We start from the raw sequence: 57,671 nt of genomic DNA on the forward strand, positions 1-57,671 counted from the left end.
TGAGAAAATAAAATGAAATAGCATTAAAAAATATGAGTAGACGATAAAAACAGCAAAAATTGTTTAAAGCTTATTCTTATCTTTAAAAAGAATAAGTAACTCACTTTTTCTTATTTTTAATCATATAGCCTCGCGCATACCATAAGCAGATATTGTTGAAAGATCATCTAATTATGGGCATCAAGAACACCAAGCCGTTAATCGTTACAGCGATCGTCCTTGTGGCGATTGTTGCTTTTATTGTCTATCAAAATCAAAAAGATGCCGCACCTGCTCAGTCTAGAAATAACAAAGCAGTAGTGATCGCCTATCAGACTGGTATTGATCCAACCAAAGTCGCACAAGCCAACGGTGACTATGAGCGAGAGAGTGGACAGGCGATTCAATGGCGTAAGTTTGATGCGGGTTCAGATGTGGTCAATGCATTGGCATCGGGCGATGTCGTGATAGGCAATATTGGCTCAAGTCCATTGGCGGCTGCAGCCAGCCGTGATTTACCGATTGAAGTGTTTTTGGTGACAGCAAAATTAGGTGGTTCTGAGGCATTGGTGGTCAGCAACAAATCAGGCATTAAAACGCCGCAGGATTTGATTGGAAAAACCATCGCTGTGCCATTCGTTTCAACCACACATTACAGCTTATTGTCCGCTTTAAAGCATTGGAATATTACAGACAATCAGGTCAAGATCATCAATTTGCGTCCACCTGAAATTACAGCAGCATGGGAACGTGGTGATATCGATGCGACTTATGTATGGGAACCTGCTTTAAGCAAAGTCAAAGCCAGCGGCCATGTTTTAACTGACTCAAAACAGGTCGGTGAATGGGGCGCGCCAACTTATGATCTTTGGGTCGTGCGTAAAGACTTCGCCGAGAAAAATCCTGAGTTCTTGAAAGCATTCGTGAAGACCAGTTTGCAACAGATCGAAGCCTATAACCAAGATCCAAAAGCATTTGAGCAGAATGCCGATCATATCCAGAAAATTGCTCAATTGACGGGTTCTGATGCCAAAGACATTCCATTGTTACTTTCTGGAAATATTTATCTGGATGGTCAACAGCAACAAGCGACCTTAGCAGGTGAATTCGCCAAGAATATTTTTGATACAGCGACTTTCTTAAAAAGTCAGGGCAAGGTCGATCAGGTGAAGCCTGATTATCAGGGCAATGTCACGACTCAATTCTTACAGCCATAGGAGATCGAAATGAGCGTATTAGCTGCTGAGCATCTTCATTTAACTTTTCCAAAGCAGGCGGTACCTGTGCTTCAAGATATTAATCTGAAGATTGAAGAAGGCACTTTGACTGTGATTTTGGGCGAGTCTGGCTGTGGTAAAACCACTTTGTTAAATATTTTGGCAGGTTTCCAAGCACCGAGTTCAGGCCAGATTAAACTGGATCATGAAGTCGTGACTGCGCCTGATGCGCGCCGTGCGGTAGTCTTTCAGGATCATGCATTATTGCCATGGTTAAATGTCTCGGAAAATATTGGTTTTGCTTTACAGCTTAAGGGCTTAAAAGCGCAAGAGATTCAACAACAAGTCGATGCAATCTTGAAAATTGTGGGTTTAAGCCATGTTGCTCAAGCCAATATCTGGGAATTGTCAGGTGGCATGAAACAACGTGTCGGTATTGCACGTGCTTTGATTAGCCATGCAGCTTTTATTCTATTGGATGAGCCTTTTGCAGCTTTAGATGCTTTTACTCGTGAAACCATGCAACAGCTGGTTCTAGATCTGTGGATTGAGCAAAATAAATCGTTCTTCCTGATCACGCATGACATTGAAGAAGCTTTGTTGTTGAGTAATCAACTGGTGTTGATGACAGCTCGACCGGGCAAGATTGTGGAAACGTTAAAGCTGGATTTTGCAGATCGTTATAAGCAGGGCGAATCGATTCGAGCAATTAAATCCGATCCGCAATTTATTCAATTACGTGAACAACTGTTTGAACGTTTACGTGTGCAGAAACAGGCAGGGCATGAGGTGGCTGTATGACGGGTCAAGCTAAAAATACAGCCTATGAAGTGACCAAGCCAGTTGCACTTCAAGCATCGGATAAACAATCGGCTTCAGTTTTGAATGCATTAGGTGGATTTATTGCTCGCCATCGTAGCTTGGTATTGAGTTTATCGAGCGTATTGAGTGTCTTGGTGATTTGGTACCTGATCACTGCATTAAAAATTGTTCCAAGTTTATTTCTGCCGAGTCCACAATCGGTATGGCAAAAGTTCCTTGAAGTCAGCCAGCAAGGTTTTATGAAAGCGACCTTATGGCAGCACTTGGCAGCGAGTATTTCGCGCGTCTTGCTGGCACTTGTTGCAGCGATTGCGATTGGCGTGCCTTTAGGTTTGTGGATGGGGCTGAATAAATGGGTTCGTGCAGTGCTTGATCCTTTGGTTGAGTTGTTGCGTCCGATTCCACCGTTAGCGTATTTGCCATTATTGGTGATCTGGTTCGGGATTGGTGAAACCACTAAAGTGCTTTTGATTTTCTTCTCCATTCTTGCACCAGTAATTATCAGTAGTACGCATGGGGTGCTGAGTCATCAGCTCAATCGTGAGCGTGCAGCCTTATCATTAGGGGCGAGCCAGTCACAAGTATTTTGGCATGTGATTTTACCGACTGCGTTACCGCATATTTTAACGGGGATTCGTATTGGTTTAGGTGTTGGTTGGTCAACATTGGTGGCTTCAGAATTAGTCGCGGCAGATCGTGGTATTGGTTTTATGGTGCAGTCGGCGGCGCAGTTCCTGATTACGGATACCGTCGTGCTGGGCATTATTGTGATTGCGATTGTCGCAGTCAGTTTTGAATTATTCTTGCGTTGGTTACAGAAGCAATTATCTCCTTGGTATGGTCAACAGCTGTAAGTGCAAATGGTAAAGATGAGAGAGTTAGAGATGACGTTAAATATTGAAATGATTAAACCAACAATCGGTGCAATTATTCACGATGTTGATTTAAACACGGCTGATGAACATACCACCCAACAAATTCAACAAGCATTGCTTGATCATCATGTCATTTTCTTTCGCAATCAGCAGCTAGCGCCACACGCGCAAGCTGAACTGGCACGTAGCTTTGGTTCTTTGCATATTCATCCGATCTATCCATCTGTAGAAAATGTACCTGAAATCATTGTACTGGACAGCTGGAAACAGGATTTACGTGACAATGAGCTTTGGCATACCGATGTGACCTTTAGCCAGAAGCCGCCATTGGGCTGTGTATTGCAAGCGATTAAAATCCCACCTGTAGGTGGCGATACGTTATGGTCGAGTGGGGCGGCTGCATTTGTTGCGCTAGATCAAGATTTACAGAAGAAGTTAAAAGGCTTAACCGCAACGCATGATATCCGCCAGTCTTTCCCGATTGAGCGTTTTGCGCATAATGATGTTGAGCGTCAAAAGCTGGAAGAAACCTTTAAGCGCAATCCGCCTGTTGTTCATCCTGTGGTGAGAACGCATCCAGTTACAGGTCAGCCCATTTTGTTCGTGAGCGAAGGATTTACCACGCGCATTAATGAGCTGGATGAGACGGAAAGCGCTGAGTTGTTGCAGTATCTATTTGCACATGCTACCAATGAGCAGTTCCATTTGCGTTGGCAATGGCAAGCGGGTGATGTGGCGATTTGGGATAATCGTTGTACGCAGCATAAGGCTTTATTTGATTATGGGGATGCGCATCGAATTATGCATCGTGCCACGATTAATGGTGATGTGCCGTTTTATCAAGCAGCAAGTTAATATTTAGTTTTGATAATTTGATAAAAAGCTTGGGTAAAATCCTGAGCTTTTTTTATTTTTGGGGTTGAGGTTATTTCCAGTATTTGATACTCGGTAATCTCATCCACAACCTGCGTGGTTTTTATAAGGTTTAGTTTCTGCGAAAGATTTAAAAAGATTACAAGAAGTGGACAGGTTTTGTGGATGAGGATGCTTTTGGTTACTTTGGGCGAAACCAAAGTAACTCCAGCTGAAGGCTTATCCTTAAATTAGATGAGAGCACGGCACGACTCCGTTAAAGTCTATCCTTCAATAAATTAACTCAATATTTTTAAACGGACTTTAGTGGCTGATTTCACAGGTCTGCTTATAAACCGAAGGGGCTTGTCCTGTCCAACGTTTAAAGGCACGTCGGAATTCACGTAACTCACTAAAACCCAATTGCATGCTGATCTCACTCATTGACAGGTTCTGTTCAATAAGTTGCTTTGCTTTACGTTCCAGTACATTTTGCCGAATTTGTTGAAAACTCAGACCTTCCAATAATAATTGCCGTCTTAGATGGCGTTCACTAATGCGTAAATGTTCAGCGGCTTGCTGCATCTCGAAACGTTCAGGTAATTGCTGTTCAATCAAATGATCGAGTAAATGCACATAACCCACCTGATTGAGCTGATCAATTTCTTTTAGGGCCTGCTCACAGATTTGGATGGCAGTTGCATAGTTGGCTGGGCTGTAATTCTTTAAGCCACGTTGCAACATGCTGGTATTAAAGCGGATGATATTTTTAGGACTGTTAAATTGAATCGGGCAGCCAAAGATATTTTTATATTGTTCTTGGTATTGGTTGGGGAAATAGCTGAGTTCAAGACTAATCACATCATCATGATCGCCCAGCATCGCGTTTAAACAGGTGATGATGCTGCTAAATAATTCATCATGGAAAAAAGCTTTCAGATCATCACAAGGATGAGACTCAATCACTTCCAGCTCACAGACATCCGCTTGGAGGCTAAAGTTGAGATTGAGCACGCTGCCAGAAATACGATGGTAACGCAGCGCAATGTCTAAAGCATCAGCCACGGTCTTGCACGATTGCATGGCAAAACCCAAAATCCCCATTGAAATCAAACCCTCACTACTGCCAAGTTTTAAGCCGAGGTCGGGTTGTTGATAGGCTGCAATGGCTTGACGCACAACCTCACAAAGTTGTGGGAAACGAACAACACCTTGGGTTTGCTGAATTTGAGTGATATCCAGACCAGAGCATTGAAACCAGGTTGCATATTCCCACTGCTGTTGTTCTGCATAGTGGATCAGGCTGGCTAAAATCGTGGGTGGAATAAACTGTTGCTGGTCATTTTTATAGATGCTGTGTTTAGGCATAAGTCCGTTTTGCCCCCCAAGAAAAGTTCCTTTAACCCTGTTGGGTATCGCATAATTTTGATTAACTTTCAACAGGCTTAAGACAGCTAGAAAAAGAATTTTAAAAGGAAAGCACCAATGTATCAGGTGGGTTGTGATAAAAAGGAAATTAAAATAACGCCGAAAGGTTATGCCATGTTTGGTTATGGGCAATGGTCTCATCGTGCTTATGAGCAACGTACAGCTTTATATGCCCGAAGTGTGAGTATTGTTGATCAATACCATAATCGATTGCTGATCTGTTGTCTGGATTTGGGCTGTATTACCCATGCCATGCGTAGCCAAACAGTCGCGCAATTAACTGAACGATTAGGCTCAACATTTGATGAGAATCAATTGGTGTTAACGGCAACGCATACCCATTCAGGGCCATGCGGTTGTGCGCATGAAGCTTTGTATAATATGCCGACACCGGGTTTTGTACCTGAACATTTAAATGCCATTGTTAAAGCGATTGTACTGAGCATTGAACATGCGATTGCGGTAGAACAAGATACTGAAATTTTTACCAGCACAGAGCATTTTCCCGAACAGATACCTGTCGCATGGAATCGTTCAATCAAAGCGTATAATCGAAATCCCGAGGTGAGACTACATTCCGAAGCTGAAACGCATTTGGCTTTAAATCGAGAAATGCAACTGATTGGTTTTTATCGTGAACAGAAATTACAGTCCTTTATTTCTTTCTTTGGCGTACATGCCACCTGTTTGGGAAACACCTTAAAAGCGTATGATGGTGATAATAAAGGTTATGCAGCTGCATTTTCAGAGCAGGCTTTAGTTGAGCAAGGTATTCAAAATCCTGTGGCAATTTTTGCCCAAGCCACAGCAGGAGATGTATCGCCGCATTTTCATGGTAAAGACCAGCTTAAGATTCGTCATCAGATTAAAGGTGAGCAGGAGTGCCAATACGCACAACAAAATGGACGTTATCAAAGTGAATTGGCTTTGACAGCTTTACAGCAGGATATTTCTAAAAATCTGGAAAAAGTTGTAGGCAAGATTGATGCCGTTTTGTCCTATGTCGATCTGAGTAATATTGAAATCCCTGTAGATCTAGCAAATGGGCAGCATAATGCAAAAACCAGTCAGCCTTGTCATGGCTCGGCATTTTTTGCAGGCACACCTGTCGATGGTTTAGGGGCGCCAAAACCGTTGATTAAAGGCATGCAATTTTTGGCAAATCAACTGCGTAAACACAGACTTAAAAATCCTGATTCAGCAGATTTTATTGCTGATCAGCAGTTGTATGCTTCACAAGGACCAAAGCAGATTGTATTAGAAGCAGGGGCTAAAAAGATTTTAGGCCAGCCGATTGGTTTTCCACCCAGTATTCTTGATCCATTGATTGCCGAGATGAATCGACAAGTCAAAGCGGGTGCGATTCAAGACAGTCCTTTAGTGCCGAGCGTTGTTCCCTTACAAATTGTGCGATTAGGGTCTTTGGCACTGATATGTTGTCCGGGAGAATTTACTACGATTGCAGGGCAACGTGTTATCGCTACAGTGAAACAGACGGTTGCTGCACAGACTTCAATTGAAAAAGTTTGGTTCGCTTCATACTGCAATGATTATATGGGTTATGTCACCACCTATGAAGAATATCAAGAACAGGCCTATGAGGGTGGACATACCTTATTCGGGCAATGGACCTTGGCCGCTTGTCAAAGCAAATTCAAAGATTTAGCAGAACAATTATTATTAGAAAAACATAAACGTCATTACGATGAAATGACACGGCCACAACCCATTCCAAAACAAGAACTCGCAAAACGCAGTAATCATGGCAATTTAAAAACTGCCGTCAGCCAAGGAGAGGCCGTATGAGCGATCTAAAACAAGAGATTTGGTCAAATTGGTCTGGCTTTCAAAAAGCCAAGCCGCAACAGATTCTTCGACCTGCCCATATTCAAGAACTACAGACTATCGTGCGAGAACATCAAAAAATACGGGTAGTGGGTGCAGGACATTCTTTTACGCCGTTGGTCTGTACCGATGCCACCTTATTGTCTCTGGATCATATTGCAGGAATTGCATCGACTGATATTGATCGATGTCAAAGCAGTATTTATGCAGGCACACGATTGTATGATTTAGATCAACATTTAAAACAGCAGCAAATTGACCAAGCTCTCATGAATCAGGGGGATATTGATCAGCAAAGTCTGGCAGGTGCTGTTTCCACAGGTACACATGGCACAGGGGCAGATTTGCATTGTATTTCAGCCTATGTTGAAGCTTTCGAGCTACTTACAGCTTCAGGTGAAATCCTAAAATGTAGTCGTACTGAACATCCTGAAATTTTTGCAGCTGGACGGGTTTCTTTGGGGAGTTTGGGCATTTTGACTCAGATCACCATGCAAAATCGTCCGCGTTATAAATTAAAAGAACATATTGAACTTTGTCCTGTAGAGGACATGATGCAGCATATTCAGCAATGGAAGCATCAGCATCGGCATATTGAGTGTTTTGTATTTTCCTATGAAAAGCAGTTGATGCTGAAAACTCTGGATGAGACGGATGAAGAGATTTTGCCACGCAAGGAGAATTTCCCTTCTGATGATACCTTGCTGACTTTATGTTCTGAGCTAACCAAAAACTTTCCTTCATTAAATCCGTATTTACAGAAGCTGTTAGGAATCTTTGTTAAACCGACGACCTATGTGGATTGGTCGAGCACAATCTTCCCAACGCCTCGTAATACCAAGTTCAATGAAATGGAATATCAGATTCCTGTTGATCGTGGAATTGAATGTTTGGATGAAGTGTTGCATGCCTTAAGGGCCAATAAGGTTGCGACCTTTTTTCCGCTCGAATTTCGCTTTGTGAAGGGAGATGATATTTGGCTCAGTCCTTTTTATCAGCAGGATTCCATTTCGATTTCGGTGCATCAATACCATAAACAAGATCCGCGTTTGATTTTTGATGTGGTCGAACCGATCTTGCAAAAATATCAGGGACGTCCGCATTGGGGTAAAATGCATACCATGACCAAGACACAGCTTCGTGTTCTATATCCAAAGTGGAATGATTTTATGGCTTTGCGTCAGCAGCTTGACCCAGAAGCTAAGTTTTTAAATCCCTATCTGGAAAAGTTGTTTTTAGGTTAAAAAGAATTTTTTATGCGTTGAAAGTGTTTAACGGAGTCATATCGAGTTCTCATCCAATTAAGGGTTAAGCTTGCAACTGGACTGACTTTGGTTCCGCCCTGAGAAGCGTATCAAATTGTATGTAAATTTTCTTGGATTGAAAAAAGGTATCGCCATGTTGGATCATTATTTTAAGCAACTCAATCTCGACTTAAAAAAACAGGGGATTGCTACACCGCAACTGATCATCGATGAGGCGGCTTTAAAACAAAATATCCAGCATGTTCAAATTCGTCTGGCTCATGCCAAACACCTAAAAGCACGCTTGGTGGTAAAGTCTTTAGCCAGTCTAGATTTACTCGAGGTGTTATCTGAACAGATCAATACACAACGCTTTATGGTGTTCCATCAACCGCATATTATTTCAATTTTAGAAAATTTTGCTGAGGCCGATATTCTGTTAGGCAAACCGATGCCTGCCCAAGCGGTTCGTCAATTTTTTGAACAGCATGCAGAATGGTCAAATGCCAACATTCAGTGGCTGGTTGATACCAAACAACGTTTGCAGCAATATCTTGAGATTGCTCAGCTCTATTCTCTATGTTTGCATGTGAATATTGAGATTGATGTTGGTTTGCATCGTGGTGGGGTGCAATCGACAGCGCAATTGATTGAAATATTAAAGTTGATTCAACAATATCCGCAGTATTTAAAGCTCTCTGGGTTGATGGGTTATGATGCGCATGTCAGTAAAATTCCTGCCATCATTAAAAAACCTGAACTGGCTTATCAAAGTTCGCAACAGACCTATGCCACTTACCAAAAATTGATTCAAAATCATTTTCCGATGCTCTGGAATGATGAGCTTTGTTTTAATGGCGGCGGCAGTCCGACCTTTAGCTTTCATACGACTGAAAGTGTCTGCAATGATTTGTCTTTTGGTTCAATGTTGCTCAAACCGAGTGATTTTGATAGTGATTTTTTACAGGCCTTACAACCTGCATTATGGATTGCAGCACCTGTGTTGAAAGTCCTGCCATTTACCAAGCTTCCTTCGATGTCTTTACTGGATAAATTGCCACATAAATGCAAAGCGCTGTTTATTTATGGTGGTTATTGGTTGGCTGATTATGTCTATCCTGCCCAAGCGCATACGCATGCGTTGTATGGGCGAAGCAGTAATCAGGAATTAGTCAATGTGCCGAAGAATTGTGATATTCAGGTCGATGATTTTGTATTTTTAAGACCGACGCAGAGCGAAGCAATTATTTCCCAGTTTTCCGAGTTAAAACTGTATAGCAAACATGCTTTTGAGACATGGCAAACTTTTAGTGAGTAATCTAGCTTTGTGCGGCGATATTCGACCAAAAGTTTGCTAGAGCGTGAGCGTCTTAAAATAAATCTGTTAAATGACAGCTTTTGGCTTCAGTCAGATTTTCAATAGAATCCACCAGTAAAACATTGGTGCCGTTCTCACTTTTATAAGCGGCAATGACTTCTGCATAAATCGGTTGTTTAAGTTTTTTGGCTTTTGACAGGAAATTGGAGATGACTTTTTCATTTTTCCAATCAGCATCTTTTAGAATGTATTCATTTGCTGCAATATCACATCGCGTCAAAATAGCTTTTTTATCTTTTATGCTTAGGGTGCCAATAAAAATATCCATACTTTCTTTGGGATCAGTCGAATTGGCAAAAGCCGCTACAGGCAGGAATAGGCTCAATATAAACATAAAGCTAAGTGATGTCTTTTTCATTGGTTTTTCCTAGAGATCAAATAGGTTATAAGAATAATGCTGCTGAGATTCTAATCTAATCCGTGTATTTGATACTAGGAGATAGCCAAGTAGGAACAAGACTTAAAGCACTGTTCCTACTCGGAGGAATCTACTGTCTAAAAGCGATAACCAATTTTCAAACCATAACCGATCGCACTGTTATCTTTAAAGTCGGCTTGTTCAGCAATCGGTTTAATCCCTGGTACGGGAATGTAATAGGTACCATCTTCGGCAACGACATCACCGAGCCAGAAGTACTTAATTCCACCTGCAATAAAGTAGTTGGGTGCTGGATTAAACTGAACGCCTACACCCAAGCCCCATGAACCTTGCGTTGGATTCAAAGTGGATGCTGGATCACCTGTCCCAGAGTCCCAACTCACTTCCGTAGATGCACTCCATTTTTCGCTAAACTGATGTCCAATACCGACATTAGCCATCCACTGATCTTTTTGATAACTGTCCAAATCAAAACCACCTGTGTATGTACCTTCACTGATTAAGCCTGTCAGATATTCTGTCACTGCGCCAAACTGGGTAGGACGAATATGGAAATCCTTCCAGTTGACCCAGCGGACATTGGCATAGGCGAGCGTGTCTTTATACACACCTGTTTGAAAATCAAGACTCACCGATTGTGGCGTACTGATTTTGGTTTTACTTGGTGTTGTCACTTCTAAAGGCTGACCAAACATGGTTTCGGTAACTTGCATGTCGTGGTCGATCTTGGAGCGATAGGTGACTGCGGCTTTTAAGGCAATATCGGGGATTTGATAACTCAGACCCGCCAGCCAGCCGACAGCATGATCCTGTTTAAACTTGGCATCATAACCATTAAAGGCTTCGCTATAAGAATTACCCCGCAGTGCCACATCGCCTTTGACAGATTGATAAACAGCACCACCATACAGTTGAAAATTGCTAAATGGGCTAACCCCAAAAATCATGCTGATGCTTTCGGTGTCGACATTGACTGAGGTGCCTTGCTGGGTAAATTCATTATCCGAAAAGGTATTATTGGACTGCATCGGATAAGTAATGTCTGCGCCAAAAGGCTGGTCGTAGAGCAGGCCAAAGCTGATTCGGTCGGTGAGTTGTAGCTTGAGCGCGGCGGCATAATATTGAAAGCTATTGCCCATATTGCCTGAGTTCAGATTTTGTGGATCATTGACCAGTTCTGGGCGATTACGGATTTTCCCTGAAATATCTGGATCTACCGCGGTCGCACTCACTTCAACATAATTGCCATTTTCCAGAAAAGCTAAAATGGATTGGCCTGACTGATCCAGAGCAGCAGCATGATTCACTGTACTGGCAAAGAGGGCACACAGGCCGATTAAAATTGGATTGTGTTTCATATTGATCATCCTTGGAAAACCGTGTCTTATTTTTAGCGCTGATTTTTTTATTAACGGTCATTTTTTCTATTCGCAGTAAATTGATTTCACTCAATATTTAAAATAGAAAATCAATGTCCATGCCGGTAGTGAAGCATCTTTTCAAAGCATCGAATAGGGTTGTAAATGTTCGGGATGGGGGGATTAACGGTCAAAAGGTTTTGATCCAGACAAGAAAAAACCTTGTGACAGGGCACAAGGTTTTTTTGGGAATTTTACAGCTTATTGTTTGATGATCAGCACTGGAATATGCGATTCAGTCAAAACGGCACGGGCTACGCTCCCTAGCAATAGGCGTTTCACGCCAGTACGTCCATGTGAACCCATCACAATCAGGTCTGCACCGACTTCATCGGCAACGAAAAGAATGCCTTCACTGGCTGAGCCATGATGAATTTTGGTATTAACCTCAATGCCATCACGGACAAAAGATTGGGAAATATCCTGTAGTTGAGTTTTGGCATGCGCTTCGGCTTGCATAAAATAATCGGTAACCGCAGGTGCAAATTGATAAAAATCAACACCAACAAAAGGATCAACCACAACCACGCTGAGGATGGTCACCTTTGCTCCTGATAATTTTGCTAAAGAAAGTGCATGCTCAACCGCTGCATAGGAAATTGGAGAATCGTCAACAGGTACTAATATATTTTGATATGACATCTTATATTACTCCTTTATGGTTATAAAAAATGAAAGCATAAGATGTTGATAACATATTGAGTCTAGGTGAGCAAATCAGCATCGTTTGAAAAGTGATGATAAAACTGAAAATAATCTAGAAAAACAGGGGATTCCCCCGCAAAATAGAGCGATAACAAAATCACTGTATTTTTGTAATTCAGCTTAAGATGAACTTGAGATTCAACGAGAAAATTTGAGCGTTATTTAAATGAATAAGGAAGTGTTGTGTTACTCAATCTAGATGCCTTTAAGCAACAAAAATTTGACCAGATGGCAGCCAAAATCATGGCTGATCCAGACATGTATCTGGATTTTGATTCGGTTTCAGATTTTTATAAAGCGGCATGGTTAGATGAGTTTCCGCAAGGCACGATATGGTCAGCCACTGGACTGGATGATGGTGCTGAACAATTTTATGCGGTGATTGAATATGGAGATCACTATCTGTATATCAGCCGAACAGAACGCGTTACGGTCAAATTAGGCATGCGTCATCATTACAATAAAAATAACTAATCCGAGCAGTCATCCATTTTTGCCTGATCAGATTTTGAGATGTAAATGAGAATGCTATACTTTTGCACAATGATGAAATCCTAATAAAACGAAATGGAAATTTAAAAATGGCACATCAATTTACGGTGAATGAAACAATTCATGGTGTTTCAATTGAGGACTTTTCACGACTGGTGGCGGATACTTCATTACATGAAGCAGTGTGCAAACGTATTCCTGGGGAAAATCTGGAAATTATTGAATCTGCGGTCAATGGTGATATTTATACCTTACGCCGTGAATACAATCTGGATGTGAATATTCCAGAGGTGGCAAAAAAATTATTAAAAAATGCATTCCGCTTAAAACGTTCTGACATCACACATTTGAAAAACTTAACCTCTACGGTTGAATTGGGTGCAAACCTGCCTTTGGAAGCGAAAGGTGAGCGTAGCGTGACAGGCGATAGCGAAAAAGTGAATATCTCTTTAACGTGGACGGTTAAAGTGAAAGTGCCATTGATTGGCGGTATGTTAGAGAAGCATGCTGAAGGTGAAATCCGTAAATTCAGCAATCTTGAAATCGAAATTGTTGCAGATGAATTAAAGAAACATCTCTAATTTTCAATGCATAGAAAACTCTCCATTTGGGGAGTTTTTTGTTTTTAGAAACGTAAGAAATAGGGAAGGATTGAAAGAATTATTCCAATAATGCTGATCATCGCCGTGCTATCAATAAAATAGGTGAACAGCATCAAGACCAAGCCACAGACCAACGGCACTGTCATTTTCTGTTTTTTCCCATATAGAAAATAGCCTAAGCCAATCGAGCTAAAGATGACACTTAGAAACAGTTGAGTCGCATTCATTGAGGGTTGCCGTCGTTATTTTTTTCGCAAATATATTATGACAATATTCTTAAATGAAAATTATGGTAACTCGATAAAATATCCAATACGATATTCTTCACTATTTGGTCAAAACAATTATAAGGGCGTGGGATGAGTGTAATTCTACCTGTAGCACAACGTGGTGAAGAAATTTTAAAAATTAAAGCGGCGGCGGTCGCGAACGGGGAATTTAACAGTGAATGGTTATTGCAACTGGCATCTGCCATGCATGCGACCATGCTTGAGCGCAATGGCGTCGGCATTGCAGCGCCACAAGTCTATATTTCAAAGCGCTTAATTATTGTGGCCTCTCGACCGAATCCACGCTATCCCGATGCACCTGAAATGGATGCGGTGGTGATGGTCAATCCTGAGATTTTAGAATTTTCTCAAACGACCTGTTTGGGTGAAGAAGGCTGCCTCAGTGTGCCAAATGAACGTGGACAGGTTGAACGGGCGCAAGCGATTAAAGTCCGTTATTACACCTTGCAAGGGGAAGTCATTGAAACTACTTTCGAAGGCTTTCCTGCACGTATTGTGCAGCATGAAGTCGATCATCTGGATGGGATTCTATTTGTTGAGAGATTGAATTAATTTCTCTAACCAATGGCAAATTGGTTTTAGTTCCAGCCATGCATTGCGATCTTAAATCATTACAAAAGCTATAATTTTTATATGATCGGTACTCTGTACTATAGATTTATCTGAATAAAACTTGAAATGCTTAAAGGCTAGATGACCATGAAAACTCCTCTTCCTGATTATTTGGCACATGTGATCGATGCCTGTGATACTGATAACAGAGGAAATCTCGCCGATTATATTCCTGAGTTGGCCAACGCCAATCCCAACCGATTATCGCTGGCATTGTCTACTGTTGATGGTGAAATCTATTCTGTTGGCGATGATGAAATTGAATTCACCATTCAGTCGATGTCTAAACCGTTCACGTATGCCTATGTACTGCAACAGCTTGGCATTGATGCGGTATTAGAAAAAGTCGGCGTTGAACCTTCGGGTGAGGCCTTTAATGAAATTTCACTGGGGAAAGATCGCCGTCCTAAAAATCCGATGATTAATTCGGGGGCCATCACTACACATTCATTGATCCCGCCGAAAGAAGATGTATCTGGCGCAGAAATTTTACGTCAGTTTATGAGCGAGCTGGCTGGTCGTGAACTGCAATTTGATGATGCAGTGTATGAATCTGAAGTGAAAACTGCTTACCGTAATCTCTCGATTGGTTATATGTTGCGAACCGTGGGAATTTTGGAATCCGATCCTGTTGATATTGTGAATGGTTATATTCGCCAGTGTGCGATCTTGGTGACGGTTAAAGATCTGGTACGGATGGGAAGTGTTTTTGCCAATGGCGGGGTCGATCCTAAAACTGGAAAGCGTTTATTGAATCGTGCCGTGGTACGCCAAGTCTTGAGCGTGATGATGAGTTGCGGTATGTACGATGCGGCGGGGGATTGGCTGACGACGGTTGGCATTCCTGCTAAAAGTGGTGTTGCTGGTGGAATCTTGGGTGTGTTACCCGGTCAGGTCAGCATTGCGGCTTTTTCTCCTCGACTCGATGAGCATGGCAATAGTGTACGCGGCATCGATATCATGGAAAGACTCTCGCGTGACATGGGCTTGCATTTGATGGAAGGCACACCGTCTGCACAAACTATTGTGCAGAGTCATTATCGGACTGGTAAAGATGCTTCATTGAGTGTGTATGTGCTTCGTGGTGTTTTGAAATTTACTGAAGCGGAAATGTTGTTACGGACGTTGCAATGTGAGCCAGACGATAACAGTAGCATCGTGATTGATTTATCCCAGATTTCCCTCATTCATGATGTCGGAAAACGAATGTTTCTGGAAGGTATTGATCGTTTAATTGATGATGGTCATAGCTTACTTTTGGTTGATCCTGAGCAGCGTTTGGATAACGCGCGAACGCATAAAGATCGGGTCTTGCATGTTTATCAGAATCTTGAAGATTTAATTGAGAAGCATAAAGAGTTGTAGGAGTAGAGAGCCTATATTTATGGTATAGGCTCTAAATCAAGTTTATATTTTGTGCTAGAGATGCTTAGATCAGGCTGAGTGTCTGTTTTAAACAGTAGGTATTGATGAAGCCTTATAATAAAAACTTAAAACTTCCATCACGTGATTTGAGGAGCAATATGACTGACGCTAAAAAGCTATTGTGATTAAGGCTTTCGGGATAAGAAAATTTTAGGGTTATAGTTTTATCAGTAGAAATTGATTCTTAACTTTTTTAAAATTTTACACTAACATGGTTTGGGCTTAATTTATTTTTTTTAATTACACACAAAGTGTTTGATTTGTATAAAATAAGAGGAATAAAGAAGTTAGCAATATTTTATATAGGTGGTAAATTGTTAAAACCATTTTCTAATGGAAAAGTAAAAAAAGCTGGAATGGATTTACTTAAAGAGAGTTTAAATGAAGAGGAGTTGGAAAACGTACTTCAAGTTTTAACTTATTGGAGAAATGCGCATATTTTACCCTTGAATCATGCTGAACAACTATTGTTAAGATATATTTTTAAAATAGATAAGCATGCTTTTTTGGCTAAAAGGCTTAAGCGCTTTGAATCTATAAGAAAGAAATTGCGTTATATTTACAAAAAAAATAATAATGCTATGCAGTTGACTGGAATGCAAGATATCGGAGGTCTTCGAGTTGTTGTCTCTAATTACTCTAAACTAAAGAATATTCAAAAGATACTAATGAATGAAGTATGCTTCTATGAAGATAAAAAATTAATTAAGTTTGATGACTATATCAATAATCCTAAAGATAATGGTTATCGAGGAATCCATTTGGTTGCTAAATTCTTGAATCAGTATGGGGATTCTAGAAAAATAGAAATTCAATTAAGAACAAGGCTTCAACACAGTTGGGCTACTAGCTTAGAAATTATTGACTTGTTTACTGGGCAGAACTTAAAAAGTGATGATGGTGAAAAAGGTTTTTTAGTATTTTTTAAACGTGTTTCAAATCAGTTTTCATTAATTGAGAGAAATGAAAATTTTTCTAAAAGTAATATGGAATTAATAACTAGAGAGTATTTAGAGGCTGTCTTGAAATCTGAAGCCTTATATATGGAATGTATAGAGATAAAGAACTTCTTAGAAAAATCAAATCAGTTTAGTAAAAGTATTGAACAAAACTTTAATGACTATAGAGTGTTACTAAATAAGGTAGAAAAGGATGTTGTTAAACAAAAAAACGGCTATGTACTACTACGACTAAATACTATCAAAGGTAGTGTCGATACAGAGTTCTTTAGGAAAGAAGATTACTTGAAAGCTACTAAACTTTATGGTGAATATGAGAAGTTATTATTAACTAATAAGAGTTGGGTGATTGCGTTGGTATCTACTAATGCATTTGGTGGGGTTAAAGAAGCATATCCAAATTATTTTGCAGATTCACAATTATTTCTTCAGTATTTAGGCTTAATTAAGATTGCTGCGAATTTGGCTGAAGCAAAACTGAGAACGTTAGCAGTCTAAATTTATTATTTATAGTTAATTTAGAATGAATGAACCCTCTCAAGGAGAGGGTTTTTTATAACTTAAGCAATCGAATCATCTAAATTCGGCGCTAACCAACGCTTCGCTTCATCCAGTGTCCAGCCTTTACGTTTCGCATAATCCTCAAGCTGATCTTGAGAAATTTTGCCCACATTAAAGTATTCACTTTCAGGATGTGAATAATAGAAACCACTGACAGAAGAAGGCGGCATCATCGCAAAGTGTTCAGTCAACTTAGTACCAATTTTCGCTTCCGAACCTAACCAGTCAAATAACACCGCTTTTTCAGAATGTTCTGGGCAAGCAGGGTAACCTGGTGCAGGACGAATACCCACATACTTTTCTTTGATCAATTCTTCATTGCCCAAAGTCTCATCGGCTTTATAGCCCCAGAACTCTTTACGGATACGCTCATGCAAATGTTCTGCGAAGGCTTCGGCAAAACGGTCTGCCAAAGACTGAACCAGAATGGCTGAGTAATCATCACCTTTGGCTTTATATTCATTTGCCAATTCTTCAGCACCAAAGATCGATACAGTGAAACCACCAAGATAATCAGTATTGTCTTTAGAAGTACTAATAAAGTCCGCTAAAGATAAATTCGGTTTGCCTGTGACTTTGTCGGATTGCTGACGAATATGCTCAAAGGTATGTGTAACTTTTTGACCCGCTTCATCAAACACGCTTACTGTATCCGCACCGGTACGTTGCGCAGGGTATAGGCCAAATACAGCACGTGCATCGAAACAGTTATTCTCGATAATGTCTTTCAACATCTCTTGTGCTTGGTTATATAAATCAGTGGCTGCTTCACCGACCACTTCATCTGTCAGGATTTTCGGGAATTTACCTGCCAAGCTCCAAGAGATAAAGAATGGTGTCCAGTCAAAGTACTCAACCAATGTCGCCAATGGATAATTGGTAATGACTTGCGTACCTAAAGTATTTGGAATTGGTGGCACATAGTTGTCATCCACCTTGAAACCATTTTCAATCGATTCCGCATAGCTGAGTTTGGCTGCTTTTGGTTGCTTGTTAGCTAAACGCTCACGGATCTTGGCATATTCAGCACGATGTTCTGCAATAAAGTTGCCACGCATTTCTTTAGAGAGCAGGGTGGTTGCAACACCCACTGCACGTGAAGCATCAGCCACATAGATCACCGCATCATTTTGATACTGAGGATCAATCTTCACCGCAGTATGTGCTTTCGATGTGGTTGCGCCACCAATCAACAGTGGAATGTCAAAGCCTTTACGTTGCATTTCTTTGGCAACAAATACCATTTCATCCAAAGATGGAGTGATCAAACCAGACAAACCGATAATGTCACATTTCTCATCAATCGCGGTTTGCAGGATTTTTTCCGCAGGTACCATCACGCCTAGGTCAACGATGTCATAACCATTACAACCCAAGACCACGCCAACGATATTTTTACCAATATCGTGTACATCGCCCTTAACAGTTGCCATCAACACTTTACCTTTAGACTGGCTACCTGTTTTTTCAGCTTCGATGTACGGATTCAGCCAAGCGACAGCTTGTTTCATTACACGCGCAGATTTCACTACTTGTGGCAGGAACATTTTACCTGAGCCGAACAGGTCACCGACCACGTTCATGCCATCCATCAATGCACCTTCAATTACATCAAGTGGACGCTTGGCCTTTAAACGGGCTTCTTCGGTATCTTCATCAATATACGTGGTGATACCTTTGACTAAGGCATATTCAAGACGTTTTTCAACAGATTCATTACGCCATTCAAGGTTCTCAGCTTCGCGTTGTGCGCCACTATGACCACGGTATTTTTCAGCCACTTCAAGCAGTTTCTCTGTGGCGTTTTGACCTGATTCACCTTGGTTCTGGTTCAGAACAACATCTTCAACCGCTTCTTTCAGTTCTTTTGGAATATCATCATAAATCGCCATTTGACCAGCGTTCACGATCCCCATGGTCATGCCTTGCTTGATGGCATGGTATAGGAATACTGAGTGAATCGCTTCACGGACAGGTTCATTACCACGGAAGGAGAATGAAACGTTCGATACACCGCCTGAAATCATGGCATGTGGCAAGTTCTGTTTGATCCAGCCCGTAGCCTCAATAAAGTCGACGCCATAGTTGTTGTGTTCTTCAATACCTGTTGCCACGGCAAACACGTTCGGGTCAAAAATAATATCTTCAGCAGGGAAGCCGACATCATTGACTAAAACATCATAAGAACGTTTACAGATTTCACGCTTACGTGCAGCGGTGTCTGCCTGACCCGCTTCATCAAAAGCCATGACAATAATCGCAGCACCATACTGGCGGCACAGGCGTGCTTTTTCGACAAATTCGTCATAGCCTTCTTTTAAGGAAATCGAGTTGACGACAGGTTTACCTTGTACACACTTTAAGCCAGCTTCAATGATTTCCCATTTTGATGAGTCAATCATGATCGGCACGCGAGAGATATCAGGTTCAGATGCGACAAGGTTTAAGAAATGCACCATCGCATTTTGCGAATCGAGCATCCCTTCATCCATGTTGATGTCGATAATTTGTGCACCCGCTTCAACTTGTTGCTGAGCTACTTCTAAAGCTTCGGCAAAGTTTTCTTCACGAATGAGACGTAGGAACTTTTTTGAACCCGTCACGTTGGTACGTTCACCAACATTCACGAATAAGGAATTTTCATCAATATTAAAGGGTTCTAAACCACTTAAACGGCAAGCTGGAATGGTTTCAGGCACTTGGCGTGGCTGAATGTCTTTGACTGCATTATAAATCGCACGGATGTGGTCTGGTGTGGTACCACAGCAACCACCAGTAATGTTGATCAAACCGCTTTCAGCAAATTCTTTAATGAATGCTGCGGTTTGTTCTGGAGTTTCATCATATTCACCGAAGGCGTTCGGCAAGCCCGCATTCGGATGGGCTGAAATAAAGGTATCTGCAACATCAGCAATGGTTTTGATGTGTGGACGCATTGCATCTGCACCAAGGGCACAGTTAAAACCAATCGACAGTAAATCACCGTGACGAACCGAGTTCCAGAACGCTTCTGCGGTTTGACCCGTTAAAGTACGGCCTGATGCATCGGTGATGGTACCCGAAATCATCAATGGCAGTTCATGACCGATTTGCTTGAAGACTTCTTTCACTGCAAAAATCGCTGCTTTACAGTTTAAGGTATCGAATACGGTTTCGATCAACAGAATGTCTGCACCACCTTCGATCAGGGCATGCGCTGCCTCAATATAGTTTTCTTTTAATTCATCAAAGGTAATATTACGGAATGCTGGATCGTTGACATTTGGCGAGATTGAACAGGTACGCGATGTTGGGCCAAGGACACCTGCAACAAAACGAGGTTTATCTGGGGTTGAATACTTGTCACATGCGGCGCGAGCTAAACGCGCTGCTTCACGGTTGATCTCTGGCACGAGGTCTTCCATGTGATAGTCTGACATCGAAACGCGTGTGCCGTTAAAGCTGTTGGTTTCGATAATATCTGCGCCTGCATCGAGATAGGCTTCATGAATGCCTTGAATGATTTGCGGCTGTGTTAATACCAATAGGTCATTATTGCCTTTCAGGTCTGATGCCCAATCTGCAAAACGTTCACCACGATAATCTTCTTCTTCTAATTTATGGCGTTGAATCATCGTTCCCATCGCACCATCAATAATCAGGATACGTTGGGCAAGAAGTGATTGTAGGGTGGCAAGCGTGGACATGAAGGAACCCCAGTAGCTGATGAAGATAAAAAGCAGGGGCATTGTAACAGAAGAGATGCTAATGCGCTTATTTTCAGCAAGCTAGAGTATGATTTATGGGGTCACATGAAAAATGTCATAAAAGCTTCATTAAGTTGTCATAATTGAACGGAATAATGCTTAAAAAGCCAACAACTTATTCGAAATATGACAAAAATATGTCATCTTTCGTAGCATTTGTTGCAAAATCAGACAAACAGTTTTGTTGTACTTTTAAGGTTTGTAATACATTGTTTTTTCTTGATTAAAATTAAAAATGTTGTGAAATTATCGTAAAAAAACACAAAAAAACAGGGTAAAAATATGAAATTTTGGCTTTATGTGACAGTCCTTTGTCATATAATTGTCATAATTTAATTAAACAATACAGAGGATTTTATTATCCTCTCACCGTCTACATGAATTCTAATCTTCCTCCTGTTTCGGATTCACCGCTTGCCAGTTCTCAGGCAAAATCGACGAATGTACATGTACCAACACCGAAATTTTTTATGCCGGTGTTTTTGACAATTATTGTTGCAACACTTATCTATATCGGTTTTCAGTTAAGTGCTGATCTGGCACATGTACCGCCGTTAAGTTTATATTCAGTTATTCTTTTATCGACGGCACTTTTCATCGCTTTAGGCTTTGAATTTGTAAATGGTTTTCACGATACGGCAAATGCTGTAGCGACGGTTATTTATACCAATGCATTACCTGCGCCAGCAGCAGTCATGTGGGCTGGCTTCTGTAACTTCCTTGGGGTTATGGTTGCGAGCGGTGCGGTTGCATACGGTATTATTGCATTACTTCCTGTAGAAATGATCATGAATGTCGGCAGCGGCGCTGGCTTCGCGATGGTTTTTGCATTGTTAATCGCGGCGATTCTCTGGAATCTAGGCACGTGGTTCTTAGGAATTCCTGCATCAAGTTCACACACTTTAATCGGTTCGATTTTAGGTGTGGGCATCATGAATCATATCTTGAATGCGTCTGCTGGTGCGACCAGTAGTGGCATCGATATTGATCAGGTGATTAAGGTTGGTAAGGCTTTACTGTTCTCGCCATTGATTGGTTTTGCGTTTGCAGCCGTTCTATTCTTGTTGGTGAAGAAAGTCTTTAAACGCCAAATGGAGCTGTTTCAGCCACCAGAAGGCAATAAGCCACCACCACCACTAATTCGTGCGATCCTGATTTTTACTTGTACAGGTGTAAGTTTTGCACATGGTTCAAACGATGGTCAAAAAGGCATGGGCTTAATCATGTTGATCTTAATCGGTTTGGTTCCATTGGCTTACTCATTGAACAAAAATCTGGATGCACAACATTTACAGTCTTTTGAGCAGCTTTCTGCCCAAACTGCTGTGGTTTTGAATGTTAATCAAAACGAACTGACAGATGAAAAAGCACGTGATGTATTAACCAAATATATCCAGACCAAAGAGCAAACCGCTGAAGTTGTTCCTGCACTTGCAAGCATGACATCACATATCGGTACACGTGTTGCGGGCTATGGTGATCTTAAATTGATTCCAGAAGCGGCAGTCAGTGAAATCCGTAATGACATGTATTTGAGTACGACAACATTCAAACGTTTAGACAAAGCTGAAGCTTTACCAGCAATGGATCAAGATCAGGCGAAAGTTGTAAAAGAATATCGTAATAGTCTGGACTCATTCCTTCAGTACATTCCGAACTGGGTTAAAGTTGCAGTAGCACTTGCACTTGGTCTAGGGACGATGGTGGGCTGGAAACGTATTGTTGTGACTGTGGGTGAACGTATTGGTAAGAACCATATGACTTACGGTCAGGGCATGTCTGCCGAGCTAGTGGCAATGAGTACCATTGCTGCAGCTGATGGTCTTGGTATGCCAGTGTCTACTACTCACGTTTTAAACAGTGCGGTAGCGGGTACCATGGTCGCGAATAAGTCCGGTTTAAACTTCAATACCGTGAAAACCATTCTTTCTGCATGGGTCTTCACTTTACCAGCAACGATTGCATTGTCTGGTGGTTTATACTGGTTATTCTTACAGTTTGTCTAATGATGCTGAATCATTAGATTAGAATGAAATTTAAGGCTTTGCTTCGGCAAAGCCTTTTTTTATGTGTATTGATTGATGGTGTGGGTAGAGGCTATAGATTTGAGTGGGTTTTAAGGCCCGCAGAGAGATTAATCTTAAAGCGTATTGTTGAGTAGCATCAACTGGTTTAACAGGCGTAGAAGCGATTTTAGGGGGATAATTGGCGCACTAAAAATATCACTACGATAGAGATGGTCTAGGCGTGATTTAAAATGCTTCTAATAAAAGGGCTTTCTTCCCCAAATGAGGAATATTTTTTAAAGATCTTATCCGTTAGTATCAATAGACAGACCGTGCTAGGTTGTGCTGTTTGTTATTCATAAGAACACTATTTTTGTTGTTTTACACTCCGCCATTCTCTATAGAGAATGGCTTTTTTTAGCTTTGGTAAAAATAAAGCCCATAAAAAAAGAGCTATCGAAATAGCTCTTTTTTCATTTCACAAGACGATTAAGCTTGTTGAATACCTGCAACAACCCAATCTTGTTGTGAACCAGCAGGTTTTACAAAATGCCAGATTTCAGCAAAAGGTTGTGGCAAGCTGTTTAGATCTTCACTTACTGTACCCGTAAAGCGTACGCTCACGACATATTGACCATTTTCAGTTGTGCTTTCGACAACCATCGCATTGAGATTGCTAAATTCAGCAACGTCTTGATCTTGGTTTGCCATGATATCGCTATGCATTGAACTATAAAGCTCAGGCGTTAAATAACGACGGATTTCTTCGACATTGCTTGCGCTGTTTACCGATTGAATATGGTTAAAACGTTGACGTGCAATACGTAAGAATGCAGCAGGCTCAGTACCATCTGGTAATTGATTGCCACTGCTCATAGACGCGCCACCAAATGGTGCTTGAGGAGCTGCAGTACCACCAGCTACAGATTGACCAAAAATATTGGTGTTATCTGCTGATTGACGTGGCGCTGCTTGAGGTGGAACCTGACGGCCAAAGTTGTTTTGACCGCCATTGTTTGGAGCGTAAGGATTATTGGTTGCTAATTTTTTTTTTGCGCCCAATCTGCGGAACACAAAGAAGGCGATTGCAGCAGCGAGAAGCACCCAAATCCAGCCAGGAATACCACCTTTTTCTTCCTGTTGCTGTTGAGCTTGCTGAGCAGCTTCTTGCTCAGTCGCTGTTGGGTTATGTTGTTTGTCATCCGCCAATGCATTGGCAGCTACAGCACCGACTGCTGCACCTGCAACACCCGCAGCAACCATAGAGCCCACACCTGGACCTGATCTTTGAGGCGCAGTTTGTTGTTGAGGCGCTGGAGCTGCTTGACGTGACGGCTGATAAGATTGGCTAGATGAACTAGATCTGCTCATACCATGGCTTTTACCGCCACCCGCACGTTTTGCTTCTGCAAGCGGTGCAGCGACCAAAGTTGCCATCAAAAGAGCTGCCATCAAGCCACGCTGGTGTACTTGCATCGAAAATTCCTATTTAAATTCAATTTGTAAATGTATTTATGAAGGTATTTACATAGAATTTCAACTAGAAAAGTATGTTTTTTTATGTCAGACGCTGATCATAGTTCATCGCTGAGCTGCATTGCTTCGGTTAAGGCCTCATGCAAACGTGCAACAGCAATGATTTGTACCCCATCAATTGATTTTTGTGGCGCATTGCCTCTTGGTAAAATCACATACTTAAAGCCATGTTTTGCAGCTTCTTTTAAGCGTTCCTGACCATTGGGTACAGGACGAATTTCACCCGATAAACCGACCTCACCAAATACTGCAAGCTGCTGTGGTAATGCTTTGCCGCGTAAACTGGAAGCACAGGCCAGTAAGACTGCCAAGTCAGAACCAGTCTCGGTAATTTTCAAACCACCCACCACATTGACATAAACATCTTGCCCAGAAGTTTGCACACCACCGTGTCTGTGCATGACAGCAAGTAGCATATTTAAGCGGTTCTGTTCGAGACCCAGTGCAACTCGACGCGGCTGCCCATGTGCATCATCGACCAAAGCTTGAACTTCAACAAGAAGTGGGCGAGTACCTTCACGGCTAATCATCACGATTGAACCCGGAATGGCTTCATCATAACGGCTCAGGAAAATTGCGGATGGATTGGCTACTTCACGTAAGCCTTTATCAGTCATGCCGAATACGCCCAGTTCATTGACTGCACCAAAACGGTTCTTGACTGCACGAATCATACGGTAACGCGAGTCGGATTGACCTTCAAAATAGAGCACACAATCGACCATATGTTCTAAAACACGTGGGCCAGCAAGCGCACCTTCTTTGGTGACATGACCAACAAGAAATAAGGCAGTGCCGCTATTTTTCGCAAAACGTGTCAGTAAAGCTGCAGATTCACGAATTTGCGACACGCCGCCTGGGGCCGACTGTAAGGTTTCGGTATACAGCGTCTGAATCGAATCCAGAATTGCAACAGCAGGGCGTTCTTGTGCCAGTACTTCACAAATCCGTTCGACACAGGTCTCAGCCATGACTTTGAGAGAATCAGTGGGTAAATCAAGACGTTGTGCACGTAAGGCCACTTGAGACAATGATTCCTCGCCCGTGACATAGAGGGCAGAACTTTTTTTACTGGCCATATGCGTTGCGGTCTGCAACAGGATGGTTGACTTACCAATACCTGGGTCACCACCAATCAATACGACTGAGCCTGTGACCAAGCCACCACCCAATACGCGATCAAACTCACTAATACCAGTTTGCAGGCGAGTTTCGTGTGTAACCGAGATCTGGTTGAGGGTGGTAAGGTTTGCTACTTGTCCCGCATAACCGCCGCCCATTTTAGGTTGACTACGATGGGTAACGACAGGTTCGACACGAACTTCTAACAGACTGTTCCATTCTCCACATTCAGAACATTGACCAGCCCATTTGGGGTGATCCGCACCACACTGTTCGCAGCGATAAACCGTTTTAATTTTTGCCATAAGATAAAATTGAAAAAATTCTTTAGATTGGTTAAAAAGAGTTAGGACGAAAATTTAATCAAGATGCTGAGTACTCTATTCATGGATAAAAAAGGAGACAGCACAGTTTCGTCACTCATGGGTAAAAGGGAACTGCTCAGGAAAATAACATGATATACAACTTTTACAAGCTATAGACGATGTGTTTTTAGCAACTTGTTTTTTTGTTCAATTCACTTTTTCCCTTGAAGCGTTTAGGCATATCGATTGCCTTTGTCTTGTGAAAGGCATGGCATAGATATTGCTCATATTTAAATAAATGAAAATTTAGCAGTCGCTACTTTTTAAATAAATCATAAAGGTTGATATTTATGAGTGCAGCAGAAATTGTGGATTGGGCAAATAGTATTATCTGGAGTAAAGCCCTAATCTATTTGTGTTTAGGTGCAGGTTTATTTTTTTCTATTTTGACTCGATTTGTACAGGTGCGCCAAATTAAGGAAATGGCAAGGCTGTTAATTCATGGTTCATCTTCAGCGCAAGGGATTTCATCATTCCAAGCCTTATCTGTTTCTTTATCTGGGCGTGTCGGTGTTGGTAATATTGCAGGTGTGGCGGCTGCAATCGGATTTGGTGGGCCAGGTGCCGTCTTCTGGATGTGGTTGGTCGCATTTCTAGGTGCAAGTACCGCTTATGTCGAATCAACACTCGGTCAAATCTACAAGGTGGAATATCAGGGTGAATATCGAGGTGGGCCCGCTTTTTATTTTGACCGAGGGCTTGGACAGCGCTGGTTAGGGATTTTGTTTGCTGTTGCAGCGATTATTTCCTGCGGTCTGTTTTTACCGGGGATTCAGGCCAATGCAGTCGGGAATGCTTTTACTCAGGTTACGGGTGAAGGCGCGATCGTATTTGGTAATGTCGGCGCATATAAGTTATTGGCACTGGTTGTGATCGTAACCTTATTGGCGATCATTATTTTTGGAGGCATTAAGCGGATTGCTCGTTTTGCCGAGTTGGTCGTACCTTTTATGGCAGCAGGTTATATCCTGATGGCTGTCATTATTGTCGCGATGAATATTCAAGAATTACCAGGTGTCATTAAACTGATTTTCGAAGATGCTTTTTCTCCAATGGCGGGTGTAGGTGCCGCGATTGGCTGGGGCGTGAAACGTGGTATTTATTCCAATGAGGCAGGACAGGGTACAGGGCCACACGCAGCAGCAGCGGCAGAAGTTCAGCACCCTGCACAGCAAGGTTTTGTGCAATCATTTTCGATTTATGTAGATACCTTATTCGTGTGTTCTGCCACTGCTTTTATGATTTTAATTACAGGCACGTATAACGTACAAGGCACTCTAGAGGCAGGCCAGTTTATTGTGCAGAATGTTGCACCAGCTACTGAAATTGGTTCACCAGCCTTTACACAAATGGCAGTGAGTACGGTCTTTGGCGGCTTTGGGCAGATTTTTGTGGCTTTAGCTGTGTTTTTCTTCGCTTTTACGACCATCGTGGCATATTACTATATTGCTGAAACCAACATTACCTATTTGAGCTATATCACCAAGACACCGTCATTATTATTTATCACCAAATGCTTCATTATGATTTCTGTGGCTTATGGCGTGGTCAGTGCGACAGGTTATATCTGGGGCATTGGTGATCTTGGCGTTGGCTTGATGGCATGGATCAATATCATTGGTATTATCGTCACTTATTTTATCTGGAAGCCAACCATCAAAGCACTGAAAGATTATGAAGAACAACAAAAAGCTGGAGTTAAGGAGTTCATATTTGATCCAGTTAAGTTGGGCATCCGCAATGCGACATTTTGGGAAGAGCGTCTCAAAAATCAACAGAAGTCATCATCTAATGATTGATATATAAATTAATATTTTTCTCTTATAAAAGAAGTGGCCGCTATAGCCGCTTCTTTTTATGCACCGTTGTTTTCGAGATGAGCAAGTTGCCCTCACAAGTTCATTGTATTGTTTTGGCCTTGTGCGTATGATCGAATTCAATTGTATTTAACTTGACAAATACAGGTAAAAAATTGCTTAGCTAAAGTCAGCCAAATTATAGATAACGAGAAAAGATACCGAAAATAGTACGAATCGTTATTGAGAGCGGACTTTGGTTAATGAACTAAAAACACTGGAGAGTTTTTGCAAAATGTCGAATCAAAATCTGAGTGAGGCTGCTGAGCAAAGCGGACTTCACCGTAGTCTATCTAATCGACATCTACAGTTGATTGCGATTGGCGGTGCAATCGGAACAGGGCTGTTCATGGGGTCGGGTAAAACGATTAGTTTAGCTGGACCATCTATTCTGTTTATTTATATGACCATTGGTTTGATGGTGTTTTTCGTAATGCGTGCATTAGGGGAACTGTTACTATCTAACCTGAACTACAAATCTTTTATCGATTTATCGACGGATTTAATTGGCCCGTGGGCAGGTTATTTTGTCGGTTGGACTTACTGGCTTTGTTGGGTCACGATTGGTATCGCAGATTTATCCGCCATTATTTACTATCTGGAATTCTTTAATGGTGGGGAGTCGTTCACGCCATTAGGTGGTTTGCTGATTAGTACTGTCGCGATTATGTTTGTCTTGGGCCTGAACTTGGTCACCGTAAAATTATTCGGTGAAATGGAGTTCTGGTTTGCGATGGTGAAGATCACAGCGATTATTGTCTTGATCGCAGTCGGTCTTTGGATGATCTTTACTGGGTTTACCAATGCTTCTGGGACAGTTGCCAGCGTTTCGAATCTCTGGACACATGGTGGGATGTTCCCGAAAGGTCTTGATGGCTTTTTAGCTGGTTTCCAGATTGCCATTTTCGCCTTTGTTGGTGTGGAATTGGTGGGTACTACCGCTGCTGAAACTCAGGATCCTAAACGTAACTTGCCAAAAGCAATTAACTCGATTCCAATCCGTATCATCATTTTCTATGTATTGGCATTATTTGTGGTGATGTGTGTAACCCCTTGGGATCAGATCAATCCTAAAGTCAGCCCATTCGTCAACATCTTCTCTCAAGCGGGTATTGCATCAGCTGCGATTATCATGAACCTGGTGGTGTTATCTTCGGTGATGTCATCCATGAACAGTGGTGTGTTCTCGACGAGCCGTATGTTGTTTGGTCTATCTACAGATCAACAGGCACCGAAGTTGTTTGGAAAACTGTCTAAATCTGCTGTTCCTTCAAAAGCATTGATTTTCTCGTCAATCTGTATCTTTATCGGTGCATTCGTACAGTTTGTTTATAAATTACAGACAGGAACGAACGATGAAGTAACAGCATTTACGCTTGCAACAACGCTCTCAACGATTCTGTTCATCTGTGTATGGATCATTATTATGTGGAGTTATATTAACTACCGCAAAAATCGTCCAGAGTTGCATGCACAATCAAGCTTTAAACTTCCTGGTGGCGTGTTCACATGCTGGGTCGTGATTTTATTCTTCCTTGCAACGATCTACTTCCTTGCATTGGATGAGACCACTTTAGAATCACTCAAAGTGAGCCCAATCTGGTTTGTCATTCTGGCAATTGGTTATTTCTTCTATAAGAAAAAATAAGCATGCACTGGACTGAATACTCAAAACGTCGACCTTAAAGTCGGCGTTTTTTTATGGTTATTACCTGATTCATTCAAGTTTAGACTTTAGCCAATCAAATGATCACGCTATACTGCTCCGAATTGTAAAAGTTAGGTGCTCAGATGCTTAAAGCCATTTGTTCTATCAGTTTATTATTAAGCAGTGTTGTTTTAACTGCCTGTGGCCAGACGGGTGAATTGCATTTGCCATCTGATCCAAACCAAGACAAACGCGCAAAATATTTGCTTTATAAAAATGAAGCATCTCAGGCTAAAACTTCATCTGTTGTAAGCAAAGATGAAGTCGAAGAGGCAAGTCAGGCAACATCATCCACGACGCAATAACAAACCATCTCACCTTAAGTTTGTAAATAAGGACATCTTCATGAGTTTCACTCGCATTAATGGAGTATTGCATGCTGAGCAATGTTCACTCGATCAGCTCGCACAGCAATATGGCACGCCTTTATATGTTTATTCAAAAGCAACTTTTGAAAAGCATTATTTGGATATGCATCGTGCTTTTGATTTTATTGATCATCAAATCTGTTTTGCGGTGAAGTCAAACTCAAATCTGGCTGTTCTTAATGTATTGGCAAAAGTAGGTGCAGGCTTTGACATCGTTACAGGTGGCGAATTGGCGCGTGTACTGGCAGCCGGTGGTGAGCCTTCAAAAATCGTATTCTCTGGTTTGGGTAAATCTGAAGCAGATATCGAAAAAGCCTTAAATGTTGGCATTGCCTGTTTCAATGTGGAGTCACATGCCGAGTTGGATCGTATTCAGAAAGTGGCAGCAAAATTAGGAAAAAAAGCACCGATTTCTTTACGTGTAAATCCTGATGTTGATGCCAATACGCATCCTTATATCTCAACTGGCTTGAAAGAAAATAAGTTTGGTATTCCAAGCGATACGGTGAATGAAACTTATCAATATGCAGCGTCATTGCCGAATCTCGAGATTATTGGGATCGATTGCCATATTGGTTCACAGTTGACGGAAACCAAGCCCTTTGTCGATGCGCTTGATCGTGTCATTTTAATGATTGAGCAGTTGAAAAGTCTGGGGATTAACCTCAAACATATTGATATCGGTGGTGGTTTGGGCGTGCGTTATAAAGATGAAACGCCGCCAAGTGTTGAAGAATATGCCAATGCGATGCGTCCTGCTTTAGAGAAGCTTGGTTTGAAAGTGTATATGGAACCAGGCCGTAGTATTTCTGCTAATGCAGGCGCATTATTAACGAAAGTTGATCTATTAAAGCCGACCAACCATCGTAACTTTGCCATTATTGATGCGGCAATGAATGACTTAATTCGTCCTGCGCTGTATGAAGCATGGATGGATATTCAATCGGTAAATCCAAGTGCTGATGTTGAAGTGAAAACATGGGATTTGGTCGGTGCGATCTGTGAAACTGGTGATTTCCTCGGTAAAGAGCGTGACTTGGCACTTCAGGAAAATGATGTGCTGGCGGTGCTGGGTGCAGGTGCATACGGTTTTGTAATGAGCTCTAACTATAATACCCGTGGCCGAGCTGCCGAAGTTATGGTCAGTGATGATCAAGCCTATTTAATTCGTGAGCGTGAAACCATAGAATCACTCTGGGAAAAAGAGCGTTTATTGCCTGAGGAATAAGTAGAGATGTATTTAGAATTTACCAAAATGCATGGTTTGGGCAATGATTTTATGGTCGTTGACCTCGTTACCCAGCGAGCTTATTTAGATACGGTCACGATTCAGCGTTTGGCAGATCGTCATTTTGGGGTGGGTTTTGATCAGCTATTGATCGTTGAACCACCAGATTTACCTGATGTTGATTTTAAATATCGAATTTTCAATGCCGATGGCTCTGAAGTAGAGCAGTGCGGTAATGGTGTGCGTTGTTTTGCCCGTTTTGTACATGAGCGTCAACTGACCACTAAAACCAAAATCCGTGTGCAAACCAAAGCGGGGATTGTTGAACCAGAATTGGGAGCTAACGGTTGGGTACGCGTGAATATGGGGCAACCGAAGTTTCTTCCAGAAGAAATTCCGTTTGTGACACAAGAGCATGAAGATATTGAAGGCTTATATGCGCTTGCATTGGCAGACAATCAAAGTATTAATATTGATGTGGTGAACATGGGAAATCCGCATGCGGTGACCATTGTTCCTGATGTATTAACAGCAGATGTAGAGCGTATGGGCCCACAAGTGGAATCTCATTCGCGTTTCCCTGCACGTGTCAATGCTGGGTTTATGCAGATCCTTGATGAAAAGCATATTCGTTTACGTGTGTATGAACGTGGCGTTGGCGAGACTTTAGCTTGTGGCACAGGTGCTTGCGCTGCTGCGGTGAGTGGTATGCGCCGTGGCTTACTTGCCAATGAAGTTGAAGTTCAACTTGCTGGCGGTAAATTACACATTGCTTGGCGTGAAGGTGATGTAGTGTGGATGACAGGCCCAACCACGCATGTCTATGATGCCCGTCTGGATTTAAGATATTTCCAAGGCTAACGTTGAAAATAGTAAACACTCCTAACTGTTGGAGTGTTTACTTGTAAAAAGAAAAATATAATTTAATAGGATAATAATGAATAATTTAGTTTTTCTTCCAGGCGCGTCTGGAAATACTCAATTTTGGGATCCTCTCATTGTTCAACTTCCTGAAACTTATACTAAACAAGTCCTTACTTACCCTGGTTTTCATGGTGTAACACCTGTTGCAAATATCAATAATTTTAATGATTTGACAGAGTATGTCCTTGAACAGATTCAGCATCCTTCTATCTTGATTGCACAATCAATGGGTGGGATTTTTGCGATTGCAGCAGCTTTACAAAAAACAGAATTGGTTAAAGGTTTGATATTGATCGCAACTTCGGGTGGAATTAATTTAGACCGATTTGAAGTCCAAGACTGGCGCCAATTTTATCGACAGGAATATGTCGAATATCCTGATTGGTTTACAACAACGAAAGTTGATTATGAGCAATCTTTATTCGATATTGAGGTGGATACTTTATTAATCTGGGGTGATCAAGATCCGATTAGTCCCATTGAGGTTGGACAATATTTAAATCAGATTTTTCAAAAATCTAAACTCTATATTGTTGACGGTGGTGATCATCAACTTGCAGAGAAATATGCTGAAGAAGTTGCCATACAAATAAAAGACTATCTAGACAGATCTCTATAAACGTAGTGAGTATGTTGCTAAGCGCGTTTTAATCAACGCGCTTTTTTATACTTTATCGTTTGCTGAATGCCAGCTTGAGTGCAAACAGGATAAAAATACTGCCAGTGATACGATCCATATATTTAATGAATTTTGGTCGTTTTAGATAAGCTGAAATGGATTGCATTGCAGCGATCAGGAAAATTGACCAGATCAGTCCAATCACCACATGAATCATCACCAAGCCCATGGTCCAGATGATTGGAGATGAGGACTGCGGGATAAATTGGGGTAAGAAGGAAATATAAAAAATACCAACTTTAGGATTGAGCAAATTGCCCCAGAAGCCTTTGATGAACCAGTTCTGCGTTACGGTTGTTTCATTGATATCGGCAAGTTGGGTACGAGGTTTTAACAGCAGATTTAAACCTAACCACGTCAGATAGATTGCGCCCATCCATTTTAAAAGATTAAAGGCGATATCTGAGGTTATCAATAAGGCACCTAAGCCACAAGCCACTATGATTCCCCAAGCAATACAACCCAGATTAATACCCAAGGCTGCCTGAAAGGCTTTGGCTTTACCTTCAAGTGTTGCAGTACGGATAATCAGTGTTGTATCTAAACCTGGCGTCAGTGTAAGCAAGGTAATTGCAACAAGATAGGGAATAAGCATGGTTGTCATTGATCAAGCACCATTTAGAACTTGAAAATGATTGTAGTACAGCGCAATCGATTGTTCGAGAAGGTTGAGGATGAATAGAGGAAAAAATTTGCTAGACTGTACTCAGCTTTATTTATCAGCATGGAGAGTCATTTGGAAACCCCTGCAAAACTACTGTCCATGTGGTTAAAAGAACGTATGATTCAAAATCAGTCGGAACATACCATTTCGGCCTATCAACGTGACTTAACTGATTTCTTTCATTTCTGCGAACAAAAACAATTACAATTACAAGATATTGAAGCATCGGATTTGAGAGAGTATCTGGCTGCCCGTGTTGAGCGGGATCAATTGAGTTCTAGCAGTTTACAGCGGCATTTGACATCTATTCGCCAATTTATGAAGTGGGCAGAGCAAGGGCAATATCTGGAGCAGAATCCATCCGAAGATTTTAAATTAAAGCGTCAACCGCGACCTTTACCGGGGATGATCGATATTGAGACGGTTCATCAAATTCTAGATCAGGCGCCCCCTGAAAAACCGATTGAGCAGCAATTGTGGCTACGCGATAAAGCAATGCTGGAACTATTATATTCCAGTGGTTTGCGTCTGGCTGAATTGCAAGGCTTAACCATTAAGGATATTGATTTCAATCGGCAGCTATTACGCATCACAGGTAAAGGGAATAAAACCCGAATTGTTCCCTTTGGAAGCAAAGCCAAAGATAGTCTGGTTGAATGGTTGAAAGTCTATCGGATCTGGCAAGGTGACTTTAATGCAGATTCATCGGTTTTTATCTCGCAACGTGGCAATGCCTTAACACCGCGTCAAATTGAAAATCGGGTCAAGCTGCAAGCGCAACGAGCGGGTGTCAATGTCGACCTGCATCCACATTTATTACGTCATTGTTTTGCCAGTCATATGCTTTCTGCCAGTGGTGATTTACGTTCTGTGCAGGAAATGTTGGGACATAGCAATCTTTCCACCACGCAGATCTATACCCATGTCGACTTTGAACAATTGGCAAAAGTGTACGATCAAACACATCCTCGGGCGCAAAAAAGCTAAATCCTGATATATTATGTTGCAAATTTGAGCGATTAATCGTCGTCTACTTTTCCAGTTTATTCCGTACATTTGTTGAATTGATGTTATTACTTAATTGCCAAGTTTTCTCGAAAGTGAAAAGGTGGGTAAGTTTGCAGGAAATGAACCGTTACAGATCATTTCAAACGTGATAAAAAATGCTGGTTTAGATCATTGAATTTTATAAAATATTAAAAAAATCAAAGTTTAATATTCATCATTTTGATGAGCTAAATAAATAGAATGAATCATTATTTTCATTTTGTGAACTGAGCGTTTCATCTTTTTTATGGCTGTAGCGGAAATTGTGACTTGACCGAAATGCCAAATACATTGCAAGATAGGGCACCTAAAAAGTTTCAATCGAAGAGTTAGAATACTCTTCATTACATTTACTTGCTTAGAACAGCCGAGGATTACATGAAGGCTCTTGTCGCTGTAAAACGTGTGGTTGATGCCAACGTTAAAGTTCGTGTTAAGCCGGACAATAGTGGGGTTGACCTTACCAACGTTAAGATGTCAATCAACCCATTCTGTGAAATCGCAGTGGAAGAAGCGGTTCGCTTAAAAGAAAAAGGAACAGTTTCTGAAATCGTTGTTGTTTCAGTGGGTGCTAAAGAAGCTCAAGAACAAATTCGTTCTGCAATGGCTCTAGGTGCTGACCGTGGTATTTTAGTTGAAACTGCTGATGAAGTTGGCGCTCTTGAAGTTGCTAAAATCTTGAAAGGCGTAGTTGATGCTGAAAGACCAGAACTTATTCTTCTTGGTAAACAAGCAATTGATGACGACTCTAACCAAGTAGGTCAGATGCTTGGTGCTTTACTTGGTGCAGGTCAAGGTACTTTCGCATCTGAAGTTAAAGTTGACGGTGGTAAAGTTCAGGTAACTCGTGAAATCGACGGTGGTTTACAAACTGTTGAGCTTGCACTTCCTGCAATCATCACAACTGACTTACGTTTGAATGAGCCACGTTATGCTGCTCTTCCAAACATCATGAAAGCGCGTAAAAAGCCACTTGATACTAAATCACCTGCTGATTATGGCGTTGCAACAGGTACTAAGCTTAAAACAATTAAAGTTGAAGCTCCTGCTGAACGTAAAGCTGGCGTACAAGTGAAGTCTGTAGACGAGCTTGTTGAAAAATTGAAAAACGAAGCGAAAGTGATCTAATACAGAAGGATAAAATCATGAGTATTTTAGTTATCGCTGATCACAACAACCAGACACTTAACGGTGCAACTTTAAACGTTGTTGCGGCAGCTCAAAAAATCGGTGGTGATATTACTGTATTAGTTGCTGGTTCTGGCGCTCAAGCAGTTGCAGACGCTGCTGCTAAAGTTGCTGGCGTGAGCAAAGTATTACTTGCTGACAATGCTGCTTATGCAAACCAATTGGCTGAAAACGTTGCTGGCTTAGTTGCTGACATCGCGAAAGGCGGCTACAAATACGTATTAGCTGCTTCAACCACAACGGGTAAGAATATTCTTCCACGCGTTGCTGCACTTCTTGACGTAAGCATGATTTCAGACATCATTGCTGTTGAATCTGCAAATACATTCAAGCGTCCTATCTATGCGGGTAACGCGATTGCAACTGTTCAATCTGATGAAGCAATCATCGTTGGTACAGTTCGTGGTACAGCATTTGATGCAGTTGCTGCTGAAGGCGGTTCTGCTGCGGTTGAAGCTGTTGCTGAAGCAAAAGACGCTGGTATTTCTACCTTTGTAAACGAAGAAATCGTGAAACTTGATCGTCCAGAGTTAACTGCTGCACGTATCGTTGTTTCTGGTGGTCGTGGTGTAGGTTCTGGTGAGAACTATCACAAAGTCCTTGATCCATTGGCTGATAAGCTTGGTGCTGCTCAAGGTGCTTCACGTGCTGCAGTAGATGCTGGCTTCGTACCAAACGACTTCCAAGTTGGTCAAACTGGTAAAATCGTTGCGCCTGATCTTTATATGGCGATTGGTATCTCAGGTGCGATTCAGCACTTGGCAGGTATGAAAGATTCTAAAGTTATTGTTGCGATCAACAAAGACGAAGAAGCGCCAATCAACAGCGTTGCTGACTACTGGTTAGTTGGTGATTTGAACACTGTTGTTCCAGAATTGGTAAGCAAACTGTAATTTACAGTCTGCCACTTATTCAAGAAAACGCCCTTGTGCTATAAATTGCACAAGGGCGTTTTTTATTGGGTTGATCATGAATATTGATTCTACGGCTGCGATGGATGAACAGTATTTACATCGTTCGCTGGTCAGATTGGCACTTGCTGATATGGCGCGAGATTACTTATGTATTCGGGCGAAAAATCAGCATGGACTATCGAATATTCAAGTGAGTCAATTGCACATGGGGATGATTCTGCATGGGCAACAACAGTTAAAAATGTATAACCAGCAGGTTAACCTCAGGGCGGGTGATCTGTTTATTATCAAGCCTGATACTGTTGCGGATACCGTCAATATTCCAGATCCGGAAACAGGAGAATATTTGACGATTCTGGTGCCGATGTGTGAAGAAGTGATTCATGCGGCACAGATGATTTGGGCCAAGCCCATTACCGATAAAACAGAAGCAATCTTGCAGTTTTCAATTGAGGATTTTGCCCCACATCTTCTCGCTTGGCAAAAGGCTTTATTTGAGCAGGATCTCGTTAAGGCTCGCTTATCGATTTCAGCCATCCTTGTGCAGTTATGTCAGCAGCATTGTGCAGATGTGCTAATTGTGCCTCCTCTAAAACTGTCAAAACAGATTTACCAGTGGGTGCTGGATCATCCTCAACATCAATGGCAATCCAATGAAATTGAAACCCGTTTAGGTTTAAGCAGCGCCACATTGCGCCGTAAATTGAGTCATGAACAAACTTCTTTAAGAGAAATCATTACCCATGCACGTCTAGCCCATGCCTTGGAGTTGCTCTATTCAAGTAAACTGCCGATGAAAACGATTGCGGCGAAGTCAGGTTATCAATCTGCTGCAACCTTTCGTGAGCGATTTATACAGCGTTATGAGGTTGATCCCGCCGTTTTATCCTTGGAATAATCTAAATTGAGCGTTTCGCGTAGATAATTGAGCGATTTTAATCACTCAGCAGCGTTAGATTTAGATCAATCTAATATCAAGGCGATGAACGTGAAATTATTAAAACCCATTCTAATTGCGCTACTGTTCAGTACTGGTGCAGCACATGCTGAATCCAGTCCTCAGGTAAAGCAAGTTGCGGGATATTTTTTACAGCCTGTTGGAAATTTGAAAGTCACAGCGCTGTTTGATGGGGAGCTGGGCTTACCTCGTAGTGATTTGCTGGGAATTTCATCCGCAAAAGCCAATCAGTTATTTACAGAGAACTTTGTACCTGTCGATGAACATAATCAGATCATGACCGATTTTTCGGCTTATTTAGTACAGACGCCGACACAGAATATTTTAATTGATGCGGGTACTGCAAAATGTTTTGGCCCAAGCCTGGGTCATGTTCCAGAAAACTTAAAAAAGGCAGGCTTACAACCTGAGCAGATTGATACGATTTTAATTACCCATGCGCATCCTGATCATTTATGCGGAATTACGCTGGATGGGAAAATGGTTTATCCAAATGCCAAAGTCTATTTAGCGAAAGCGGATGTAGATTACTGGACGTCTGCTCAGAATGAGGCAAAAGCCAGTGACTTCTTTAAACCTTTGTTTAAAATGACCCGAGATGCATTAAAGCCTTATCAGCAAGCAGGGCAGTTGATTGCCTTTAGCAAAGCCTCTTTTGATGTGCCCAATGTTGAACTGATCAGCACACAGGGTCATACAGCAGGTCATTCTTCTTATCTGATCGATGGAAAAAATGGACAAAAGTTTTTGGGCTTGGGTGATGTGGTGCATTATGCGGCCGTGCAATTTCCGTATCCTGAAGCTAGCTATAAACCAGATACTGATGTTAAACGCGCCATCGCAGTGCGTAAAAATATCTTTGAGCACGCTTATCAAAATCATTGGTGGATCGGCGCTGCGCATGTGGCATTTCCCGGAATTGGTCATATCGGTAAAAATACGCAGGGCTATCAATGGATTCCAGCCCAATATCGTCCAGAACGGTGAAGGTTGGCTTTGATTTTTTCTTTGCAGATCGAAGGTTTAAGCTTATGAGACAGAGCGTTTCCTTTATGCAACGATACTGTTGCTAATTTAACATACTGATTTAAATCGTATTAATTTAATTTTTTGTTAATGGTTAATTTCAATTAAGCTAAAAGTGTACTCATTAGTACACTTTTGTTAAGCTTTCATTTTCGATGGTTTTTTTGTTGAATAATGAAGTTTGATTTTCGTTTAAATGGCGTTGTGTTAGTTCTATTCTCCCTTTTATTTCTCACCGCATTTCTAGCCATTGCTGAGAGTTCTGTACTGCTGACATGGAATGTTCATTTTTTAGAGGCAGTGCAGGCCATTGTGTTATTGGCTTGTGTTCCCTTTACATGGTTCTATGTCAAACCAAAGACTTTAACTGAGCAGAAAAAATGGTTCTGGCTATGGGCAATGGCGTGGTGGTTGATGTTCTTTGGGCGAAGCATTAGTTGGGGGCGTGACTTTTTCCCAGAAGTTCCTCATATCTATTTCCGAATCATTTCAATTTTTGTAATTGCACCTGTGGTTTTTATGCTGTTTTCTCCTCATTTAAGAGCTGAAATCAAGTATAAGTGGCAACAGGTCAAGTTGCCGTTCTGGTATTTACTGATTGCGGTTTTGTCATTGTTTCTGGCGGATAGTATCGAGCATCATCGCTTTATTGACACCTTGTTACTCAGTAATCATGCTAATCAGGATATTGTGGAAGAGCTGTACGAAAATCCATTTCTTCTTGCGCTGTTCTTTTCTGCTTTTTATTTTATGCGACAGGATCGGGTGACTGAGCAAGACAAGCTCACGCTGGCAATGGAAGCAGAACTCTCACCTAAACCTTATCAATAAAAAATTGAGCGTTATTTAACAGTTTAATTGGGGTTATGGCTTTTACAGAATTGCGGCGAAGGAGCGACTTTGGGAACAGGTTTTGCTGTTTTTTTATCCAAAGTGCTTCATAAAGTATTTTTATCGGCGCTTTTCTGTTTTTAGTAATTTTAAGTCATTCATTTATATATTCTTTTTATTGTAAAAAAATGCTATTTTTGCGGTTCTAAACTTACCGTTATTTCGTCCTTTATGCTATAATTTTTCGCTGTATTTTTTATTTTTAGTTCAAGTCTTTGAGCTGAATTTTTGCAAGATTGAAGACATAAAAGCAGGTACAACTCTCTACCTGTAAACAAGGAGTATGCATGAGCGTATCGGAAATCAGACCGATTGCCATTGAGGACGAACTCAAGCATTCATATCTAGATTACGCGATGAGCGTAATCGTATCTCGTGCATTGCCAGATGTGAGAGACGGTCTAAAACCTGTTCATCGTCGCGTGTTATATGCGATGCACGAATTGGGCAATGATTATAACAAAGCATACAAAAAGTCTGCTCGTGTTGTCGGGGATGTGATCGGTAAATATCACCCGCATGGTGACAGCGCAGTATATGAAACAATCGTTCGTATGGCGCAGGACTTTAGCTTGCGTTACATGCTGGTGGATGGTCAGGGTAACTTCGGTTCGGTCGATGGCGATAGCGCGGCTGCAATGCGTTATACCGAAGTTCGTATGCAAAAGTTAACCCATGAAATTTTGGCAGACTTAGAAAAAGATACTGTTGATTGGGAAGACAACTACGACGGTTCCGAGCGTATTCCTCAGGTGATGCCAACACGTATTCCTAATCTTCTGATTAACGGTACGACAGGTATTGCGGTGGGTATGGCGACCAATATGGCGCCACACAACATGACAGAAGTTGTGAATGCGTGTCTTGCTTATGCCAATAATCCGAATATTTCTATAGAAGGATTGATGGAACACATTACGGGTCCAGATTTCCCTACGGGCGGTATTATTTACGGTAAATCAGGCATTGTAGATGCTTACCGTACTGGTAAAGGCCGTTTGCATATTCGTGGTAAATATCACTTAGAAGAAGACCAGAAAACAGGTCGTACCACGATCGTCTTTACTGAAATTCCTTATCAGGTCAACAAGGCAAAAACCATTGAGCGTATTGCCGAGTTAGTCAAAGAAAAGAAACTGGAAGGTATTTCAGAGCTTCGTGACGAGTCTGATAAAGAAGGTATGCGTATCGCCATCGACTTGAAACGTGGCGAAAATGCAGAAGTTGCGGTGAATAACCTGTTCTTGCATACCCAGCTTCAAAACTCGTTCAGCATCAACATGGTCTGTCTGGATAATGGCCAGCCGAAGTTGATGAATCTGAAAGATATTATTGCGGCATTTATTCGTCACCGCCAAGAAGTTGTGACTCGCCGTACCATGTTCGAACTGCGTAAAGCACGTGAGCGTGGTCATATCTTGGAAGGTTTGACCGTTGCATTAGCCAATATCGATGAAATTATCGAAACCATCAAAACATCTGCAAACCCGGCTGAAGCGCGTGAACGTTTACAGTCTGGCGAGTGGGCTGGTGGTGGTGTTGTTGCCTTACTTGAAAAAGCAGGTGCAATTTCAGTTCGTCCAGACGAGATTGAAGGCGAAGATCCAGCACGTCCGTTTGGTTTGTCTGGTGATATCTATCGCTTGTCACCAACTCAGGTGGCTGCGATTTTAGAATTGCGTTTACACCGTTTAACAGGCTTGGAACAAGATAAGTTACACGCTGAATATACTGAAATTTTGGGTCAAATTGCTGAATTAACGGCAATTCTCAATGATTTCAACTTATTGATGAATGTGATTCGTGAAGAACTTGCTTTGATTTTGCAGCAATACGGTGATGGTCGTCGTACTGAGATTGTGGAATCTGGTGTTGATTTCTGCCGTGAAGATTTAATTCCTGAAGAGCAAGTTGTATTGACTGTGTCTCAAACAGGTTATGCGAAAACTCAACCACTTTCTGATTATCAAGCGCAACGCCGTGGTGGTCGTGGTAAGTCTGCAACTGCAATGAAAGATGATGACATCATCCAGCATTTAATTGTGGCATCGAACCATGCAACTGTATTGTGCTTTACCAATGTTGGTAAAGTTTATCGCTTGAGAGTGTTTGAAGTACCGCAAGCATCTCGTGGTGCAAAAGGTCGTCCAATTATCAATTTACTTCCTCTGGAAGCGAATGAAACTGTGACTGCTATTTTACCGTTGACGGAGTTCCCTGAGAACCATTACGTATTTATGGCGACTGGGTCAGGTACGGTAAAACGTGTTGAACTTGCACAATTTAGTAATGTGCGTTCAAACGGTTTACGTGCGATCGAGCTGAATGAAGAAGATACCCTGATTGGTGTTGCGATTACCGATGGTAACCAGCAGATCATGTTGTTCTCGAATGAAGGTAAGGCAATCCGTTTTGCTGAAACTGATGTTCGTGCGATGGGTCGTACTGCGAAAGGTGTACGCGGTATGCGAGTCAGCTTTGCAAGCAACAGTATCGAAGCTGAAGATGCTGACGTTGAAAATGATGATAGTGATGACAATGATGATTCATCAGATTCAAATGTAATCAGCCGTATCGTTTCGCTTGTAGTTGTACCTGAAACGGGTGAAGTGCTGTGTGCATGTGCCAATGGTTATGGTAAACGTACGCCAGTAGATGACTTCCCGACCAAGAAACGTGGTGGTAAGGGTGTAATTGCAATCAAGACAAGTGAGCGTAATGGTGAGCTTGTGGGTGCCGTATCGATTGATGAAACCAAAGAACTCATGTTGATTTCTGATGGCGGTACATTAGTACGTACGCGTGCTGCTGAGGTTGCAACAACAGGCCGTAACGCGCAAGGTGTTCGTTTGATCCGCTTAAGCGATGCTGAGACATTGGTGGGTGTGGTTTCAATTGAAGCTGTAGAAGATGACGAAGAGTTAGATGCTATAGATGAAGTTGAAAATACCGAAGCTGAAACAGTGACTTCTGAAGAAGTTGTTGCTGAGCCAAAAGATGATGCGCCTGAAGCGTAATCATTGAGGTAATAAAAAGGAAGCTAATTAGCTTCCTTTTTTATGGGTTGCATCATCACTAAACGGTAATAGGAGATTGCCAGTAAAATTGCAGCTACGGTTGCCAGATAAATCAGTTTTGGTACCACAATAGAGGTTGGTACACCCATTTGATTGAGCTGTACAAACATTTGCACACCATGAGTTGAAGGAAATATCCAGGCAAACCATTGCATCCAATGTGGCATGGCTTCATGAGGCCACGCTGTTCCAGTCAGTAAGAATAATGGAACAGACGTCACGACAATTAGGTGCCCAACCCGTTCAGGCATATCCACCAGTGAACCCACTAGCATGCCTAAGCCAATCACACAGCTGACATAGATTGGGACGGCAAGCAACATGCCCCAGAAGTTTCCACCGTGTGGAAATTCATATAGCCAGAAGGTAAAGCCGAATAAATACAGACAGCTGAGGCAGCCTGTCGTGAAAATAGTGGCAAATGTTGCCCAGAATTCAACAGGTTTTGCTATCCAGCCTTGTTCACGATAACTGGCGATCAGCATGGCAAGACCAAGCAGAATCGTTTGATGAATAATCAAACTGGCGACAGCAGGGAAGATATAACTACCATAACCCGACATCGTGTTGAACAGTGGAATCTGATGAATCGAAAGTTCGGGTTCAAACGCGGAAGCATTGCCAAATTTTTCTAGATGCTCTTTCAGCGTATATTCAATTGAGCTGGCTAAACCGACGCCAACTTCTTTGGTTCGGATGAAATACGCCGTACTTAAATAGAGACCAATCCCACCCATTTCACCTCGCTTCAAACTATTGGTGAGGTTCTCAGGCAGTAACAAGATACCTTCAGCTTGCTGGTTCTGCACCATGCGCTGCGCTTCCAGAAAATTATCCGTCACCGTGGTGATTTTGATATGTGGACTATTCGATGCTTGGCTAATGATTTTTGAGGTCAAAATACTTTGTTCTTCATCCACGATTACAATCGGAATATCTTCCGCTGTTTGTGCCTTATAGGCGGTCGGATAGAAAAAACTATAAAGTAGCGTTGCCGCAATTAAGGTGGTAAACACCGAATTGTTGGCAAAAATATTTTTAAAGGTCTGTAGGTAATAGCTGAAAAATGACTTCATGGACATAGCTCCTGAGTATTTTTCTTTAACAGACGCACGCTCAAGGCAAAGAATAAGCCCGCGAAGACCACTAAAATGCCAAAAGGAACCATTGAGACATGTACATCACTGCCAATAATCCACTGTTCGGTTTGCAGCTTGGCATAAGGCGTGTAGGGAATAATCATTGACCAGAACTGGGTAAATGCTGGCGCGTTATTCAAGGGTAGGGTAATCCCTGAAAAACTTGGTGAAGAACCACCATACAGTGCGATAAAGCCAAAGGTCTTTGGAAGATTCTGGGTTGCAAGAACCACGGTACTGCTGATCACGGCATAGGAAAAGTACAATAAAAATTGTGCTGCTAAAATCAGCGTGAGTGAACCTGCAATAAAGTAACCGCGGATTTGCGCTAACCAGAACATCCAGCACCCAGTCCAAGCACAGAAAATAAAGACATAGAGCAAGATCTTACCAAGCAGGCTGGAAATGACTTGTTTGGAACTGACCCATTCACCCACTGTTTTGCGCTTAAACTCTTGCCCGATAGCAAAAGCCACGCAGCAACAGAGCAATAAGTGTAAAACGGCTGGCACCATAAATGGCTCAAGAAATAACTCATAACTCATGCTTGGGTTATATAGAGTAGAAATCTTAATATGCGGGGTGGGCATGTCCAGATAGGGGATCGTGTTGGACAGGTAGCTTTGTCCCATATATTCGGCCATACCGTTTAGGGTGCTGATGAGCATGGCGGAGGAAATGGTATTACCGATACTAAAAAAAGATTGGTTATAAGCAATACTGATTTGCGCATCTTGGGCTTTGACCAGACGTTGTTCAGCACCTTCGGGGATCATGACAAATCCCCATGCTTCAGTCTTGTTGATGAGCCGTTCTGCTTCATCCTGACTGGCGGTAATGGTTTTTACTTGCAAAGTATGGTTGAGGCTTAAGCTACGAATCACCTTACGGCTCATTTCACTTTGGTCTTGGTCAATCACAACAATAGGAAGATGTTCGGCCTTACCTGCTGAAAACATGCTGCCAAAGAGCAGAATGACCAGCAAAGGCGCGATCACCGCCATAAAAAGATCTACTTTATGGCGTTTGAGATAGCGTAATTCCCGAAGCATGACAGCAAACATCGGTTATTTTGCCTCTTCTATTTTGAATAATACACTCATGCCGACTTTTAAATCAGGAATGCTTTGCTCTGGCACCAAATGGAATTTGAAGCTGCGGATGTCATAACCACCAGTTTGGCGCGTGGTTTTAATCGTTGCAAAATCACCTTCGGCATCAATATTTTTTACTTTAAAGGTTTCTTTACGATTTAATGCAGGAATAAAACCTTCAATGCTTTTCATTTTATAAACAGAGCTGTACATGTCTTCACGGACATTTAAGCTGACCCACAAATCATGGTCTTCAATAATGCTAACGACTGGCACGCCTGTTGCGACTAATTCAGTCGGCTTGCCATAGGTTTTAGATACGGTTCCGTCTGTAGGTGAGTACAGTTTGGTTTCTTCGGTTAATGCATTGGCTTCTTTCACAGCCGCTTGTGCCATCGCAACTTGTGCATCAGCCGTCGATTTCTGTTGTTCGGTGCTGCCGCGTTTGGCACGCGCATACTGTTGATAAGAGGCTTCGGCAGTTTCACGTGCAGAAGTTTGTGCAGCAAGCATTTCATCGCGGCGTTGGCGAGAAATTACACCTTGTTGATATAAGGTTTCACCACGTTTATACGTGGTTGCTGCCAATTCTGCCTGAGTTTTCATGGCTTGCCAGTTGGCATACAGTGTCTCGATATTTTCTTGTTGAGCACCACGATACACAGTGGAATGGAATGCAGTTGCACTTTGTAAAGCTGCTTGAGCCTGTTCTTTTTTCGCTTCGAGTTCAGGGCTGACAAAGCGAACCAGTGCTTGACCTTTCTTAACCGGCTGTCCCTCGGAAACATAGAACTCCTCGATACGACTTGGCACTTTGGTGCTGATATGCACGGTTTCTGACTCAACCCGACCTTGTAGCTCAATCGCTTGAGGCTGATAAGCTTTCCATAAGCCAAAAGCGATTAAACCTAAAAGTAGAATCAAAATAATCAGGCCGATGATTTTTGCCTTACCTTTTTTAGGGGGCTCATTCGGTGGCTGCTGTGTATTGGAGTTTGATGTCTCAGGTTGTGGCTGTGCGACTTTCTCAGTCGCGCTTACTTGCGCTTGAGGTGATTCAGACGTTTGAGTTTCAGTCTTGTTGTCTACTTGATCTTTATCGCGTTCTGAATTGGATGATGATTGATCTTGGCTCATAAAATTCTCCAATTAACGGATATAGTCAGTACGTGGTTGGTTAACATAAAGCTTGAACTCATCAATGGAGCCATAGCTTTGTAAAAGTGTCGCTAAAGATAAAATGTATTTATAGGAATTAACGGCCATTTCACTTCTTAATGCGCTTAAGGCATTTTGTGCATCGATGACTTGTGTCGCCGTACCCATACCTTCCTTAAATGAAAGCTGTTGGATACGTAAGTTTTCTTGCGCAGCTTTGGTGTTTTGAACCAGCAATTGATGGCTGGTCTGAGAAGAACTTAATTCGCTATAAGATTTGTACAGCACATTTTCAACTTCCTGCTTGGTGCGTTCAGTCATTAGCTCTGCTGCATATTTTTTAAGTTCGGCTGCACGTATATTTTTGTTGTTATCAATGCCTGAAAATAAATTGTATTTTGCCATTACACCGACAATCCAGTTCTCTTTGCTGTCTAGTCCATATTCACCAAAGGCAAAAACACTCGGTTTTTTGGCTGACTGTTGAACCTTGACATTTTCATTGGCAAGTTGGGTATCCATTTGCAGCTTTTTGATCAAACTGGAATTTTGATCGTAATTTGCCAGCATTTTATCCAGAGAATGGTTTTGTGCATTATTCACGAATAGGGGGGTGGTGAGATTTAAACTTTCTTTGGTTTTTAATAAATTTTGCAGGCTAAACTGACTGGCTTGTAAATTGGACTGGGCATTTTGATAGGTGCGTTCTGCATTATTGCGTGCCACCTCAAACTGCATACGCTGGCCCTTATTAATAAAGCCTTGCTTCTCTAATTTAAGTGCATTGTTATAATGTTCTTGCATCGAATTTAAATTAAACAGGCTGGCATTGAGTAATTGCTGCTGTAATTGCACATTAAAATAAGACTGAATCATCTCAAAACGTTGCGAGTCTTGTTGTTGTTTTTCGCTAATGTTTGAACGTTGAGCCTGAATGGTGGCAATCTGTTTGGCGCTGCTAATTTTACCGCCAGTATAGAGTGGCATAACCATCGAAACAGAAGTGCGGACATCATGGTCTTTGACCGTAACATCAAGATTGTTCGGTACCTGATTCAGACCTTCACTTACAGTTTGATCAAATCCCTGACCGACCTGATCAATCACTTCAGGTGGTAACACATTTTCCCATTGCGATAACTTGTCATCAAAACCACGGGTCAGCGAATTTTCCAGTCGTCGCTTGCTGGAAGCTAAAGGCACGCTGGTTTCGCTATGAAATGAATAAGCACGCGCATTTAAATCAATACGGGGAAGGCCTAAATTTTTAACGGCTTCCATCTCGAGTTGAGACGCTTGTTGCAAGGCTTGCTGTGCTTGGGAGGCATAAGCATTTTCAACCACATAGTGTTCAGCTTCACTATAACTGAATGTCTGGGCAAATAAAGAAGATGAAAATAAGGCACAGCTGATCAGGCTTATACTCAAGCTTAACGTTTTGGGAAACCTTTTGACCTTAAAACTCGGTCGATCATGTCGTTTCAACATTATGGTATGTCGCAATTTAATAATATCCTGAGGTAGTCTAAATTCTTTTTATAAAATTAAAATATTATGTTTTTAATTAAATAGTTATATCGCTGGGATTGGTGTAGTGAATTTGTAAAAAGTAGAGTTTTTAATCTAAATAAAATGTCGAAAAACAGGGGTATTTCATGCTAGAGCAAAGCAACATAACGTTTGGCCTAAAATAATTGTAATGACAGAACATGATTGAAAAATTAATACTTTTTTTGCAGTCAAATTGAAATATTTACTGGATAAGCTGCTGCAAGCTTCGCCAATCTATGATTAAATTCCCATTCCAATTTGTTCCACTTTAACAAGGGAAAACTCATGCGTGCTTATAATTTCTGCGCTGGTCCTGCTGCATTACCTACTGCCGTTTTAGAAAAAGCTCAACAAGAATTGTTGAATTGGCAGGGCAAAGGTTTGTCGATCATGGAAATGAGTCATCGTAGCAGCGATTATGTTGCTGTGGCAGAGAAGGCTGAAGCTGACTTACGTAAGCTCATGAACATTCCTGAAAACTATAAAGTATTGTTTTTACAAGGTGGCGCATCCTTACAGTTTTCAGCGATTCCATTGAATCTGTTAGGTAAAAATAACAAGGCAGATTATATCCATACTGGCATCTGGTCTGAGAAAGCGCTAAAAGAAGCGAAACGCTATGGCGATATTAATATCGTTGAAGCGGGTACTTTGATTGATGGTAAGCATGCGATTACCGAACAAAGTACATGGAATCTTTCGAATGATGCTGCTTATGTGCATTATGCAGATAATGAAACAATTGGTGGTTTGCAATTCGCTGCTATCCCAGATGTAAATGCGCCGTTGGTGTGTGATTATTCATCAAGTATCTTGTCTGCACCTTTGGATGTAAGCAAGTTTGGCTTGATCTATGCGGGTGCGCAAAAGAATATTGGCCCAGCCGGTTTGACCATCGTTATTATTCGTGATGATTTACTTGATCAAGCTAAGCCTGAAATTCCAAGCATCTTGAAATATGCAGATCAAGCCAAGAATGGTTCAATGGTAAATACCCCAGCAACCTATGCATGGTATTTATCAGGTCTTGTATTTGAGTGGTTGCTTGAGCAGGGTGGGGTAGATGCAATCTATAAAGTGAATCAAGAGAAAGCCAAGTTACTTTATGGCTATATTGATTCGAGCGATTTCTATAACAATCCGATCGCAGTGCCAAACCGTTCAATGATGAACGTGCCATTTACTTTAGCTGACGAAGCGCTTGAAAAGACTTTCTTGCAAGAAGCTGAACAGCATCACTTATTGAACTTGGCAGGCCACCGTTCAGTAGGTGGTATGCGTGCAAGTATTTACAATGCAGTCCCATTAGAAGGTGTACAAGCCCTTGTAAACTTTATGGATGATTTTGCGAAACGTCATGGTTAAGCAATAAAAACCAGTTAAAATAAAAGCCCTCATCATTGAGGGCTTTTATATGCGAATAAGGTAGTTAATGGTCAAAAAATTAGAAAAAACCAATTTGATGAAAAATAAGTGCTGCTAAGAACATACCAAGTAAGAAAAAGCAAAAAGCACCAACATCAAGTTTAAGACCTTGATCACTCGAATGAATCAGACTGGTGGTCGTTTGTTCTGGTATAATTTTCATTAGAACGCCTAAAAATGCCATTTATGTGATTTTTTGTCACTCAGTAGCAGTTTTAGCATAAATATTGGCCTGAATCCATAGGTTGCCGCGAATATATTGGCCAATGTTAAAGTTTTTATACAATTCATTTTTAGTTGCAATACGAATCAGGATTGCAGGTAAATCATCTTCTAAAACCAGTGTCACGTCATAAAGGGTATATTCATCCTGCATAAACTGCATTTGAGTTTTACCGACGATATTACCTTGGAACCAGGCTTCATCTTCCTGACCTAAAGTTTCACCGAATAAATAGGCCACCATTTTAGAAAAGTCGACAGTAACAGGTTCTTGATCTTCTGGTGTTTTTGGCTGCCAGTCATTAATCAGTTCCTGTAAATTTTCTGGGGCAACCCCATTATGTTCTGCCAAAATCGCATTTAATGCGCGGTGATGTTTAATTGAAGCAGGGTCATCAACAATGATTTTCTCATCTGGGGCAACCGCTTCTAATTCATATGCCCAAGCATTAAACTGAACTTTATAGCTTTGGTTTTTGTCATATTGACAGCTATTTACACTGAATAAATTATCGAACGCATAAATGGTCGTATCTTTATTTAAATTTAAACGTAACACTGCTTGAGTGGCAGAATCACAGGTAATAATTCGCTCAATTTTCGCATCATATTTATATGGACTTTCAAAACTTGGAAAGGCTGTTTTTAATGCGCGTGGTTTTTGATCTTCCACTGCAATGATCTGGTTAATGGAAACAGATTCACCACTTGGGCCTTGGATTAACCAAAATGTCTGATCCATCTCATGTTCATCTTCACATAGCCCCATTGGCATTACGGGTGCATCAAGTGCCAATCCTAACCATTTGGGAACATTTGTTTCGGGTGTGTCAGTCAATAAGTTCCAATGCTCGACATGATTACCGAAATTTTGATCTTGAATTTTAATGATTTCTGGACTGTTTTGATTTTTCATAAAGCGAGATGCTAAAAAGATTGAACTTATTCTATTAAATCGAGGGTAACTGGGATATTTCAAGTCTGAATCTGTAATTATCTATAAATTATTTCATTTTTAATCTAGAGATTAGGGTTCTATCTTCCCTGAACGAAATGAAAAATTGATGGGATTGCTGCAAGGATGTTAACTCTACTTTTCCCGTAATCTGCTACACTAGCTTTTTCTTCTCAAGAGCTTTCGTTAACGTGCTGCCATTTAAATTATGGGTAGATGCTGATGCTTTACCTAAAATTTTACGTGAAGTGATTTTACGCGCATCGGATCGTTACCAACTCGAAGTAACCTTTGTTGCCAACCAGAATGTCGGTATCACACCTTCCATGCGGATTAAGTCCATTCAGGTGATGAGTGGGGCAGATCAGGCTGACCAAGAGATTGTGGAACGTATGCAGGAAAATGACATTGTCATTACACAAGATATTCCATTGGCGGCACAAGTGATTGAAAAGGGCGGTATTGCCATCCATCCACGCGGTGAAATCTATACCACAGCCAATGTAAAAGCACGCCTACACTTGCGTGATTTTATGGATACTTTGCGTGGGGCTGGGGTGCAAACTGGTGGGCCACCGCCTATTTCTGAACGTGATAAACGTGAATTTTCCAGTTCACTGGATCAGACTATTTTAAAACAGAAACGTAAAACAGCTTCTTGAGTTGAATATGCCATCACGTATTAACCTCATGCTCACCTATGGACTGCTGGTCTTTATCTGGGCAACGACACCGCTTGCAATTGTGTGGAGTGTTTCAGATTTACACCCGATGTGGGCATTGGTAATCCGCTTTTTTATTGCCTTACCGCTGGCTGTGACGGTGTTATTGCTGTTAAAGGTTAAATTCCCTATTCATAAAATTGCATTATTGAGTTATGCCGCGGGTTCGCTCAGTCTGATTGGCTCGCAAATCTTTACTTATGCAGCTACAGCTTATCTTAGCTCTGGCTTGATCGCCTTGATGTTTGGTTTGGCACCGATTATGGCTGGCCTGATTGGTCGTTTTGGTTTTCAGCAGAAGCTGGCAGGTTTGCAGTGGCTCGGAATGGGAACATCCATTATTGGTTTGGCGATGATTTGCTTGAGTGGTAGTCAGCAGCATGTCCAGCCGATTGGTATTATTTTAATGCTAATCAGTGTTTTTTCTTATTCATTGTCCATTTTTCTCGTGAAAAAGATTAATGCGGATTTACCTGTCATGGCACAGGCGACAGGTTCAATTCTGGTCTCTACTTTATTGGCGACTTTGTTAATACCGTGGATCTGGCAATACGCACCAACGCATTTTCCTTCAGCCAAATCTTTATTTGCCCTGACTTATACCATTGTGATGGCATCGTTAATTGCGATGTTCTGTTATTTTAAACTGGTGCAGAATTTACAAGCGACCACACTGTCATTGACTACTGTAATGACACCAATGCTGGCGATACTGATCGGGGCTTACCTGAACCATGAACAGATATCGGCTCAGGTATTCGTAGGAGCGAGTATTATCCTGTTTGGTTTACTGCTGTACTTCTTTAGGGATTTAAGAGCATATCGCCGTTTAAAATCTTAAATGATGCAATCAGCTGGTTTCGGTTTGTTGAGCTTGTCGAATACTGGCTGCTAATTTGGCGCGATCTTGCGGATTTAAGGTAATAAAGTAGGCACCGATACGGAATTTTCCTTGCTCTTCTGCTGTGCTATGTACCACTTGAGCAATTGCAGCAATATGAAAGAAATTTTCAGGATGGCTCAAGGTAATATGGATATACGAGCCTTCATTAATATCTTGAGAACTAAAGAAACTTAATCCATTTTCAGAAACATTGACCTGCTCAGGGACGGGCAGTAAAGATTGCACGATATTGTCGTAATAAGAGCCTGTAATCAGGTTTAATTTCTGGTTAAAAAGGGATAAGATGCGAGCAATTTGTTGATCTTTTTCATTTAATTGTTCTAATTCGTAGCGAAACGCATGATCAAATTGATCTAACTCTGCAAGTAGTAGAAAATAGCGTGGCAATACGAAATGGGAATCATACGGGTCATTCAGCGCCACATCATCGGGAATGATTTGATAGTTGATTCTCAACACGGCATCAATACGAGACATCACACGACGTTCAGTGTTGTCGTCAACAAGATGATGTTGTGAATTTTCCATAATAAATCACCTCGGACTAGATGGTATGTTTAAGCCAATTTCGCTGTATATAGGGTTGAGATACACTCGTGCTCAGCGGAGTAATCATTTTATTTCTTTTGTCGCTTTAGTTTCCATGATCGGCTTGACGCTTGGTGTTGCCGTCCTCATTACAGTGTTATCTGTCATGAATGGTTTCGATCGTGAATTAAAAAATCGTGTCCTTGGAATGGTTCCACAAGCCACTGTTTCTTCTACTCAAATTCTAACAGATTGGCCTGAGCTTGTAAAAAAAGTTGAGGATCACCCGCATGTCACTGGTGCTGCACCTTTTACTCAATTGCAAGGGATGTTGACGGGGCAAGGTCAAGTCGCAGGCATTATGGTGACGGGGATTGAACCAAAATATGAAAAGAAGGTTTCGATTATCCAGAACCACATGGTTGCAGGTGATTTAAATGCATTAAAAAAAGGCGAGTTTGGGATTGTCCTCGGTAAGGACATGACTGATGCATTGGGGCTGAGCCTAAATGATAATGTGACCTTGGTGCTGCCCGAAGCGACACCATCACCCGCAGGTGTGGTACCACGTTTTAAACGCTTTAAAATCGTCGGAATTTTTAGTGTCGGTGCGGAAGTGGATTCAACGGTGGGTTATATTGCCTTGAATGATGCTTCGACCTTGTTGCGTTTACCGGATGGTGCACAAGGTGTACGTCTTAAAGTAGATGATATTTTTACTGCGCCGAGTATCGTTGATCAGATTGTTAAACAATTGCCTGATAATTTTTATGCGACAAGCTGGAAGGAAACGCACGGAAGTTTATTTGGTGCGGTGAGAATGGAAAAGAATCTGGTCGGTTTACTGCTGTTTCTGATTATTGTGGTGGCTGCGTTTAATATCGTTTCGTCATTGGTGATGGTAGTAACTGATAAAAAGGCTGATATTGCGATTCTGCGTACTTTAGGCGCCTCTCCAAAATTTATTACCTCTGTTTTTATTGTGCAAGGCACCATTATTGGGGTCGTAGGTACAGTGGCAGGGGTTATTTTAGGCAGTGCTTTTGCATTAACCATCAGTGATTTGGTGGGCTGGTTAAATCATACCTTTGGGCTGAATTTATTTAGTGGCTATGTGATTGGCTATTTACCTTCTTATTTACGCTGGCAAGATGTACTGATTGTTGTGACAGCATCTTTATCTATCAGTTTTTTAGCAACAATTTACCCTGCTATCCGTGCAGCGAAAACGCAACCAGCCGAGGCATTACGTTATGAGTAAGATCGTTCTAGAATCAAAAAATATCTTTAAGCATTTCGATGATGGCAAAAGTAAAGTTGAAGTAATTAAAGGCTTATCGTTGCAAGTCAATGCGGGCGAGTTCGTTTCTATTGTCGGTTCAAGTGGTTCAGGTAAAAGTACCTTGTTGCATGTGTTAGGTGGTTTGGAGCAACCTTCGCAAGGAGAAGTCTTCTTACAAGGTCAGCGCTTTGATAATTTAGGTGAGGCAGAGCGTGGTTATAAGCGTAATCAATATCTAGGTTTCGTTTATCAGTTCCATCATTTATTGCCAGAATTTACTGCCTTGGAAAATGTTGCGATGCCGTTAATGTTGCGTAAAGAAAGCAACTTTAAGGACGTGAAAAAGCAGGCAGAATATCTGCTGGACCGTGTGGGTCTATCTCATCGTATGGATCATAAACCGGGTGAGTTATCTGGTGGTGAACGCCAACGTGTGGCTTTGGCGCGTGCTTTGGTGACCAAACCTGCGGTGGTGTTGGCAGATGAACCAACCGGAAACCTTGACCGTAAAACAGCACTTAGTATTTTTGAATTGCTCACGGATCTGAAAAAAGAGCTCAACATGGCGATGCTGATCGTGACTCATGATGAGCAATTGGCACAGTCAGCGGATTCAATTTTACATATGCAAGATGGTATATGGGTGGGTGAGCATGTTTAAACCCATTTCATTTTATATTGGACTGAAATATACACAGGCTAGAAAAAAAAGCCGTCTAGTGTCATTCATTTCCTTGATGACAATGATTGGTTTAACTTTGGGTGTTGCTGTGCTGATTACGGTATTGTCCGTAATCAATGGTTTTGATCGAGAATTGAAAAACCGTATTTTGGGAATCGTGCCCCAAGCGACCATTGCATCCACTCAAATTATGACCAACTGGGAAGACTTGGCTAAAGATATTGCTAAACAGCCCCATGTTGTTGCTGTTGCGCCGTATACCCAGTTACAGGGGATGTTAACTGCGCATGGCGAAGTGACAGGGATCATGATCTCAGGAATTGAGCCCGAGTACGAAAAACAGGTCTCGATTGTTCATAATTATATGAAGGCAGGCAGTCTGGATGCGCTGAAGAAAGGAAAATATGGAATTGTCTTAGGGCAAGATTTAGCAGACAGTTTAGGATTGAAGCTCAATGATCCTGTAACCCTTGTTTTGCCTGAAGCGACCAACTCCTCAGCAGGTGTTGTGCCTCGATTTAAACGTTTCGAAGTGGTGGGGATCTTTAAAATCGGAACTCAGGTTGATTCGATGGTGGGTTATGTTGCATTAAATGATGCATCAACGCTATTGCGCTTACCTGATGGTGCTCAAGGCATTCGCTTAAAGCTGGATGATATTTTTGCTGCGCCAGAGATTTCTGAGAGCATTATCAAAAAATTACCGAGTAATTTTTACGCTTCGAATTGGACCTATACGCAAGGTAATTTATTTAGCGCCATTCAAATGGCAAAAAATATGGTGGGGTTACTACTTCTACTGATTATTATCGTTGCAACCTTTAATATCATTTCATCCCTCATGATGTTGGTGACTGATAAAAAATCAGATATCGCAATCTTACGTACTTTAGGTGCGTCGCCCTTATTGATTACTCAAATCTTTATGGTGCAGGGTACAATTATTGGGGTGATTGGAACTGGGTTAGGGACCATTTTAGGCATTATTTTATCGTTAAGCATTGGTAATATCGTATCGTGGGTGAATACGACCTTTGGCTTAAATTTATTAGATGCATATTTTGTACATTATCTGCCTTCATATTTACGCTGGCAAGATGTACTACTTGTTGTAAGCGTCTCATTACTCTTAAGTTTACTTGCAACTATTTATCCTGCTTTACGTGCAGCAAAAGTTCAGCCTGCTGAAGCGTTACGTTATGAATAATCTATAAATATTGAAGTAGACCTCTTGTTAAAGCCCTGAAAACGGGCTTTAATTTTGTCTTTAGAAAAACTAAATCTAATTTTAAGAAATGTTGAAGATTATTTTATTCGGCTGGATTGCCGGTATTGCTTTGATGGGGCAGCATTTCACTTTTATCAGTCAAATCTGGTGGATATGGCTGGCTTTGGCGAGTGTGATATGGGGAGTAGGGTTATCTAATAAGCAGCGCTTTTTTCATCAGCCTGTGTATAAAGCACTGCTTTTAATGAGCTGCACGTGGGCATTGTTCTGTACAGGTTTTCATTATGCTGACTTGGCCTTGCAACAACGTTTAACTTTACGTGAGACTCAAGCTCAGCCATTTGAAGCCATTGTCTATATTAAAAAAATAGATGAATTAACAGACGATGGGCAAAAGCAGATTGCAGAAGTACTTAATCGTCATCCCCAACCTGTTGATTGGTTACTCTATCTGAATAAAGCCAAACCGCAGGCCAGTCAGCAACCCACCTTAGAGCTTGGTCGTTATTATCGTATGGAGGGAAATATTCGGCCTGCGCATAGTTATGCGGTTGCTGGAGCATTTGATCAGGAAAAATGGTTTTTACAGCAGAATATTTTGTCTGCATTTTCGGTCAGGCGGATTCAGCCTTTAAGTGACGATGATATTTATCGTCTGGGGTATCAGCAGCATCTCAAGCAACAAAAAAACCTGAAAGCCATGTTGCTGTTAAAGGTTGAAAGCATGCGGCTGGCTTTCCGTCACATGTTGCAAACGACTTCATTCCAGCATCAAGGTTTACTGTTAGCCTTGCTGACGGGCGATGAAAGCTTATTGTCGGATGCGCTGAAACAGCAATTTCAGTTGCTGGGGATTTCACATCTATTGGCAATTTCAGGGCCGCATGTGCTGATTTTTGCCTTAATGCTGACTTGGTTACTCAAGCAAGTTATTCAGCGTTATTGTCCAAAGTTATATTTATGGAAACCAAAACAGATTTTGTTGCTTTTTCCTTTTGCCGCCAGTGTTGTACTGTATGTGGCATTTGTCGGTTTTGAGATTCCAGCCCTTAGAACTTTATTAACGGTGATGATTGCCAGTCTTTTTCTGATCTTTCGACTGCCGATACAGCCCTTAGCATTATTGGTTTACAGTGCCAGCTTATTACTGCTGTATGATCCTTTTAGTATTTTATCGGCCGCATTCTGGTTGTCTTATGGGGCATGTTTTATTCTGTTGAGAATCTATCAAACCATAGAACAAATTCCACAAGATCAACTGAAAACCACCCTGCAAAAAGGGATTCTGGCGATTAAGATCTTGGTCGATTCTCAATGGAAAATCTTTATTGCCTTGCTGCCATTGGTCGTGATTTTCTTCCAGCAAATTTCATGGATCGCGCCGTTGAGTAACTTGGTGGCGATTCCACTGCTTAGTGGAGTCGTTGTTCCTTTAGACATTATCGCGGCTTGTCTGTGGCTAGTCGTTCCTGCATTAGGTTTATTCTTGTTTCGGCTCAACGATCAAATACTGACATTGCTGATGTGGGTATTAGAAGGACTACAACAGCTATCTCCAGCGCTATATGGCGTCAGTTATACGCCTGCCATGATGATGAGCTTCATTCTGGGATTGGTCATTGTGTTTATGCCGAGAGGAAGTATTCCCAAGCTTTGGGCTGGGATTTGTTTTTTGCCCATCGTATTCGGTGTAAAAACTCAATCGATCTCTTTGAATATTCTGGACGTGGGGCAAGGCCAAGCCATATTTTTGCAACATCCTCAGCAAAGCATCATGATTGATACAGGTGGCTCTTATGACGAGACTCAATTTAGTTTAGGTGATCGAGTGATTATCCCGTATCTAAGGCAGCAGGGCATCCGAACACTCGATCACGTTATTTTGTCTCATCTCGATCAAGATCATAGCGGTGCATTTGCTTCGATTCAAAATGCTTTTGCCATAGGCCGAGTACAATCCAATGAACGCGGAGAAACTCTCCCATTCCAAGATAATTTCTCACTTTGTCATCAAGGACAGCGTTGGGATTACCTAAATATTCGGGTCGAGATTTTATCACCGCGAACCGAGGATTTGGTTTTGGCTAAACAGCAAAAAAATGAACAGTCCTGTGTGGTGTATATACAATTCCTGAATGCTCAGCCTTATCAAAACTTTTTGATCATGGGAGATGCTGGTTGGGAAACAGAATTTAAACTGCTACAGCAGTATCCTGATTTAAAAGTAGATGTTTTAGTTTTGGGACATCATGGCAGTAAACATAGTTCTGCTTATGACTTTTTGAACGTTTTAAAACCCAAGCTGGCGATTGCTTCTACGGGGCTAAATAATCGTTATGGTCATCCGAGTCGGGAAGTACAGAGCCGCCTACAGACTTTGGATATCCCTTTACTG

General features: G+C 41.6%; 48 protein-coding genes and 1 pseudogene (1 of these 49 running past the window's edge). 33 read left to right on the top strand and 16 right to left on the bottom strand.

Annotated elements, in window-relative coordinates; translation table 11 throughout:
• The first annotated feature begins 155 nt into the window (after window positions 1–155).
• From tauA to tauD, 4 genes are read left to right on the top strand one after another with little or no spacing between them, the layout of a single operon-like run.
• Window positions 156–1,196, top strand: a complete 1,041-nt coding sequence (gene tauA, locus A9Z07_RS15465) for a taurine ABC transporter substrate-binding protein (RefSeq protein ID WP_171258991.1) — start codon at window positions 156–158, stop codon at window positions 1,194–1,196.
• Between the two features lie 9 nt (window positions 1,197–1,205).
• Window positions 1,206–1,997, top strand: a complete 792-nt coding sequence (locus A9Z07_RS15470; RefSeq protein ID WP_069579760.1) for a taurine ABC transporter ATP-binding protein — start codon at window positions 1,206–1,208, stop codon at window positions 1,995–1,997.
• A complete protein-coding gene (gene tauC / locus A9Z07_RS15475) occupies window positions 1,994–2,872 on the top strand; it encodes a taurine ABC transporter permease TauC (RefSeq protein ID WP_069579761.1) in 879 nt (292 codons plus the stop codon). The genes A9Z07_RS15470 and tauC overlap by 4 nt, the downstream gene beginning before the upstream one ends.
• Before the next feature lie 30 nt (window positions 2,873–2,902).
• Entirely contained in the window at window positions 2,903–3,748 is an 846-nt protein-coding gene (gene tauD, locus A9Z07_RS15480; RefSeq protein ID WP_069579762.1) for a taurine dioxygenase, read from the top strand.
• Window positions 3,749–4,069: 321 nt separating this feature from the next.
• Here the strand turns inward: tauD and A9Z07_RS15490 are convergent.
• Window positions 4,070–5,166 (bottom strand): annotated as a pseudogene (locus tag A9Z07_RS15490) (AraC family transcriptional regulator).
• 64 nt (window positions 5,167–5,230) lie between these two features.
• Here A9Z07_RS15490 and A9Z07_RS15495 point away from each other — a divergent pair.
• The 3 genes from A9Z07_RS15495 (at window position 5,231) to A9Z07_RS15505 (ending at window position 9,580) form a co-directional block, all read left to right on the top strand.
• Window positions 5,231–6,979 (top strand): neutral/alkaline non-lysosomal ceramidase N-terminal domain-containing protein, encoded by a 1,749-nt coding sequence (locus A9Z07_RS15495; protein ID WP_069579765.1) that lies wholly within the window; start codon window positions 5,231–5,233, stop codon window positions 6,977–6,979.
• Entirely contained in the window at window positions 6,976–8,262 is a 1,287-nt protein-coding gene (locus tag A9Z07_RS15500; RefSeq protein ID WP_069579766.1) for a D-arabinono-1,4-lactone oxidase, read from the top strand. Before A9Z07_RS15495 ends, A9Z07_RS15500 begins: the two co-directional genes overlap by 4 nt.
• A gap of 154 nt (window positions 8,263–8,416) precedes the next feature.
• Window positions 8,417–9,580: an alanine racemase gene (locus tag A9Z07_RS15505; RefSeq protein ID WP_069579767.1), complete on the top strand. Its 1,164-nt coding sequence runs from the start codon at window positions 8,417–8,419 to the stop codon at window positions 9,578–9,580.
• A 52-nt stretch (window positions 9,581–9,632) separates the two neighbouring features.
• On the opposite strand, the gene A9Z07_RS15510 is transcribed toward A9Z07_RS15505, so the two are convergent.
• The 3 genes from A9Z07_RS15510 to A9Z07_RS15520 all read right to left on the bottom strand — a co-directional run bounded on the left by A9Z07_RS15510 (window position 9,633) and on the right by A9Z07_RS15520 (window position 12,079).
• On the bottom strand, window positions 9,633–9,998 hold the full coding sequence (locus A9Z07_RS15510; RefSeq protein ID WP_069579768.1) for a hypothetical protein: 366 nt from the start codon (window positions 9,996–9,998) through the stop codon (window positions 9,633–9,635).
• 137 nt (window positions 9,999–10,135) lie between these two features.
• Window positions 10,136–11,377 (bottom strand): OmpP1/FadL family transporter, encoded by a 1,242-nt coding sequence (locus A9Z07_RS15515; protein WP_069579769.1) that lies wholly within the window; start codon window positions 11,375–11,377, stop codon window positions 10,136–10,138.
• A 261-nt stretch (window positions 11,378–11,638) separates the two neighbouring features.
• On the bottom strand, window positions 11,639–12,079 hold the full coding sequence (locus tag A9Z07_RS15520; protein WP_004771257.1) for a universal stress protein: 441 nt from the start codon (window positions 12,077–12,079) through the stop codon (window positions 11,639–11,641).
• 246 nt (window positions 12,080–12,325) lie between these two features.
• Between A9Z07_RS15520 and A9Z07_RS15525 the strand changes: the two genes are divergently transcribed.
• Window positions 12,326–12,616, top strand: coding sequence for a hypothetical protein (locus tag A9Z07_RS15525; RefSeq protein ID WP_047432261.1), 291 nt, complete (start codon window positions 12,326–12,328; stop codon window positions 12,614–12,616).
• Between the two features lie 107 nt (window positions 12,617–12,723).
• Entirely contained in the window at window positions 12,724–13,215 is a 492-nt protein-coding gene (locus A9Z07_RS15530; protein ID WP_047432263.1) for a DUF2505 domain-containing protein, read from the top strand.
• 44 nt (window positions 13,216–13,259) lie between these two features.
• Here A9Z07_RS15530 and A9Z07_RS15535 read toward each other — a convergent pair whose 3' ends face one another.
• Window positions 13,260–13,463 (bottom strand): hypothetical protein, encoded by a 204-nt coding sequence (locus A9Z07_RS15535; protein WP_005256693.1) that lies wholly within the window; start codon window positions 13,461–13,463, stop codon window positions 13,260–13,262.
• 132 nt (window positions 13,464–13,595) lie between these two features.
• Here A9Z07_RS15535 and def point away from each other — a divergent pair, with 132 nt between their 5' ends.
• The 3 genes from def (at window position 13,596) to A9Z07_RS15550 (ending at window position 17,020) form a co-directional block, all read left to right on the top strand.
• Window positions 13,596–14,078, top strand: a complete 483-nt coding sequence (gene def / locus A9Z07_RS15540; protein WP_004771264.1) for a peptide deformylase — start codon at window positions 13,596–13,598, stop codon at window positions 14,076–14,078.
• A gap of 147 nt (window positions 14,079–14,225) precedes the next feature.
• A complete protein-coding gene (locus A9Z07_RS15545; RefSeq protein ID WP_069579770.1) occupies window positions 14,226–15,503 on the top strand; it encodes a glutaminase in 1,278 nt (425 codons plus the stop codon).
• 374 nt (window positions 15,504–15,877) lie between these two features.
• Window positions 15,878–17,020: a RelA/SpoT domain-containing protein gene (locus A9Z07_RS15550; RefSeq protein WP_139126651.1), complete on the top strand. Its 1,143-nt coding sequence runs from the start codon at window positions 15,878–15,880 to the stop codon at window positions 17,018–17,020.
• Window positions 17,021–17,082: 62 nt separating this feature from the next.
• Here the strand turns inward: A9Z07_RS15550 and metH are convergent, their stop codons facing one another.
• Window positions 17,083–20,769, bottom strand: coding sequence for a methionine synthase (gene metH, locus A9Z07_RS15555; protein WP_069579771.1), 3,687 nt, complete (start codon window positions 20,767–20,769; stop codon window positions 17,083–17,085).
• 437 nt (window positions 20,770–21,206) lie between these two features.
• Between metH and A9Z07_RS15560 the strand changes: the two genes are divergently transcribed.
• On the top strand, window positions 21,207–22,835 hold the full coding sequence (locus tag A9Z07_RS15560) for an inorganic phosphate transporter (protein WP_069579772.1): 1,629 nt from the start codon (window positions 21,207–21,209) through the stop codon (window positions 22,833–22,835).
• 489 nt (window positions 22,836–23,324) lie between these two features.
• On the opposite strand, the gene A9Z07_RS15565 is transcribed toward A9Z07_RS15560, so the two are convergent.
• The gene (locus A9Z07_RS15565) at window positions 23,325–24,311 is read right to left on the bottom strand and encodes a Tim44 domain-containing protein (RefSeq protein ID WP_047432288.1); all 987 of its coding nucleotides are present in this window, start codon (window positions 24,309–24,311) and stop codon (window positions 23,325–23,327) included.
• A 98-nt stretch (window positions 24,312–24,409) separates the two neighbouring features.
• A complete protein-coding gene (gene radA, locus A9Z07_RS15570) occupies window positions 24,410–25,798 on the bottom strand; it encodes a DNA repair protein RadA (RefSeq protein WP_004771277.1) in 1,389 nt (462 codons plus the stop codon).
• A gap of 350 nt (window positions 25,799–26,148) precedes the next feature.
• Here radA and A9Z07_RS15575 point away from each other — a divergent pair, with 350 nt between their 5' ends.
• The 6 genes from A9Z07_RS15575 to A9Z07_RS15600 all read left to right on the top strand — a co-directional run bounded on the left by A9Z07_RS15575 (window position 26,149) and on the right by A9Z07_RS15600 (window position 32,561).
• Window positions 26,149–27,657, top strand: a complete 1,509-nt coding sequence (locus A9Z07_RS15575) for an alanine/glycine:cation symporter family protein (RefSeq protein WP_004771279.1) — start codon at window positions 26,149–26,151, stop codon at window positions 27,655–27,657.
• A 292-nt stretch (window positions 27,658–27,949) separates the two neighbouring features.
• Entirely contained in the window at window positions 27,950–29,362 is a 1,413-nt protein-coding gene (locus tag A9Z07_RS15580) for an amino acid permease (protein ID WP_004771281.1), read from the top strand.
• Window positions 29,363–29,505: 143 nt separating this feature from the next.
• Window positions 29,506–29,727, top strand: a complete 222-nt coding sequence (gene lptM / locus A9Z07_RS15585) for an LPS translocon maturation chaperone LptM (RefSeq protein WP_004771282.1) — start codon at window positions 29,506–29,508, stop codon at window positions 29,725–29,727.
• 40 nt (window positions 29,728–29,767) lie between these two features.
• Window positions 29,768–31,018: a diaminopimelate decarboxylase gene (gene lysA / locus A9Z07_RS15590; protein WP_069579773.1), complete on the top strand. Its 1,251-nt coding sequence runs from the start codon at window positions 29,768–29,770 to the stop codon at window positions 31,016–31,018.
• A gap of 6 nt (window positions 31,019–31,024) precedes the next feature.
• Window positions 31,025–31,879, top strand: a complete 855-nt coding sequence (gene dapF / locus A9Z07_RS15595; RefSeq protein WP_047432299.1) for a diaminopimelate epimerase — start codon at window positions 31,025–31,027, stop codon at window positions 31,877–31,879.
• Between the two features lie 76 nt (window positions 31,880–31,955).
• A complete protein-coding gene (locus A9Z07_RS15600) occupies window positions 31,956–32,561 on the top strand; it encodes an alpha/beta fold hydrolase (protein ID WP_069579774.1) in 606 nt (201 codons plus the stop codon).
• 52 nt (window positions 32,562–32,613) lie between these two features.
• Here A9Z07_RS15600 and A9Z07_RS15605 read toward each other — a convergent pair whose 3' ends face one another.
• Window positions 32,614–33,225, bottom strand: coding sequence for a LysE family translocator (locus A9Z07_RS15605; protein ID WP_069579775.1), 612 nt, complete (start codon window positions 33,223–33,225; stop codon window positions 32,614–32,616).
• A gap of 159 nt (window positions 33,226–33,384) precedes the next feature.
• Between A9Z07_RS15605 and xerA the strand changes: the two genes are divergently transcribed.
• The 7 genes from xerA to gyrA all read left to right on the top strand — a co-directional run bounded on the left by xerA (window position 33,385) and on the right by gyrA (window position 42,326).
• Window positions 33,385–34,272, top strand: coding sequence for a site-specific tyrosine recombinase/integron integrase (gene xerA / locus A9Z07_RS15610; protein ID WP_171258993.1), 888 nt, complete (start codon window positions 33,385–33,387; stop codon window positions 34,270–34,272).
• A gap of 438 nt (window positions 34,273–34,710) precedes the next feature.
• Window positions 34,711–35,460 (top strand): electron transfer flavoprotein subunit beta/FixA family protein, encoded by a 750-nt coding sequence (locus tag A9Z07_RS15615; protein WP_069579777.1) that lies wholly within the window; start codon window positions 34,711–34,713, stop codon window positions 35,458–35,460.
• Window positions 35,461–35,477: 17 nt separating this feature from the next.
• Window positions 35,478–36,413, top strand: coding sequence for an FAD-binding protein (locus A9Z07_RS15620; RefSeq protein WP_004771288.1), 936 nt, complete (start codon window positions 35,478–35,480; stop codon window positions 36,411–36,413).
• A 76-nt stretch (window positions 36,414–36,489) separates the two neighbouring features.
• The gene (locus A9Z07_RS15625) at window positions 36,490–37,332 is read left to right on the top strand and encodes a helix-turn-helix domain-containing protein (RefSeq protein WP_069579778.1); all 843 of its coding nucleotides are present in this window, start codon (window positions 36,490–36,492) and stop codon (window positions 37,330–37,332) included.
• A gap of 84 nt (window positions 37,333–37,416) precedes the next feature.
• On the top strand, window positions 37,417–38,379 hold the full coding sequence (locus tag A9Z07_RS15630) for an MBL fold metallo-hydrolase (RefSeq protein ID WP_081406444.1): 963 nt from the start codon (window positions 37,417–37,419) through the stop codon (window positions 38,377–38,379).
• Between the two features lie 213 nt (window positions 38,380–38,592).
• Window positions 38,593–39,249 (top strand): hypothetical protein, encoded by a 657-nt coding sequence (locus A9Z07_RS15635; RefSeq protein ID WP_069579780.1) that lies wholly within the window; start codon window positions 38,593–38,595, stop codon window positions 39,247–39,249.
• Between the two features lie 347 nt (window positions 39,250–39,596).
• A complete protein-coding gene (gene gyrA, locus A9Z07_RS15640; protein WP_069579781.1) occupies window positions 39,597–42,326 on the top strand; it encodes a DNA gyrase subunit A in 2,730 nt (909 codons plus the stop codon).
• A gap of 23 nt (window positions 42,327–42,349) precedes the next feature.
• On the opposite strand, the gene A9Z07_RS15645 is transcribed toward gyrA, so the two are convergent.
• From A9Z07_RS15645 to A9Z07_RS15660, 4 genes are read right to left on the bottom strand one after another with little or no spacing between them, the layout of a single operon-like run.
• Window positions 42,350–43,462 (bottom strand): ABC transporter permease, encoded by a 1,113-nt coding sequence (locus tag A9Z07_RS15645; RefSeq protein WP_069579782.1) that lies wholly within the window; start codon window positions 43,460–43,462, stop codon window positions 42,350–42,352.
• Complete coding sequence (locus tag A9Z07_RS15650) at window positions 43,459–44,589, bottom strand: ABC transporter permease (RefSeq protein WP_069579783.1); 1,131 nt, start codon at window positions 44,587–44,589, stop codon at window positions 43,459–43,461. Before A9Z07_RS15650 ends, A9Z07_RS15645 begins: the two co-directional genes overlap by 4 nt.
• 3 nt (window positions 44,590–44,592) lie before the next feature.
• On the bottom strand, window positions 44,593–45,756 hold the full coding sequence (locus A9Z07_RS15655; RefSeq protein ID WP_069579784.1) for an HlyD family secretion protein: 1,164 nt from the start codon (window positions 45,754–45,756) through the stop codon (window positions 44,593–44,595).
• Window positions 45,757–45,768: 12 nt separating this feature from the next.
• Window positions 45,769–47,265, bottom strand: a complete 1,497-nt coding sequence (locus A9Z07_RS15660; RefSeq protein WP_062847517.1) for a TolC family protein — start codon at window positions 47,263–47,265, stop codon at window positions 45,769–45,771.
• Between the two features lie 348 nt (window positions 47,266–47,613).
• On the opposite strand from A9Z07_RS15660, the gene serC reads away from it, so the two are divergent.
• On the top strand, window positions 47,614–48,693 hold the full coding sequence (gene serC, locus A9Z07_RS15665) for a 3-phosphoserine/phosphohydroxythreonine transaminase (RefSeq protein WP_005256728.1): 1,080 nt from the start codon (window positions 47,614–47,616) through the stop codon (window positions 48,691–48,693).
• A gap of 79 nt (window positions 48,694–48,772) precedes the next feature.
• Here serC and A9Z07_RS17930 read toward each other — a convergent pair whose 3' ends face one another.
• Window positions 48,773–48,916 (bottom strand): hypothetical protein, encoded by a 144-nt coding sequence (locus tag A9Z07_RS17930; RefSeq protein WP_004771301.1) that lies wholly within the window; start codon window positions 48,914–48,916, stop codon window positions 48,773–48,775.
• A gap of 36 nt (window positions 48,917–48,952) precedes the next feature.
• On the bottom strand, window positions 48,953–49,891 hold the full coding sequence (locus tag A9Z07_RS15670) for a hypothetical protein (RefSeq protein WP_069579785.1): 939 nt from the start codon (window positions 49,889–49,891) through the stop codon (window positions 48,953–48,955).
• 230 nt (window positions 49,892–50,121) lie between these two features.
• Here A9Z07_RS15670 and A9Z07_RS15675 point away from each other — a divergent pair, with 230 nt between their 5' ends.
• Window positions 50,122–50,592: a YaiI/YqxD family protein gene (locus tag A9Z07_RS15675; protein ID WP_005284529.1), complete on the top strand. Its 471-nt coding sequence runs from the start codon at window positions 50,122–50,124 to the stop codon at window positions 50,590–50,592.
• 7 nt (window positions 50,593–50,599) lie between these two features.
• Window positions 50,600–51,493, top strand: coding sequence for a DMT family transporter (locus tag A9Z07_RS15680; protein WP_004771411.1), 894 nt, complete (start codon window positions 50,600–50,602; stop codon window positions 51,491–51,493).
• A gap of 9 nt (window positions 51,494–51,502) precedes the next feature.
• Here the strand turns inward: A9Z07_RS15680 and A9Z07_RS15685 are convergent, their stop codons facing one another.
• Window positions 51,503–52,084 (bottom strand): PilZ domain-containing protein, encoded by a 582-nt coding sequence (locus A9Z07_RS15685; RefSeq protein WP_069579786.1) that lies wholly within the window; start codon window positions 52,082–52,084, stop codon window positions 51,503–51,505.
• A gap of 25 nt (window positions 52,085–52,109) precedes the next feature.
• Between A9Z07_RS15685 and A9Z07_RS15690 the strand changes: the two genes are divergently transcribed.
• The 4 genes from A9Z07_RS15690 to A9Z07_RS15705 all read left to right on the top strand — a co-directional run.
• Window positions 52,110–53,345, top strand: coding sequence for a lipoprotein-releasing ABC transporter permease subunit (locus A9Z07_RS15690; protein WP_069579787.1), 1,236 nt, complete (start codon window positions 52,110–52,112; stop codon window positions 53,343–53,345).
• Window positions 53,338–54,027: a lipoprotein-releasing ABC transporter ATP-binding protein LolD gene (gene lolD / locus A9Z07_RS15695; protein WP_005256738.1), complete on the top strand. Its 690-nt coding sequence runs from the start codon at window positions 53,338–53,340 to the stop codon at window positions 54,025–54,027. The genes A9Z07_RS15690 and lolD overlap by 8 nt, the downstream gene beginning before the upstream one ends.
• Window positions 54,020–55,255, top strand: coding sequence for a lipoprotein-releasing ABC transporter permease subunit (locus tag A9Z07_RS15700; RefSeq protein WP_069579788.1), 1,236 nt, complete (start codon window positions 54,020–54,022; stop codon window positions 55,253–55,255). The genes lolD and A9Z07_RS15700 overlap by 8 nt, the downstream gene beginning before the upstream one ends.
• Window positions 55,256–55,343: 88 nt before the next feature.
• Window positions 55,344–57,671, top strand: partial view of a DNA internalization-related competence protein ComEC/Rec2 gene (locus A9Z07_RS15705; RefSeq protein WP_069579789.1) — the 5' portion only. Its footprint extends 99 nt past the window's final position; only the first 2,328 of its 2,427 coding nucleotides appear in the window; it begins with the start codon at window positions 55,344–55,346; its stop codon lies off the right edge, out of view.

This window comes from Acinetobacter sp. YK3 (genome assembly GCF_001729365.1).
Taxonomy (GTDB): Bacteria; Pseudomonadota; Gammaproteobacteria; order Pseudomonadales; family Moraxellaceae; genus Acinetobacter; species Acinetobacter vivianii.

Bases quoted from the DNA above. Each gene is read 5' to 3' on its own strand.
- A9Z07_RS15470 (WP_069579760.1), top strand. From the start codon at position 1,206: ATGAGCGTATTAGCTGCTGAGCATCTTCATTTAACTTTTCCAAAGCAG.
- A9Z07_RS15515 (WP_069579769.1), bottom strand. From the start codon at position 11,377: ATGAAACACAATCCAATTTTAATCGGCCTGTGTGCCCTCTTTGCCAGT.
- A9Z07_RS15645 (WP_069579782.1), bottom strand. From the start codon at position 43,462: ATGAAGTCATTTTTCAGCTATTACCTACAGACCTTTAAAAATATTTTT.
- A9Z07_RS15580 (WP_004771281.1), top strand. From the start codon at position 27,950: ATGTCGAATCAAAATCTGAGTGAGGCTGCTGAGCAAAGCGGACTTCAC.
- metH (WP_069579771.1), bottom strand. From the start codon at position 20,769: ATGTCCACGCTTGCCACCCTACAATCACTTCTTGCCCAACGTATCCTG.
- A9Z07_RS15495 (WP_069579765.1), top strand. From the start codon at position 5,231: ATGTATCAGGTGGGTTGTGATAAAAAGGAAATTAAAATAACGCCGAAA.
- A9Z07_RS15620 (WP_004771288.1), top strand. From the start codon at position 35,478: ATGAGTATTTTAGTTATCGCTGATCACAACAACCAGACACTTAACGGT.
- tauD (WP_069579762.1), top strand. From the start codon at position 2,903: ATGACGTTAAATATTGAAATGATTAAACCAACAATCGGTGCAATTATT.
- A9Z07_RS15625 (WP_069579778.1), top strand. From the start codon at position 36,490: ATGAATATTGATTCTACGGCTGCGATGGATGAACAGTATTTACATCGT.
- A9Z07_RS15660 (WP_062847517.1), bottom strand. From the start codon at position 47,265: ATGTTGAAACGACATGATCGACCGAGTTTTAAGGTCAAAAGGTTTCCC.
- A9Z07_RS15565 (WP_047432288.1), bottom strand. From the start codon at position 24,311: ATGCAAGTACACCAGCGTGGCTTGATGGCAGCTCTTTTGATGGCAACT.
- A9Z07_RS15635 (WP_069579780.1), top strand. From the start codon at position 38,593: ATGAAGTTTGATTTTCGTTTAAATGGCGTTGTGTTAGTTCTATTCTCC.
- lolD (WP_005256738.1), top strand. From the start codon at position 53,338: ATGAGTAAGATCGTTCTAGAATCAAAAAATATCTTTAAGCATTTCGAT.
- A9Z07_RS15545 (WP_069579770.1), top strand. From the start codon at position 14,226: ATGAAAACTCCTCTTCCTGATTATTTGGCACATGTGATCGATGCCTGT.
- A9Z07_RS17930 (WP_004771301.1), bottom strand. From the start codon at position 48,916: ATGAAAATTATACCAGAACAAACGACCACCAGTCTGATTCATTCGAGT.
- A9Z07_RS15650 (WP_069579783.1), bottom strand. From the start codon at position 44,589: ATGTTTGCTGTCATGCTTCGGGAATTACGCTATCTCAAACGCCATAAA.
- xerA (WP_171258993.1), top strand. From the start codon at position 33,385: ATGTGGTTAAAAGAACGTATGATTCAAAATCAGTCGGAACATACCATT.
- tauC (WP_069579761.1), top strand. From the start codon at position 1,994: ATGACGGGTCAAGCTAAAAATACAGCCTATGAAGTGACCAAGCCAGTT.
- serC (WP_005256728.1), top strand. From the start codon at position 47,614: ATGCGTGCTTATAATTTCTGCGCTGGTCCTGCTGCATTACCTACTGCC.
- A9Z07_RS15560 (WP_069579772.1), top strand. From the start codon at position 21,207: ATGAATTCTAATCTTCCTCCTGTTTCGGATTCACCGCTTGCCAGTTCT.
- gyrA (WP_069579781.1), top strand. From the start codon at position 39,597: ATGAGCGTATCGGAAATCAGACCGATTGCCATTGAGGACGAACTCAAG.
- A9Z07_RS15630 (WP_081406444.1), top strand. From the start codon at position 37,417: ATGAACGTGAAATTATTAAAACCCATTCTAATTGCGCTACTGTTCAGT.
- lptM (WP_004771282.1), top strand. From the start codon at position 29,506: ATGCTTAAAGCCATTTGTTCTATCAGTTTATTATTAAGCAGTGTTGTT.
- A9Z07_RS15690 (WP_069579787.1), top strand. From the start codon at position 52,110: ATGTTTAAGCCAATTTCGCTGTATATAGGGTTGAGATACACTCGTGCT.
- A9Z07_RS15680 (WP_004771411.1), top strand. From the start codon at position 50,600: ATGCCATCACGTATTAACCTCATGCTCACCTATGGACTGCTGGTCTTT.
- A9Z07_RS15505 (WP_069579767.1), top strand. From the start codon at position 8,417: ATGTTGGATCATTATTTTAAGCAACTCAATCTCGACTTAAAAAAACAG.
- dapF (WP_047432299.1), top strand. From the start codon at position 31,025: ATGTATTTAGAATTTACCAAAATGCATGGTTTGGGCAATGATTTTATG.
- A9Z07_RS15655 (WP_069579784.1), bottom strand. From the start codon at position 45,756: ATGAGCCAAGATCAATCATCATCCAATTCAGAACGCGATAAAGATCAA.
- def (WP_004771264.1), top strand. From the start codon at position 13,596: ATGAGTGTAATTCTACCTGTAGCACAACGTGGTGAAGAAATTTTAAAA.
- A9Z07_RS15600 (WP_069579774.1), top strand. From the start codon at position 31,956: ATGAATAATTTAGTTTTTCTTCCAGGCGCGTCTGGAAATACTCAATTT.
- A9Z07_RS15605 (WP_069579775.1), bottom strand. From the start codon at position 33,225: ATGACAACCATGCTTATTCCCTATCTTGTTGCAATTACCTTGCTTACA.
- A9Z07_RS15510 (WP_069579768.1), bottom strand. From the start codon at position 9,998: ATGAAAAAGACATCACTTAGCTTTATGTTTATATTGAGCCTATTCCTG.
- A9Z07_RS15670 (WP_069579785.1), bottom strand. From the start codon at position 49,891: ATGAAAAATCAAAACAGTCCAGAAATCATTAAAATTCAAGATCAAAAT.
- A9Z07_RS15575 (WP_004771279.1), top strand. From the start codon at position 26,149: ATGAGTGCAGCAGAAATTGTGGATTGGGCAAATAGTATTATCTGGAGT.
- A9Z07_RS15685 (WP_069579786.1), bottom strand. From the start codon at position 52,084: ATGGAAAATTCACAACATCATCTTGTTGACGACAACACTGAACGTCGT.
- A9Z07_RS15615 (WP_069579777.1), top strand. From the start codon at position 34,711: ATGAAGGCTCTTGTCGCTGTAAAACGTGTGGTTGATGCCAACGTTAAA.
- A9Z07_RS15520 (WP_004771257.1), bottom strand. From the start codon at position 12,079: ATGTCATATCAAAATATATTAGTACCTGTTGACGATTCTCCAATTTCC.
- lysA (WP_069579773.1), top strand. From the start codon at position 29,768: ATGAGTTTCACTCGCATTAATGGAGTATTGCATGCTGAGCAATGTTCA.
- A9Z07_RS15700 (WP_069579788.1), top strand. From the start codon at position 54,020: ATGTTTAAACCCATTTCATTTTATATTGGACTGAAATATACACAGGCT.
- A9Z07_RS15530 (WP_047432263.1), top strand. From the start codon at position 12,724: ATGGCACATCAATTTACGGTGAATGAAACAATTCATGGTGTTTCAATT.
- A9Z07_RS15535 (WP_005256693.1), bottom strand. From the start codon at position 13,463: ATGAATGCGACTCAACTGTTTCTAAGTGTCATCTTTAGCTCGATTGGC.
- A9Z07_RS15500 (WP_069579766.1), top strand. From the start codon at position 6,976: ATGAGCGATCTAAAACAAGAGATTTGGTCAAATTGGTCTGGCTTTCAA.
- radA (WP_004771277.1), bottom strand. From the start codon at position 25,798: ATGGCAAAAATTAAAACGGTTTATCGCTGCGAACAGTGTGGTGCGGAT.